Source organism: Pacificimonas aurantium, from assembly GCF_020092905.1.
Taxonomy (GTDB): domain Bacteria; phylum Pseudomonadota; class Alphaproteobacteria; order Sphingomonadales; family Sphingomonadaceae; genus Pacificimonas; species Pacificimonas aurantium.
Map to the genome: position 1 here is coordinate 115,344 of NZ_JAGSGB010000004.1, position 55,468 is coordinate 170,811.

General features: G+C 64.6%; 54 protein-coding genes and 3 tRNA genes (2 of these 57 only partly in view). 26 read left to right on the forward strand and 31 right to left on the reverse strand.

Features of this window, described 5'->3' with window-relative positions:
- The 4 genes from KCN53_RS14875 to KCN53_RS14890 form a co-directional block, all read right to left on the reverse strand.
- Window positions 1-661: the 5' portion of an acyl-CoA dehydrogenase gene (locus KCN53_RS14875; RefSeq protein ID WP_088713127.1), read on the reverse strand. It extends 554 nt beyond the left edge of the window; only the first 661 of its 1,215 coding nucleotides appear in the window; its start codon is at window positions 659-661; its stop codon lies off the left edge, out of view.
- 264 nt (window positions 662-925) lie between these two features.
- The gene (locus KCN53_RS14880; RefSeq protein WP_088713128.1) at window positions 926-1,774 is read right to left on the reverse strand and encodes a 4-(cytidine 5'-diphospho)-2-C-methyl-D-erythritol kinase; all 849 of its coding nucleotides are present in this window, start codon (window positions 1,772-1,774) and stop codon (window positions 926-928) included.
- Between the two features lie 65 nt (window positions 1,775-1,839).
- On the reverse strand, window positions 1,840-3,534 hold the full coding sequence (locus KCN53_RS14885; RefSeq protein WP_088713129.1) for a tetratricopeptide repeat protein: 1,695 nt from the start codon (window positions 3,532-3,534) through the stop codon (window positions 1,840-1,842).
- A gap of 72 nt (window positions 3,535-3,606) precedes the next feature.
- The gene (locus KCN53_RS14890; RefSeq protein ID WP_088713503.1) at window positions 3,607-5,241 is read right to left on the reverse strand and encodes an electron transfer flavoprotein-ubiquinone oxidoreductase; all 1,635 of its coding nucleotides are present in this window, start codon (window positions 5,239-5,241) and stop codon (window positions 3,607-3,609) included.
- A 115-nt stretch (window positions 5,242-5,356) separates the two neighbouring features.
- Between KCN53_RS14890 and KCN53_RS14895 the strand changes: the two genes are divergently transcribed.
- From KCN53_RS14895 to KCN53_RS14925, 7 genes are all read left to right on the forward strand, one after another.
- On the forward strand, window positions 5,357-6,193 hold the full coding sequence (locus KCN53_RS14895; RefSeq protein WP_207790625.1) for a uracil-DNA glycosylase: 837 nt from the start codon (window positions 5,357-5,359) through the stop codon (window positions 6,191-6,193).
- A 10-nt stretch (window positions 6,194-6,203) separates the two neighbouring features.
- Window positions 6,204-7,436, forward strand: a complete 1,233-nt coding sequence (locus KCN53_RS14900; protein WP_088713131.1) for an MFS transporter — start codon at window positions 6,204-6,206, stop codon at window positions 7,434-7,436.
- A 71-nt stretch (window positions 7,437-7,507) separates the two neighbouring features.
- A complete protein-coding gene (gene moaB, locus KCN53_RS14905; RefSeq protein WP_088713132.1) occupies window positions 7,508-8,035 on the forward strand; it encodes a molybdenum cofactor biosynthesis protein B in 528 nt (175 codons plus the stop codon).
- Window positions 8,036-8,102: 67 nt separating this feature from the next.
- Window positions 8,103-8,498: a hypothetical protein gene (locus tag KCN53_RS14910; protein WP_088713133.1), complete on the forward strand. Its 396-nt coding sequence runs from the start codon at window positions 8,103-8,105 to the stop codon at window positions 8,496-8,498.
- Complete coding sequence (locus KCN53_RS14915) at window positions 8,495-8,764, forward strand: HNH endonuclease (RefSeq protein ID WP_224199776.1); 270 nt, start codon at window positions 8,495-8,497, stop codon at window positions 8,762-8,764. The genes KCN53_RS14910 and KCN53_RS14915 overlap by 4 nt, the downstream gene beginning before the upstream one ends.
- 10 nt (window positions 8,765-8,774) lie before the next feature.
- The gene (locus KCN53_RS14920; protein ID WP_172406281.1) at window positions 8,775-9,338 is read left to right on the forward strand and encodes a manganese efflux pump MntP; all 564 of its coding nucleotides are present in this window, start codon (window positions 8,775-8,777) and stop codon (window positions 9,336-9,338) included.
- 57 nt (window positions 9,339-9,395) lie between these two features.
- On the forward strand, window positions 9,396-10,493 hold the full coding sequence (locus tag KCN53_RS14925; RefSeq protein WP_088713504.1) for a PA0069 family radical SAM protein: 1,098 nt from the start codon (window positions 9,396-9,398) through the stop codon (window positions 10,491-10,493).
- Window positions 10,494-10,544: 51 nt separating this feature from the next.
- Here KCN53_RS14925 and KCN53_RS14930 read toward each other — a convergent pair whose 3' ends face one another.
- The 3 genes from KCN53_RS14930 to KCN53_RS14940 form a co-directional block, all read right to left on the reverse strand.
- The gene (locus KCN53_RS14930; protein ID WP_317988435.1) at window positions 10,545-12,185 is read right to left on the reverse strand and encodes a long-chain-fatty-acid--CoA ligase; all 1,641 of its coding nucleotides are present in this window, start codon (window positions 12,183-12,185) and stop codon (window positions 10,545-10,547) included.
- Window positions 12,186-12,418: 233 nt separating this feature from the next.
- Window positions 12,419-13,231 (reverse strand): CDP-alcohol phosphatidyltransferase family protein, encoded by an 813-nt coding sequence (locus KCN53_RS14935; protein ID WP_088713136.1) that lies wholly within the window; start codon window positions 13,229-13,231, stop codon window positions 12,419-12,421.
- Window positions 13,228-13,950, reverse strand: coding sequence for a phosphatidylserine decarboxylase (locus KCN53_RS14940; RefSeq protein ID WP_088713137.1), 723 nt, complete (start codon window positions 13,948-13,950; stop codon window positions 13,228-13,230). Before KCN53_RS14940 ends, KCN53_RS14935 begins: the two co-directional genes overlap by 4 nt.
- Window positions 13,951-14,226: 276 nt before the next feature.
- Here KCN53_RS14940 and KCN53_RS14945 point away from each other — a divergent pair, with 276 nt between their 5' ends.
- Both KCN53_RS14945 and KCN53_RS14950 read left to right on the forward strand, forming a co-directional pair.
- A complete protein-coding gene (locus KCN53_RS14945; protein ID WP_088713138.1) occupies window positions 14,227-15,438 on the forward strand; it encodes an NADP-dependent isocitrate dehydrogenase in 1,212 nt (403 codons plus the stop codon).
- Between the two features lie 132 nt (window positions 15,439-15,570).
- On the forward strand, window positions 15,571-17,385 hold the full coding sequence (locus tag KCN53_RS14950) for a cation:proton antiporter domain-containing protein (protein WP_088713139.1): 1,815 nt from the start codon (window positions 15,571-15,573) through the stop codon (window positions 17,383-17,385).
- Here KCN53_RS14950 and KCN53_RS14955 read toward each other — a convergent pair.
- Both KCN53_RS14955 and alaS read right to left on the reverse strand, forming a co-directional pair.
- Entirely contained in the window at window positions 17,382-17,750 is a 369-nt protein-coding gene (locus KCN53_RS14955) for a YkvA family protein (RefSeq protein ID WP_207790626.1), read from the reverse strand. The two genes, KCN53_RS14950 and KCN53_RS14955, sit on opposite strands and share 4 nt — an antisense overlap.
- A gap of 34 nt (window positions 17,751-17,784) precedes the next feature.
- Window positions 17,785-20,439: an alanine--tRNA ligase gene (gene alaS, locus KCN53_RS14960; protein ID WP_088713141.1), complete on the reverse strand. Its 2,655-nt coding sequence runs from the start codon at window positions 20,437-20,439 to the stop codon at window positions 17,785-17,787.
- Window positions 20,440-20,570: 131 nt separating this feature from the next.
- Here alaS and KCN53_RS14965 point away from each other — a divergent pair, with 131 nt between their 5' ends.
- Complete coding sequence (locus KCN53_RS14965; protein WP_088713142.1) at window positions 20,571-21,821, forward strand: cation:proton antiporter; 1,251 nt, start codon at window positions 20,571-20,573, stop codon at window positions 21,819-21,821.
- A gap of 13 nt (window positions 21,822-21,834) precedes the next feature.
- Here KCN53_RS14965 and KCN53_RS14970 read toward each other — a convergent pair whose 3' ends face one another.
- The gene (locus KCN53_RS14970; RefSeq protein ID WP_088713143.1) at window positions 21,835-22,182 is read right to left on the reverse strand and encodes a VOC family protein; all 348 of its coding nucleotides are present in this window, start codon (window positions 22,180-22,182) and stop codon (window positions 21,835-21,837) included.
- A gap of 29 nt (window positions 22,183-22,211) precedes the next feature.
- Complete coding sequence (locus KCN53_RS14975; protein ID WP_088713144.1) at window positions 22,212-23,006, reverse strand: 3-hydroxybutyrate dehydrogenase; 795 nt, start codon at window positions 23,004-23,006, stop codon at window positions 22,212-22,214.
- A gap of 67 nt (window positions 23,007-23,073) precedes the next feature.
- Between KCN53_RS14975 and KCN53_RS14980 the strand changes: the two genes are divergently transcribed.
- Window positions 23,074-24,300 (forward strand): polyhydroxyalkanoate depolymerase, encoded by a 1,227-nt coding sequence (locus KCN53_RS14980; protein WP_088713145.1) that lies wholly within the window; start codon window positions 23,074-23,076, stop codon window positions 24,298-24,300.
- A gap of 134 nt (window positions 24,301-24,434) precedes the next feature.
- On the opposite strand, the gene KCN53_RS14985 is transcribed toward KCN53_RS14980, so the two are convergent.
- From KCN53_RS14985 to KCN53_RS16090, 4 genes are all read right to left on the reverse strand, one after another.
- Window positions 24,435-24,869 carry an ExbD/TolR family protein gene (locus KCN53_RS14985; RefSeq protein WP_088713146.1) on the reverse strand — a complete coding sequence of 145 codons (435 nt, stop codon included), beginning with the start codon at window positions 24,867-24,869 and terminating at the stop codon, window positions 24,435-24,437.
- 14 nt (window positions 24,870-24,883) lie between these two features.
- Window positions 24,884-25,357 carry an ExbD/TolR family protein gene (locus KCN53_RS14990; protein ID WP_088713147.1) on the reverse strand — a complete coding sequence of 158 codons (474 nt, stop codon included), beginning with the start codon at window positions 25,355-25,357 and terminating at the stop codon, window positions 24,884-24,886.
- Window positions 25,358-25,449: 92 nt separating this feature from the next.
- On the reverse strand, window positions 25,450-26,340 hold the full coding sequence (locus KCN53_RS14995; RefSeq protein WP_088713148.1) for a MotA/TolQ/ExbB proton channel family protein: 891 nt from the start codon (window positions 26,338-26,340) through the stop codon (window positions 25,450-25,452).
- 44 nt (window positions 26,341-26,384) lie between these two features.
- The gene (locus KCN53_RS16090; protein WP_263435148.1) at window positions 26,385-27,041 is read right to left on the reverse strand and encodes an energy transducer TonB; all 657 of its coding nucleotides are present in this window, start codon (window positions 27,039-27,041) and stop codon (window positions 26,385-26,387) included.
- Between the two features lie 281 nt (window positions 27,042-27,322).
- Here KCN53_RS16090 and KCN53_RS15005 point away from each other — a divergent pair, with 281 nt between their 5' ends.
- A complete protein-coding gene (locus KCN53_RS15005) occupies window positions 27,323-28,174 on the forward strand; it encodes a hypothetical protein (protein WP_088713150.1) in 852 nt (283 codons plus the stop codon).
- Window positions 28,175-28,193: 19 nt separating this feature from the next.
- Here the strand turns inward: KCN53_RS15005 and KCN53_RS15010 are convergent, their stop codons facing one another.
- Both KCN53_RS15010 and KCN53_RS15015 read right to left on the reverse strand, forming a co-directional pair.
- Complete coding sequence (locus KCN53_RS15010; protein ID WP_088713151.1) at window positions 28,194-28,940, reverse strand: SDR family oxidoreductase; 747 nt, start codon at window positions 28,938-28,940, stop codon at window positions 28,194-28,196.
- Window positions 28,941-28,950: 10 nt separating this feature from the next.
- Entirely contained in the window at window positions 28,951-29,316 is a 366-nt protein-coding gene (locus KCN53_RS15015; RefSeq protein WP_088713152.1) for a dihydroneopterin aldolase, read from the reverse strand.
- On the opposite strand from KCN53_RS15015, the gene uvrC reads away from it, so the two are divergent.
- The 3 genes from uvrC to nhaA all read left to right on the forward strand — a co-directional run bounded on the left by uvrC (window position 29,310) and on the right by nhaA (window position 32,975).
- Window positions 29,310-31,304, forward strand: coding sequence for an excinuclease ABC subunit UvrC (gene uvrC, locus KCN53_RS15020; RefSeq protein ID WP_088713153.1), 1,995 nt, complete (start codon window positions 29,310-29,312; stop codon window positions 31,302-31,304). The two genes, KCN53_RS15015 and uvrC, sit on opposite strands and share 7 nt — an antisense overlap.
- 204 nt (window positions 31,305-31,508) lie before the next feature.
- The gene (locus tag KCN53_RS15025; protein WP_088713506.1) at window positions 31,509-31,706 is read left to right on the forward strand and encodes a YdcH family protein; all 198 of its coding nucleotides are present in this window, start codon (window positions 31,509-31,511) and stop codon (window positions 31,704-31,706) included.
- Window positions 31,707-31,781: 75 nt separating this feature from the next.
- On the forward strand, window positions 31,782-32,975 hold the full coding sequence (nhaA, locus tag KCN53_RS15030; protein ID WP_088713154.1) for a Na+/H+ antiporter NhaA: 1,194 nt from the start codon (window positions 31,782-31,784) through the stop codon (window positions 32,973-32,975).
- A gap of 79 nt (window positions 32,976-33,054) precedes the next feature.
- Here nhaA and KCN53_RS15035 read toward each other — a convergent pair whose 3' ends face one another.
- On the reverse strand, window positions 33,055-33,330 hold the full coding sequence (locus KCN53_RS15035; protein WP_088713155.1) for a metal-sensitive transcriptional regulator: 276 nt from the start codon (window positions 33,328-33,330) through the stop codon (window positions 33,055-33,057).
- A 66-nt stretch (window positions 33,331-33,396) separates the two neighbouring features.
- On the opposite strand from KCN53_RS15035, the gene KCN53_RS15040 reads away from it, so the two are divergent.
- The 3 genes from KCN53_RS15040 to KCN53_RS15050 are packed head-to-tail and all read left to right on the forward strand — an operon-like array spanning window position 33,397 to window position 36,516.
- A complete protein-coding gene (locus KCN53_RS15040) occupies window positions 33,397-35,142 on the forward strand; it encodes a copper resistance system multicopper oxidase (RefSeq protein WP_088713156.1) in 1,746 nt (581 codons plus the stop codon).
- Window positions 35,139-36,083, forward strand: coding sequence for a copper resistance protein B (locus tag KCN53_RS15045; protein WP_317988436.1), 945 nt, complete (start codon window positions 35,139-35,141; stop codon window positions 36,081-36,083). Before KCN53_RS15040 ends, KCN53_RS15045 begins: the two co-directional genes overlap by 4 nt.
- Window positions 36,084-36,114: 31 nt before the next feature.
- A complete protein-coding gene (locus tag KCN53_RS15050; protein WP_172406283.1) occupies window positions 36,115-36,516 on the forward strand; it encodes an MAPEG family protein in 402 nt (133 codons plus the stop codon).
- Between the two features lie 27 nt (window positions 36,517-36,543).
- Here the strand turns inward: KCN53_RS15050 and KCN53_RS15055 are convergent, their stop codons facing one another.
- A complete protein-coding gene (locus KCN53_RS15055; RefSeq protein WP_088713159.1) occupies window positions 36,544-37,215 on the reverse strand; it encodes a nitroreductase in 672 nt (223 codons plus the stop codon).
- A 61-nt stretch (window positions 37,216-37,276) separates the two neighbouring features.
- On the opposite strand from KCN53_RS15055, the gene pgsA reads away from it, so the two are divergent.
- From pgsA to KCN53_RS15070, 3 genes are read left to right on the forward strand one after another with little or no spacing between them, the layout of a single operon-like run.
- Window positions 37,277-37,834, forward strand: coding sequence for a CDP-diacylglycerol--glycerol-3-phosphate 3-phosphatidyltransferase (gene pgsA / locus KCN53_RS15060; protein ID WP_088713160.1), 558 nt, complete (start codon window positions 37,277-37,279; stop codon window positions 37,832-37,834).
- A gap of 1 nt (window position 37,835) precedes the next feature.
- Window positions 37,836-38,093 (forward strand): MoaD/ThiS family protein, encoded by a 258-nt coding sequence (locus KCN53_RS15065; RefSeq protein WP_088713161.1) that lies wholly within the window; start codon window positions 37,836-37,838, stop codon window positions 38,091-38,093.
- A gap of 1 nt (window position 38,094) precedes the next feature.
- On the forward strand, window positions 38,095-38,550 hold the full coding sequence (locus KCN53_RS15070) for a molybdenum cofactor biosynthesis protein MoaE (protein ID WP_088713162.1): 456 nt from the start codon (window positions 38,095-38,097) through the stop codon (window positions 38,548-38,550).
- Window positions 38,551-38,577: 27 nt separating this feature from the next.
- On the opposite strand, the gene KCN53_RS15075 is transcribed toward KCN53_RS15070, so the two are convergent.
- Window positions 38,578-40,746 carry a transglycosylase domain-containing protein gene (locus KCN53_RS15075; protein ID WP_224199782.1) on the reverse strand — a complete coding sequence of 723 codons (2,169 nt, stop codon included), beginning with the start codon at window positions 40,744-40,746 and terminating at the stop codon, window positions 38,578-38,580.
- Between the two features lie 252 nt (window positions 40,747-40,998).
- On the opposite strand from KCN53_RS15075, the gene KCN53_RS15080 reads away from it, so the two are divergent.
- Both KCN53_RS15080 and KCN53_RS15085 read left to right on the forward strand, forming a co-directional pair.
- Window positions 40,999-42,411 carry a M24 family metallopeptidase gene (locus tag KCN53_RS15080; protein WP_088713163.1) on the forward strand — a complete coding sequence of 471 codons (1,413 nt, stop codon included), beginning with the start codon at window positions 40,999-41,001 and terminating at the stop codon, window positions 42,409-42,411.
- 221 nt (window positions 42,412-42,632) lie between these two features.
- Window positions 42,633-43,709, forward strand: coding sequence for a M24 family metallopeptidase (locus tag KCN53_RS15085; RefSeq protein ID WP_243444634.1), 1,077 nt, complete (start codon window positions 42,633-42,635; stop codon window positions 43,707-43,709).
- Between the two features lie 15 nt (window positions 43,710-43,724).
- Here KCN53_RS15085 and KCN53_RS15090 read toward each other — a convergent pair.
- The 5 genes from KCN53_RS15090 to KCN53_RS15110 all read right to left on the reverse strand — a co-directional run bounded on the left by KCN53_RS15090 (window position 43,725) and on the right by KCN53_RS15110 (window position 48,474).
- Window positions 43,725-43,799: transfer RNA gene (locus tag KCN53_RS15090), tRNA-Ile, on the reverse strand.
- A gap of 19 nt (window positions 43,800-43,818) precedes the next feature.
- Window positions 43,819-44,847: a polysaccharide deacetylase family protein gene (locus KCN53_RS15095; protein WP_088713164.1), complete on the reverse strand. Its 1,029-nt coding sequence runs from the start codon at window positions 44,845-44,847 to the stop codon at window positions 43,819-43,821.
- Between the two features lie 227 nt (window positions 44,848-45,074).
- On the reverse strand, window positions 45,075-45,995 hold the full coding sequence (locus KCN53_RS15100; protein WP_088713165.1) for a LysR family transcriptional regulator: 921 nt from the start codon (window positions 45,993-45,995) through the stop codon (window positions 45,075-45,077).
- Window positions 45,996-46,022: 27 nt separating this feature from the next.
- Window positions 46,023-46,997 carry a thioredoxin-disulfide reductase gene (trxB, locus tag KCN53_RS15105; protein WP_088713166.1) on the reverse strand — a complete coding sequence of 325 codons (975 nt, stop codon included), beginning with the start codon at window positions 46,995-46,997 and terminating at the stop codon, window positions 46,023-46,025.
- A gap of 64 nt (window positions 46,998-47,061) precedes the next feature.
- Entirely contained in the window at window positions 47,062-48,474 is a 1,413-nt protein-coding gene (locus KCN53_RS15110; protein ID WP_088713167.1) for a sensor histidine kinase, read from the reverse strand.
- 148 nt (window positions 48,475-48,622) lie between these two features.
- On the opposite strand from KCN53_RS15110, the gene KCN53_RS15115 reads away from it, so the two are divergent.
- Window positions 48,623-49,099, forward strand: a complete 477-nt coding sequence (locus KCN53_RS15115; RefSeq protein ID WP_263435149.1) for an Lrp/AsnC family transcriptional regulator — start codon at window positions 48,623-48,625, stop codon at window positions 49,097-49,099.
- 113 nt (window positions 49,100-49,212) lie between these two features.
- Here KCN53_RS15115 and KCN53_RS15120 read toward each other — a convergent pair whose 3' ends face one another.
- Together KCN53_RS15120 and KCN53_RS15125 are read right to left on the reverse strand one after the other, a co-directional pair.
- Window positions 49,213-49,671 carry a hemerythrin domain-containing protein gene (locus tag KCN53_RS15120; protein ID WP_088713168.1) on the reverse strand — a complete coding sequence of 153 codons (459 nt, stop codon included), beginning with the start codon at window positions 49,669-49,671 and terminating at the stop codon, window positions 49,213-49,215.
- A 101-nt stretch (window positions 49,672-49,772) separates the two neighbouring features.
- Window positions 49,773-49,848 (reverse strand) — tRNA-Val (locus tag KCN53_RS15125).
- A 177-nt stretch (window positions 49,849-50,025) separates the two neighbouring features.
- Between KCN53_RS15125 and KCN53_RS15130 the strand changes: the two genes are divergently transcribed.
- Window positions 50,026-50,481 (forward strand): peptidylprolyl isomerase, encoded by a 456-nt coding sequence (locus tag KCN53_RS15130; RefSeq protein WP_088713169.1) that lies wholly within the window; start codon window positions 50,026-50,028, stop codon window positions 50,479-50,481.
- 21 nt (window positions 50,482-50,502) lie between these two features.
- Here the strand turns inward: KCN53_RS15130 and KCN53_RS15135 are convergent.
- The 4 genes from KCN53_RS15135 to clpX form a co-directional block, all read right to left on the reverse strand.
- Window positions 50,503-50,577, reverse strand: a tRNA-Val gene (locus tag KCN53_RS15135).
- A 159-nt stretch (window positions 50,578-50,736) separates the two neighbouring features.
- On the reverse strand, window positions 50,737-51,009 hold the full coding sequence (locus KCN53_RS15140; protein ID WP_088713170.1) for an HU family DNA-binding protein: 273 nt from the start codon (window positions 51,007-51,009) through the stop codon (window positions 50,737-50,739).
- Between the two features lie 94 nt (window positions 51,010-51,103).
- A complete protein-coding gene (gene lon / locus KCN53_RS15145) occupies window positions 51,104-53,503 on the reverse strand; it encodes an endopeptidase La (protein ID WP_088713171.1) in 2,400 nt (799 codons plus the stop codon).
- Between the two features lie 173 nt (window positions 53,504-53,676).
- The gene (gene clpX, locus KCN53_RS15150) at window positions 53,677-54,993 is read right to left on the reverse strand and encodes an ATP-dependent Clp protease ATP-binding subunit ClpX (protein WP_172406285.1); all 1,317 of its coding nucleotides are present in this window, start codon (window positions 54,991-54,993) and stop codon (window positions 53,677-53,679) included.
- A gap of 310 nt (window positions 54,994-55,303) precedes the next feature.
- Here clpX and KCN53_RS15155 point away from each other — a divergent pair, with 310 nt between their 5' ends.
- A protein-coding gene (locus KCN53_RS15155; protein ID WP_088713172.1) for an SLC13 family permease crosses the window boundary here: on the forward strand, window positions 55,304-55,468 show its 5' portion. 1,560 nt of this gene lie beyond the right edge of the window; the window shows 165 of its 1,725 coding nt (coding positions 1-165); the start codon lies at window positions 55,304-55,306; its stop codon lies beyond the right edge, outside the window.

Sequence of the window (55,468 nt, forward strand, 5' to 3'; positions counted from 1 at the left end):
CCTCGATCTTCGGCGTCGAGATGCCCTCGTCGCCGCGTTCCAGCACGAAGCCGCGAATATCGCCCTCGTCATCCTTCGCCCAGACGACGAAGACATGGGCGATGGGCGAATTGGTGATCCACATCTTCGCGCCGCTGAGCACATAGTCGCCGCCATCACGGCGCGCGCGCGTCTTCAGGCTTCCCGGATCGGAGCCGGCATCGGGCTCGGTCAGGCCGAATGCGCCGATAAACTCTCCGCTCGCCAACTTGGGGAGATATTTCCGGCGCTGCTCTTCGGTGCCGTAGGCGTGGATCGGGTGCATGACGAGCGAGGACTGGACCGACATGGCGCTGCGATAGGCGCTGTCGATCCGCTCCACCTCACGCGCGATCAGGCCGTAGGACACATAGCTGGCACCTGCGCAGCCATATTCCTCCCCGATGGTCGAGCCGAGCAGCCCAGCGGCGCCGAACGCCTTCATCAGGTCGGGGTCGAATGTCTCGTGACGGTTCGCGTCGCGCACGATGGGCGCCAGTTCGGCATCGGCAAAGGAGCGCGCCGTATCGCGGATCAGACGCTCGTCCTCGGTCAGAAGATCGTCAAGCAGCAGCGGATCGGCCCAGTCGAAGGCGGCGCGCGAGGGCGCCTTGGCAAGGGGGGCGTCGGAGTTTGTGGTCATGGGCGGGGCTTAGCGGGACGGCAGGCCAAAAAAAAGCAGCGGCGGACCAATGGCCGCACCGCTGCGCAATCAGGATCTACCGTTGCCCGCCATGGGGATCGAAGCCATGACCGAGGACCGGGTCAAGTCAGGAAAGAGCACCCCCTCCAGTGACCTGAAACATTACTGTGCAATGAACATGCCATCCGGAAATCGGCGGAAACGCGCCTTTCCCCTGGCTTGAAGGTCCAGTCGTTTCGGCTCGATTGCTTCAAAATGGCACAGTCAGGTCAATTTTGAGCAAAAAACCCACCAAGATGGGAAATTTGCCGCCAGAGCACGAGCAGCAGCGTCACGCTCGACTTCGGTCGCATAGAGGGCGAAGCATGTCGCACCGGACCCCGACATGCGTGCGGGAAACGACGGCGCCGTGCGATCAAGCTGCTGAATAACCTCGCCGATTACAGGCTCCAGCGTTCGTGCGGCCGGCTCCAGATCATTCCTGCCCTCGATCAGACAGGCCTCCGCCTGAACGGGGAGAGAGCCCCTGTCCTCACCGTCCCACTTTTGGAATACGGGGCCCGTCGCCACGGCCACGCCCGGATTGACGAGCAGTAAAGGCGCCCCGGCAAGTCCACCGAGGTCGGCCGGCCGCAGCACCTCGCCCGCCCCCTCGCCCCAAAGCGGACGGCTATGCACGCAGGCCGGGATGTCGGCGCCGAGCGGAGCGGCAAGGCCGGCAAGCTCTTCGGGGCCCAGATCGAGGCTCCACAGGCGGCTCAGGGCGCGAAGCGTGGCCGCGGCGTCGCCAGACCCGCCGCCGATCCCGCTCGCCACCGGCAGGCGCTTGACCAGCCGCAGCCGCGCGGCGCGTCCGGGCGCGTGGTGATCAGCTAGGAGGCGTGCGGCCCGAAGCACGAGATTGCTGTCATCCGCCGCGAGGCCTTCCGCAAACGGCCCCTCTATCTCCAGCGACATGACGGGCGCCTCAGCCGCGACAATCTCATCGCCGTCGGCGCAGAAGGCGAAGAGGGTCTCGAGATCGTGCATGCCGTCTTCGCGGCGGCGCCGGACATGCAGCGCCAGGTTCAGCTTGGCCGGGGCCCGTTCGGTTATGAGACCGGCGGCAGACATATCCGACAACAGACGGGGAACGATCGCGGAGCAGCGGAGGCCTGACCGGCAGGAGCGGCCGGGCGCTAACGCTCCATGACCGTCCGGTCGTTGGAGGCGAGCCGGGTCATGCCGAAGGATAGCTTGTCTTCGATCAGGGCGCGCTGCTCCGGAGTGGGATCGGCGTCGAGCGCGGCGCGCCAGCGGAACCGCGCCTCCAGCCGCCGGCCGACTTGCCAATAGGCATCGCCGAGATGATCGTTGATCGTGGGGTCGCCGGGCACGGAGGACACCGCCTTTTCGAGCGTCTCGACGGCCTTCTGATACTCGCCGCGGCGATACTCGGCCCAGCCGAGCGAATCGGTGATGTGGCCGTTGGCGGGCTGGAGTTCGTGCGCGCGCTCTATCATGCCCATGGCCTCGGCCACTTTCTCGTTCCGGTCGAGGAGCATGTAGCCGAGATAATTGAGCGTGGCAGCCTCATCGGGCGAGACGGCCAGCGACTGCCTGAGCGCGTCTTCCGCGGCGGCGAAATCGCCGCGCTGCTCCTCGGCAGCGCCGACGAGGAACCACACCTGCCAGGCAACGTCCTCATTCGAGATATCGCTGGTCAGCGCAGTGCGCAGCGCCGTGACGGCATCGTCGTGCCGTTCCGCCGCCTGATAGGCTTCGCCGAGAAGAATATAGGCCTGCGCATCGGCATCGGGCTCGGCCGCTGCCTTTTCAAGCATGGCGAGCGCTTCCTCATGGCGTTCCAGCGCGGTCAGGATCGAAGCGGTCTGTGCGCGCGAGAGACTGTCATAGATCGCATCGTCGCGGATCGCCTCGGCCGCCTTCAGCGCCTCCTCATATTGCTCGGCGCGGGCCAGTAGCTGCGAACTGAGGAGGAAGGACCGTGCATTGCCCGGGTCCGCCCAGCCGGCCGTACGGGCAAACGCCAAGGCTAACGGAACGTTGCGGTTGCGCGACAGGTCGGCAGCGAGCCGGACGAGCAGCTGCGAAATGGCCTGCTTCGGCGAGCGCGGCACTTCGTCGATCGACTTGCCCTCAGCAAGGCGCGCCCGTGCCCGCAGAACATCGGGAGCGTCGAGTGCTGCCTCCAGCGTTTCGGCCGCATAATCCTCCCGTCCGGCGCGCTGATAGGCTTCGGCCAGCAGAATACGCGCGCGCCAGTTCTGCCCAGCATCATCCTCCCCAAGCAGTTCGAGATACGCTTCCGCGGCATCGCGAAGCCGTCGCTCCATCATCGCGAGATGGCCGCGATGCTCGGCGGTATAGCTGCTCGGGAGCGAGCTATCCTCGCCGGACGTCAGCCGTTCGAGCGCCCGGTCTTCGTCGCCGCGGGCGGCGAACATCCAGGCCTCGAGCACCGGCGCAATGAAACTGCCGAACCCGGCCGTACCGAGACGGTCGACATGCTCGGCCGCCCGCGCCCAGTTGCCCCGCTTCAGGGCATCCACGAACAGGACCGTGCCCACGGCGCTGTCATGCTGGCCGATCCGGCCAAGCCGTTCGGCCGCGCCAGCCGCAAGCGCTTCGTCGCCGGACAGGATGGCGGCCTCGAACGTCGCTTCCAGGAGCGGCTCGTCGGAGGGAGCGAAGCCGAGAGCATTTTCGAACAGGCCGCGGGCCCGTTCGAGGTCGCCATTGGTGGCAGCATGACGGCCCCGGACATATTCAGAGAGGCCACGCTCTTCGACGAGCGCGGTCGCCTGTGCCGGGGAGAAGAGAGCGAGGGCCGCAGTCGCGGCTAATGCGATCCTGTGCATGATGCGCAACATCGGCGTGCTTTGCCCTTATGACAAGAGGGCCCGGCGACGAGCCGTGCCCATCGCCGGACGGTCTCGCGGCACTTACATGTTCGGATAGTTGGGGCCGCCCCCACCTTCCGGCACCACCCAGTTGATGTTCTGGGTGGGGTCCTTGATGTCGCAGGTCTTGCAGTGGACGCAGTTCTGCGCGTTGATCACGAACTTGGGATTGCCCTCTTCCTCCTCGACAACCTCGTACACGCCTGCCGGGCAGTAGCGCTGCGCAGGCTCGTCGTAGAGCGGGAGATTGTGCTCGATCGGGATGGCGGGATCCTTCAGCACCAGGTGCGGCGGCTGATCCTCCTCATGATTGGTATTGGAGAGGAAAACCGAGGACAGTCGGTCGAAGGTCAGCACGCCGTCGGGCTTGGGATATTCGGGCGGATAGAAATGCTCCTTCCGGCCGAGCTGCTCATGATCCGGCTTGTGACCGAGCGTGAATGGCATTTTGATCTTCAGCGCTTCCGCCCACATTGTCGCACCGGAAAGAATGGTGCCGAGCAAGTCGCCGAACTTCTTCACCAGCGGCACGGTGTTGCGCACCTTGCGCAGTTCTTCCTTCACCCAGCTCTCGTCATAAGCGGCCTGATAGCCGGTCAACTCGTCGGACTGACGCCCTTCAGCAACCGCGGCAAAGGCGGCCTCGGCGGCCATCATGCCCGACTTCATCGCCGTGTGCGTGCCCTTGATGCGCGGCACATTCAGGAAGCCGGCCGAGCAGCCGATCAGCGCACCGCCCGGGAAGGCCAGCTTCGGCACCGACTGGTAACCGCCGTCGTTAATCGCGCGCGCGCCGTAGCTGACGCGCTTCCCGCCCTTCAGCAGTTCCGCGATCACGGGATGCGTCTTCCACTTCTGCATCTCCTGGAAGGGCGCAATGTGGGGATTCTTGTAGCCCAGCCAGACGACATAGCCGATCGCGACCTGCCCATCGGCCTGATGATAGATGAAGCCGCCGCCATTGGCATCCTCGAGCGGCCAGCCCTGGGTATGGATGACGCAGCCGGGCTCGTGCTTCTCCGGCTCGATATCCCACAATTCCTTGATGCCGATGCCGTAGACCTGCGGTTCACAGTCGCGGTCGAGCTCGAAAATTCGCTTCAGCTCCTTCGACAGATGCCCGCGCACACCTTCGGCGAAGAAGGTATATTTGGCGTGCAGTTCCATTCCCGGCTCGTAGCTGGGCTTCTTTTCGCCGTCCTTGCCGATGCCGGTGGCGCCGGTGGCAACGCCTTTGACGCTGCCATCTTCATGAAACAGGACTTCGGCCGCCGCGAATCCGGGGAAGATTTCCACGCCCATGCCCTCCGCAACGCTGGCAAGCCAGCGGCAGAAATTCCCCAGCGACAGCGTGTAGCAGCCATCATTGTCCATGAAGGGCGGCATGAAGATGTGCGGAAACGACGTCTTCCCGCTCTTCGTGAGCACCCAGTGATTGTCCGATTCCACAGGTACGGTCAGCGGATGGCCGTCCATTTCTTCCCAATCGGGAAGCAACTCATAAAGCGCCTTCGGATCGACAACCGCGCCGGACAGGATGTGCGCGCCGATTTCCGAGCCCTTCTCCAGAACACAGACCTCGATCTCGCGGCCCGCTTCCTCAGCCATCTGCTTCAACCGGATCGCAGCCGAGAGCCCGGCCGGCCCGCCGCCAACGATGACGACGTCATATTCCATGGATTCGCGTTCGGGTTCGCTCACGATATTCTTTCCTCGTCCCTGATTTGGGTGCAGTTCCTAAGGGCTGTAGCCGAATTTTGCCAGCCGCGCCCCTGTCGCACATAAGGGTCCCATGACGACCGAGCCGCCGCCAGACCCAATGATCGACGCGAGGACCGCCGCCGCGGCACTGCGCTGGCTGTCGGACAGCGGCGCCGACGTACTTGCGGCTGACGCGGCAGGCAACTGGCTGGACGCGCCGGTGCGGCTGTCCGCGCCCCGCGCCGTCGCCCCTGGGATGGATACGGGCAGTGCCGCGGAACGGGGGGCGGGCATGCCGGGCGCCGAAGCGATCCCGGTCGTTCGGGCAGATCCGCGCGCCGAGCCCCCGCGCCCCGTCCGCATCGACCTCAAGGCAAAGACGCTGGCCGAGTTGCGCGCCGAATCGGAGACGTTGGAAATCGCCGCGCGGCGGCCCCGTGCGCCGCTTGTCTTCGCAGACGGCAACCCGGACAGCGGCGTGATGATCGTCGGCGAAGCGCCCGGCGCCGAAGAGGAACGGCAGGGCCGCCCCTTCGTCGGCCCCGCCGGCCAGCTTCTCGATCGCATGCTGGGCGCCATCGGCCTCGACCGCGAGCAGGTCTACATCACCAATCTGAGCCTGTGGCGCCCGGTGGGAAACCGCGTGCCGAGCGCGCAGGAAGCCGCCGAGCTGCTGCCGGTGCTTCACCGCCATATCGCCCTCGTGAAGCCGCGCGCGCTACTGGCGGTCGGCGGCGCCAGCGCAAAGGCGCTTCTGGAGACGACGAGCGGCATCATGCGCATCCGCGGCCGCTGGCAGGACATCGAGGCCGACGGGCACAAGGTACCGGTCATGCCGACCTTCCACCCCGCCTACCTGCTGCGCGAGCCGGTACAAAAACGCCTAGCCTGGCGCGACCTGCTAGCGTTCAGCGCACGGATTTCCTAGACGGACGAAGATGCTCGTCGCCCTTCGTCCCGTCGCCGCCCTGCTGCTGTCGGTCGCCCTCCTGCTGATGGGCAATGGCCTGCAGGGCGCGCTGCTACCCCTGCGCGCCGCGATCGAAAACCAGACGGCACTGGAAATCGGCCTTCTCGGCTCCTCCTATTTCGCCGGGTTCGCGCTCGGCTGCCTGCGCGCGGCCTCCTTCGTCCAGAATGTCGGCCACATCCGGGCCTTTACCGCCATGGTAGCGCTCGCGTCGACAACAGCCCTGCTGCACGCCCTGCTGGTAGAGCCGGTGTTCTGGTGGATTCTGCGCGGGATCACAGGCTTCTGCTTCGCGGTCATCTTCGCGATCATCGAAAGCTGGCTGAACGAGAAAGCCACGAGTTCCAATCGCGGTACGATCTTCTCGGTCTACATGATCATCAACCTGACGGTCATCACACTCGGTCAGTTGATCCTGACCCTGGGCGACCCGGCGCTGTTCCCGCTATTCTGCGTCGCCTCGGTGCTGGTATCGGTCGCAGCGCTACCCATCGCCCTCACCCGGTCCGCGCAGCCCGAACCCATCGCCCAGACCAAGGTGCGCATACGCAAACTGTTCGCCCAGTCGCCCGCCGGGGTCATGGGCGCCCTGGCGGTCGGGCTGGCCAACGGCGCCTTCTGGGCGCTCGCGCCGGTCTTCTCGGCAGAGCATACGGGCGGCCTGAGCGCGGCGGACGCAACCGCATATTTCATGTCCGCCACCGTCATCGGCGGCGCCGTGGGACAATGGCCGCTTGGCGCGCTGTCGGACCGCATCGATCGCCGAATCGTCATGATCTTCGCCGCGATCGCCGCAGCGGCCTCCGGTGTGCTCCTCGCCCTGATGCCGGGCCTGTTCCCAGGCGCGCCCTTCTTCTTCGCTTTCCTGTTCGGTGCCTTCTCCTTCCCCGTGAACGGCCTCGCCAATGCGCATATGAACGATCATGTCGAGCCGGCCGGTTTTGTCGAGGCGGCAAGCGGCATGCTCCTGACCTACGGCATCGGCGCCGTCATCGGGCCGTTCATCGCCTCCGGCCTGATCGACCTGTTCGGCGTGGTGGCGCTGTTCCTCTACACAGCCGCGGTCCATGTGGCGCTGGTTCTCTATATCTGGCTGCGTATCTTCGCTCGCGGTGCACCGGAGGAGACCGAGCAAGTGACGTTCACGGAAAGCCTGATCGCGTCCACGACCGTCTCGGGTGTGGACACCCACACCGACTGAGAGTGACGGCTAAGGCGGTTCGGGGCGTTTCGGCTCTCGCCTGCTACGCGCCGCCGCGCTAGTGCGCGGTCATGCCCATAGACGACACGCTGCCCTTTCAGCCGGTCAACATCGCCATCGCCACGATCAGCGACACGAGGACCGAAGCCGACGACCGCTCCGGCGACACCCTGGCTGCGCGGATCGAGGAAGCAGGCCACCGGCTGGCGGCTCGGCGCATCATCTCCGACGATGCAAACGAGATCGTCGAGCAGCTGGCGGACTGGATTGCCGACGAAAGCGTCGACTGCGTCATCACCACGGGCGGAACGGGCGTGACCGGGCGGGATGTCACACCCGAAGCGTTCGAAGCGGTTTGGGAAAAGGAAATTCCCGGCTTCGGCGAATTGTTCAGGATGCTCAGCTACCAGACCATAGGCACCTCGACCGTCCAGAGCCGCGCCTGCGCGGGCGTAGCGCGCGGGACCTACCTGTTCGCGCTGCCCGGCTCTACTGGCGCGGTAAAGGATGGTTGGGACGGCATTTTGAAGGACCAACTCGACAGCCGCCACCGCCCTTGCAATTTCGTCGAGCTGATGCCGCGCCTGCAGGAACGTTGATGCCTCGACAGCTGCACAGCGACATGCGACGCTCCGCACACTTATGATGCGACGCGCAGGGGCCGACATGGCGGAGGATCAGCCACCCTCAGAGTTCGAACGACGCTTCTGGCGCCTGTTCCTTCTGTTTATCTGGTCCGTCCCGATGGCGGCCGGCACGATCACGCGCTGGGCGGATCTGGCGCAGCATGGCCTCCTTCCTTATGCGGCCGCGCCGCTCTGGATGAATGTCTACTGGACATCGCTCGCCATCCTCGACCCTCTGTCGATCCTGCTTCTGTGGATAAGGCCTCGCATCGGCGCGGTCCTGATGATTGCCATTCTCGCAACCGATGTTCCGCTCAACATCTACGCGAACCTTGTTCTGTTCGACCGGCCCCTGGCGCAGGTCTGGCTGATCCTTCAGCTCGTCTATCTCGTCGGCATGATCGCGACCTACCGAACCTTGATGTGCTACGCGTGACCGGGACATGCTGGCTGTGCGAGCGACCGCTGGGGCGGCGGGTGGAGTGGCATCACCCGGTGCCCAAGAGCCGGAAGGGGCGCGAGACGGTGGCGGTGCATCCCATCTGCCACCGTACGATCCACAAGACCTTTACGAACAAGGAGCTGGAGCGCGAGCTTCATACGCCGTCCGCACTTCGCGCCCATCCGGATATGGCGAATTTCCTGACCTGGATCGCGGCCAAGCCGCCGGATTTCCATGCACCGACGCGGGCGAAGCGCTAGGGACGGCAGCATGATGAGTGCGTGGCTGATTCCCGTCATGATCCTGGCCGTGGCGCTCGCCGTGGACGCCGTCGCCGTCGCCGCCGCGCAAGGTGCCTGCTACCGGCCCAGCGCCGGTCGAAGCGCAGAGATGGCGCTGGCGTTCGGACTGGCCCAGGGCGTGATGCCCCTCGGCGGATTTTTTCTTGGTGCGCTTGCCGTCGGCGCGGTCGAGGCGGTCGACCACTGGATCGCCCTGGCGCTGCTGGGCTTCCTAGGTTTCCAGATGCTGCGCGGCAGCTTCGGCGAAGACGAGGTCGTCAATCCCCTGCGCGGGCGCACCCTGCTGCTCGCCGCCCTCGCAACCAGCATCGACGCCTTCGCGGCGGGTCTGACCCTGCCGCTCCTCGACGCGCCTGCCTTCGCCGCCTGTGCAGCCATCGCCGGCGTGACTGCGCTTCTCAGCTACGCGGCCGTCCGGCTGGGCGTCAGGGCAGGCCCGCGGCTGGGCGACTATGCCGAACGTGTCGGCGGCGTGCTGCTGATCCTGATCGGCCTGCGTATCTTCATCAGCCACCAGTTTCTGGGCGCCTGATCCGAGCGGCGACAACCACCCCTTTCCTCTCTCTTCGTTCATGGTATGTTCTTTCTCATGGCGAATGATTCCCATATGGTTCGCAAGGGGCGCGGTGCAGCCTCCAACGGGCTCAGCCAGCGATTCGACAGCATCGTTCGCGAAGCGGATGGCGACTGGTTGGATCAGCGTACGGCGGACGCGGGCGACGACGATGCCGACCCGGATCCGCTGCGTACCGATGTCTCGCTGGAAACCCCGCGCAGCGCCATAACGCGCAACCAGTCGCCCGATGTGCCGTTCGACCGCTCGGTGAATGCCTATCGCGGCTGCGAACATGGCTGCGTCTATTGTTTCGCGCGCCCCACCCATGCCTATCTGGGTCTGTCGCCCGGCCGGGACTTCGAAACCAAGCTGACCGCGAAGCCCGCCGTCCCCGACCTCTTGCGAAGGGAATTGCAGCGTGCGTCCTACGAATGCCGGCCTATGGCGCTCGGCACCAATACCGACCCCTATCAGCCGATCGAAAGAACGTACCGCATCACCCGGATGATTCTGGAAATTCTCGATGAGTGCCACCATCCGGTGACGATCACGACCAAATCCGCGCGCGTGCTCGACGATCTGGACCTGCTTGCGCGGATGGCGAAGCGGCGCCTGTCGGCGGTGATGCTGTCCGTCACGAGCCTGGTGCCCGAAACGGCGCGCCGTATGGAACCCCGCGCCTCGGCACCGGGCCGGCGCCTCGCGGCGATTCGCGAGCTGTCGGCAGCGGGGGTGCCGGTGCATGTGTCCGTCTCCCCAATCGTACCGGCGATCAACGATCACGAGATCGAGGCCATTCTGGAAGCGGCCGCTGCGGCGGGGGCGAGCGGCGCCTTTTCGATCGTCGTGCGGCTGCCACACGAAGTGGCGCCGCTGTTCCGCGAGTGGCTGGCCGTCCATTATCCGGACCGCGCCGCGCGGGTCATGAACCACCTGCGCGAGATGCGCGGGGGGAAGGACAATGAAGCGCGCTTTTTCGAGCGGTACAATCCGAAGGGGGCGTACGCCGCGACGCTGAAGGCGCGGTTCGAGCGCAAGAAGCGGGCGCTGGGACTGGGCGGGAACCGGCTGAACCTGCGCACGGACCTGTTCGATCCGTCCGCCCTGTCAGCCCAGCCCCGCCTTCTCTAGCGGTCCCCAGACTTGGCCAGTCCCTGCCCAGACCTGCCCGTCCCCGGGAGGTCAGGCGGCCTTCGCAGTGGGCAGCTCGTAATCCTTGAACTGTTCGCGCAGCGCCGTCTTCTGGATCTTGCCCGTGGCCGTGTGCGGGATTTCGTCGACGAAAACGATGTCGTCGGGCATCCACCACTTGGCGATCCGGCCTTCCAGATGAGAGAGGATGGCTTCCTTCGTGGGCGAGGCCCCCTCGCGCGGCACGACGACCAGCAGCGGCCGCTCGTCCCACTTCGGATGCGGAAGGCCGATAACGGCAGCCTCCGCCACGCCCTCGGCGCCCACGGCTTCATTCTCCAGCTCGATGGACGAAATCCACTCGCCGCCCGACTTGATCACATCCTTCGAGCGGTCGGTGATCTGCATGTAGCCCTCGGAGTCGATGGTCGCGACGTCGCCGGTATCGAACCAGCAGTCCTCGTCGACGATCACCCCGCCATCACCGCCGAAATATTCCTCCGCGACCCAAGGGCCACGAACGAGCAGGTGGCCGAAGGCCTTACCGTCGCGCGGGAGGTCGTTGCCGTCCTCGTCGACGATCTTCATTTCCACCCCGAAGATGGCGCGGCCCTGCTTCGTCTTGATGTCGAACTGCGCCTCCTCGTTGAGGGCCGCCGCAGAGGCCGAGAGCGTTCCGACGGTCCCCAGCGGCGACATTTCGGTCATGCCCCAGGCATGGAAAACGTCGACGCCGTACTTCTTCTTGAAGGCGACGATCATGGAGCGCGGACAGGCCGACCCGCCGATGACGACACGTTCGAGCGCACCGAGATCCTGGCCGGTCTTCTCGAGATATTGCAGCATGCCGAGCCAGATGGTCGGGACCGCCGCGGTCATGGTGACCCCCTCCTTCAGCATCAGCTTGTGAAGCGTCTCCGGGTCGAAATGCGGGCCGCCCATGACCAGCTTCGCGCCGACAGCCGCGGTCGCGTAAGGCATGCCCCACGCGTTTGCGTGATACATGGGAACGACCGGCAGGGCGACGTCGCTCGAGCCCAGGCTGAGTGCGTCCTTCGAAATTCCGCCGAACGTATGAAGGACGTTGGACCTGTGGGTGTAGAGAACGCCCTTCGGATTGCCGGTCGTGCCGCTGGTATAGCAAAGTCCGGCGGGAGCCGTTTCCTCGACCTCGGCCCAGGAATAGCCGGCAGGCGCCTCCGCGACGAAGGTCTCGTAACAGGTCAGGTCCAGAGAACTATCCGCGGGCATATGCGCAGCGTCGGTCATGAGGATGAAATGTTCGACCGTCTTCAGCTGCGGCGCGATCTTCTCGACGAGCGGCACGAAGGTCAGGTCGAAGAACAGCGCCCGGTCGCCGGCATGGTTGAGAATGTAGACGATCTGTTCCTCGAACAGGCGCGGGTTCACCGTGTGCGCGACGGCGCCCATGCCGGAAATCCCGTACCAGCATTCGACATGGCAATGCGTATTCCAGGCAAGCGTCGCAACGCGGTCACCGCGCCCTATGCCCAGTTTCGAAAGGCCCGACGCGACCTGTAGCGAGCGTTCGCGCACTTCGGCCCAGTTGGACCGGTGCTCGGTCCCCTCGCAAGTCAGCGACACGACTTCGCGGCTGCCATGATTGGTCGCCGCATGGTCGATCAGTTTCCAGACCAGAAGCGGCCAGTCCTGCATTCCGCCAAGCATCATCGATCCTCCCAAAACCTCTTGTTTCTGCGCGTTCCACGCTAGCGCGCGCGGCTGCGCACGGTCAATTCACTTGCCGCTTGACAGAGTAGAACAAAAGGTGAACATTCAGCCGGGAAAGGGAGATGTCCTTATGTATGCCTTTGCCGCACTGCTGACGCTGCTTCTGATCGTCCTGGGGTTCGGGGGAACCGCCGCCATGCTGGCCTCCCGGCGCACCGCGCTACTTTCACTCCTCATGGACGAGCCGGCGACGCTGCCTCGGCTTGCGCACGCCGTCTGACCTTCCGGTACCTCAGCATGCTGAACGGTATGGTGAGGACGTAAAGTACCGACGTAAGGGCGAGCGTCATGAACGGCGCCTCCAGAAGGGCACCGACATAAAGTGCCACGAACAGGAGTACCGCGATACGCAGGCTCCGGCTCGGACGCACCAACTTCCAACTGAAGGTCGGTACGTTCGAAATCATCAGAAAGGCGCTGAGCGCCGTTACGATCGCTGCGGCCCCTGCCCCGAGCAGGGGCTCGTTGATGTTGTAGCTGAGCGGCTCGAGCCAGAAATAGAGGAACAGCGGAGTGAGGGTGATGCCCGCTCCCACGGGTGCCGGAACGCCGGTGAGGAAACCGTGACGCTTGTGCGGCTGGTCGTCCATGTCGAGCTGCGCATTGAACCGCGCGAGCCGCAAGGCAGCGCAGATCGCATGCGCCAGCGCGATGATCCAGCCGAAGCGCGGCAGTTCGTGAAGCGTCCAGAAATAAATGATCAGCGCAGGTGCCACGCCGAACGCGGCATTGTCGGATAGGCTGTCGAGCTCTGCGCCGAAGCGGGTCGACCCGCGGATCAGCCGCGCGACGCGCCCGTCGAGCATGTCGAGGAGGCCGGCCAGGACGACCGCGAGGACTGCGCCCTGGTAATTGCCCTGGATTGCCAGGCGAATGGCAGTCAGCCCCGCGCACAGCGCAGCGATGGTGATGGCGTTCGGGATCAGGGCGCGGATCGGCAGCACGCGCCGCACCGGAATCTCCCCGCGCTCGCCGGACGGGGTCAAGCCGCCGTTCCCGTGCGTTCGGCACCGCCGCGCACGGCAAGGACGGTCTCACCCGCGATGGCGCGCTGTCCTAGGACAACCTGCGGCGCATAGCCGGCCGGCAGATAGACGTCGACGCGGCTGCCGAAGCGGATGAGGCCGATACGCTCGCCCGCAGCGACCTGCTGGTCCTCGCGCACGAACTTCACGATGCGCCGCGCGACCAGGCCCGCAATCTGCGTGACACCGACCCGCGTGCCGTCGCCCTGTTCGATCAGGAAATACTGCCGCTCATTATCCTCGGAGGCCTTGTCGAGCTCAGCATTGACGAATGAACCGGGAACGTAGGCGATGCGGCGGACGATACCGGCCACGGGCGACCGGTTCACATGGACGTCGAAGACGCTCATGAACACCGAAATGCGCGTATAGCTCGTTTCGCCCAGCATGTCCGGGCCGGCCAGCTGGCGCGGCGCCGGGACCGTGCGGATGTGCGAAACAAGGCCATCGGCAGGTGAGACGATCAGGCCTTCGCCCGCCGGCGTCACACGCACGGGATCGCGGAAGAAGGTGAAGATCCAGCCCGTCACGCCGGCCATCAGCCAGCCGAGAATGTCCCAGTCGGCCACGAACCAGAAGAACAGGGTGAGAACGACGCCGATGGCGACAAACTTCGTTCCCTCGGGATGCATTTTCGGAAACTGGTAGCTCGCCGCCTCGATGTCGTTCGCCGGCGGCATCTCCGCCGCCTTCTCGGTCGCAGGCGCGGGCGGCGAACCCGGCGCAGGTGCAGAACCTTCGCCCCCGGGAGAGGCCGGAGAGGAAGGCGGTCGGGGGGCCGGTTCGTCCGGCTTGTCGGGCGTATCGCTCATGCGCCTACTGTAGCGCGCCTTCATGGCGCAACACAACGGACGCGCATGCGCACCGTTAGCGGAGTTGATTCCCCCACGGGCGGGCAATAGAGCCGGGGCCAATCATATATATTCCCCAACAGGCTTCCCGAAAGGACGCGCTCCATGCCCAAGATCAAGGTCAAAAACCCCGTCGTCGAACTCGATGGCGACGAGATGACCCGGATCATCTGGGAGTGGATCCGCGAACGGCTGATCCTTCCCTATCTCGACGTCGACCTGAAATATTACGACCTGTCGATCCAGAAGCGCGACGAGACCGACGACCAGATCACCATCGACGCTGCCAAGGCGATCAAGGAACATGGCGTCGGCGTGAAGTGCGCCACGATTACGCCCGACGAGGCGCGCGTCGAGGAATTCGATCTGAAGAAGATGTGGAAGTCGCCGAACGGCACGATCCGCAACATCCTCGGCGGCGTCGTCTTCCGCGAACCCATCGTCATCAAGTCCGTCCCCCGCCTCGTCCCGGGCTGGACCGATCCCATCGTCATCGGCCGCCATGCGTTCGGCGACCAGTACCGCGCGACCGACATGTACATTCCGGGCCCGGGCAAGCTGACGATGAAGTTCGAAGGCGAGGACGGCGAGACCTTCGAAAAGGAAATCTTCCAGTTCCCCTCCCCCGGTGTGGCGATGGGCATGTACAATCTGGACGATTCCATTCGGGACTTCGCCCGCGCCTGCATGAATTACGGCCTCAACCGCGAGTGGCCGGTCTACCTGTCGACCAAGAACACCATCATGAAAACCTATGATGGGCGCTTCAAAGACCTGTTCCAGGAAATCTACGACAAGGAGTTCAAGGCGCAGTTCGAGAAGGTGGGCATCAGCTATGAGCACCGCCTGATCGACGACATGGTCGCCGCGGCGATGAAGTGGAGCGGCAAGTTCGTCTGGGCCTGTAAGAATTACGACGGCGACGTGCAGTCGGACACCGTTGCACAGGGCTTCGGCTCGCTCGGCCTGATGACGTCGGTGCTGATGACGCCCGACGGCGACACGGTCGAAGCGGAGGCCGCCCATGGCACGGTGACGCGCCACTACCGTATGCATCAGCAGGGCAAGGCGACCTCGACCAACCCGATCGCCTCCATCTTCGCCTGGACAGGCGGCCTGAAGCATCGCGGCAAGATCGACGGCACGCCGGAAGTCACCGAGTTCGCCGAAACGCTGGAACGCGTCTGCGTCGAAACCGTCGAGGGCGGCGAGATGACCAAGGACCTCGCCATCCTGATCGGTCCGGACCAGGCCTGGCTGACGACCGAGCAGTTCTTCGAAGCCATCCGCACCAACCTCGAAAAAGCGATGGGTTAACTACAGATCACCGGTTCTGCCCGGCCTTCATCGAAGGCGAAGGCCGGGTAACCGGAACGAGTGTGAGGAAATTCCTGACCTCTTGGCAATTTTGCCACTGACGGCGCGGGTTTAAGGTGCATAATAACACCTATGGCCGCTGAAACACTCGACAGTCCCGGATTTCGCGACGCTCTCGTCATTCTGGGATCCGCGGGTCTGATCATCCCCGCCTTCGCCCGCGCCCGCATCAATCCCGTCATCGGCTTCATCGTCGTCGGGTTCCTGATTGGCCCGGCGGGTCTCGGGCAGCTGCAGGGATCGGTCCCCTGGCTGACCTATGTCTCGATATCGGACCAGGAGGTCATAGAGCCGTTCGCGGAGTTCGGCATCATCCTCCTCCTGTTCGCCATCGGCCTGGAACTGAGCGTAAAGCGCCTGTGGGAGTTGCGGCGCCTCGTCTTCATCATCGGCACGAGCGAGGTCCTGGTCGGTGCCGGCGTGATCGGCGGAACCCTGAAGCTGATCGGCTTCGACACCGGCACCTCCATCGCACTCGGCCTCGCGCTTGCCCTCTCCTCCACGGCAGTGGTGCTGCCGATGACGGGCACGAAAAGCCGCGTCGGCAAGGCCGCCTTTTCGATGCTGCTGTTCGAGGATGTCGCCCTCGTCCCCATCGTCTTCATGCTGGGGGCGTTGAGCCCCGTCGCGGGCGAGGATGTTGCCGATTTCGTCGGCACCATGGTGTCGGGCGCGATCACCGTCGCCGTCATCTGGATCGCCGGCCGGCTGATCCTGCCGCGCATGTTCCATCAGGCCGCGCTTACAAAGAACACGGAGCTGTTCATGGCCGCCTCCCTGGTGGTCGTGATGGCGGCCAGCCTGGCGACCTCGATCGCCGGCGTGGGACCGATCGTCGGGGCACTGGTTGCAGGCCTGATCATCGCGGAAACCCAGTACCGCGCGCAGGTCGAAGTGCTGATGGAGCCCTTCAAGAACCTTGCCCTCGGTATCTTCCTGATCACCGTGGGCATGAGCATCGACATCGCCCTGATCGCGGACCAGTGGTACTGGATCATCGCCGCGGTCGTCGGCGTGATGGCGCTGAAGGCGCTGGTGACGGGCCTGCTGCTGCGCCTTAACGGCGCCCCGCGCGGCCTCGCCGCCAATGTGGGCGTACTGATGGCCTCCCCCTCGGAGACCACGCTGATCGTGCTGGGCGCCGCAACCGCCGCACAGCTCGTCAGTCCGGAAATGGCAAGCTTCTGGCAGATCGTTACCGCCATCGGCCTGACCGCGACGCCGTTCCTCGCCCGGCTGGGCCAGCAGACAGAGCGGCAGCTCGGCCTGCAGGACCAGACTGGCTCCGCCGTCTTCGACGAGGACCAGGAATCGCCGCGGACGATCGTTGCCGGCTATGGCCGTGTCGGGCGGCTGGTCGCCGACATGCTGTCGGAACATGACGAGGACTTCGTCGTGGTGGATGCCGATATAGAGGCTGTGAACGCGGCGCGCGCGAAGGGGCACCCGACCGTCCTCGGCGACCTGGAACGGCACGAGATCCTCGAGATGATGGGGCTTGGCGCGGCCAAGGCACTCGTCCTCACCATGGACGATCCGGTACAGTCGGTGGCGACGACGAAGGCGGTGCGAGAGGACTTTCCCGACCTCTGCATCGTCGCGCGTGCCCGCGACAGCGACCACGCCGCCGAACTGTACCGCGCCGGGGTCACCGATGCCGTTCCCGAGACGCTGGAAAGTTCGCTGCAACTTGCCGAGGCCGTTCTGGTCGACATCGGCAAGCCGATGGGCCCCGTTATCGCCTCGATCCACGAAATGCGCGAAATCCAGCGCGAACAGATCAAGCGTGCCGTGCCGGGTATCTCCCGGGAACCGCTGAAGGCGGCGAGCCGGATCGGAACGGTCGATGGCGGCGAACCCGCCGCCACTGGCCAGGACCGGTCCTAGCCGGCGAGACGCCAGCCCGCGTAGAGCGCGGCGGCAGCCCAGCAACTGACCACGAGCGCGGCCGCGATCCTGCTAGCGGGGGGTGCCGACGCAGTCTCAGCCTCCTTGCGCAGGCGAGCCCAGACAGGCTGCGGGATCATCCGGATCGCCAGCCAGATCCCGAGCGGCACGACGAGCAGATCATCGGCGTAGCCGAGGATGGGGATGACGTCAGGGATCAGGTCGATCGGCGACAGCGCATAGCCTGTCACCAGAACGGCGAGAAGCTTTGCCCGGCGCGGCACGCCCGCGGTCCGTCTCGCCAGCCAGAGCGCAAGGAGGCTCGCGCGCAGCCTCCCTGCCCAGCCCTTCAGCCGGTCAAGCAAATCAGACCGTCCGGAACACAGGCGGTCCGGCCCATCAGGCGGCCTGGGCGGTCGCCTCGGCAATCGAGCTGCGGATGGCGTCGATGGCGCTCGAGACCTTGTCGCCATCCGGACCGCCGCCCTGGGCGAAGCCGCCGCGGCCGCCGCCGCCCTTTCCGCCGACTGCCTCGACACCCTGCCGGACCAGCGCAGCTGCATCATAGCTGTCCTGCAGGTCCTCCGAGACACCGACGATCACGCTCGCCTTGCCCTCGAACGATGTGGCGAAGGCGATGATCCCGCTGCCGATCTGCTGTACGGCATCGTTCGCGGCCTCGCGCAGGGCCTTGGGTTCGAAGCCCTCCAGCACCTGGCCCTGGAACTGCACGCCGCCGATGTCCTCGGCCGCCGCCCCGGACCCGCCGCCGCCAAGCGCCAGCTTCTTTTTCGCCTCGGCAAGCTCCTTCTCCAGCCGCTTGCGCTCCTCGACCAGGGAAACGATGCGTTCCGGCACATCGGCCGGCGAGGTCTTTAGGGCAGAGGCGACCGACTTCAGCCGGTCTTCCTGCTGGCTGAGGTAACGGCGCGCGTCCTCTCCGGTCAGCGCCTCGACCCGGCGTACGCCCGAGGCCACTGCGCCCTCGCTGACGATCTTGAACAGCCCGATATCTCCAAGCGCGCGCACATGGGTACCGCCGCACAGTTCGACCGAATAATCTGCGTCCGAGTGCCGGCCCATCGACAGGACGCGCACTTCGTCGCCATATTTTTCGCCGAACAGCGCCATCGCGCCTGCGGCAATGGCGTCCTCGTGCGTCATCAGCCGGGTGACGACTTCTTCGTTACCGCGAATCTGCGCATTCACGTCGGCCTCGACTTCGGCGATTTCCTCGGCGGTCAGCGCGCTCGGATGCGAAAAGTCGAAGCGCAGGCGGTCCTCGGTAACCAACGAGCCCTTCTGGGTGACATGATCGCCAAGCGCGCGCCGCAGCGCGGCATGAAGCAGATGCGTCGCGCTGTGATTCGCACGAATTCGCGTGCGGCGCTCGGCATCGACGTGGAAGCGGGCCGTATCGCCGACCGCGATCGAACCCTCGACGATCTTTGCCCTGTGCACGTGGAGGCGGCCGAGCGGCTTCGAGGTGGACGACACCTCGATCTTCAGACCCTCGCCCTCGATGGTGCCCGAATCGCCGGTCTGTCCACCGCTCTCGCCGTAGAAGGGTGTCTGATTGGCGACGATCTCGACCTCATCGCCCGCAGACGCGCTCTCCACCTCCGCGCCGTCCTTGACGATGGCGACCACTTTTCCGTCGCTGTCGTGGATGGTGTAGCCGGTAAACTCGGTGGCGCCCTCGCGCTCGGCGATGTCGAACCACAGCGTGTCTTCCGCCGCGCTGCCCGACCCGGCCCAGGCCGCACGGGCCCGCGCCTTCTGTTCCGCCATGCCGGCCTCGAAGCCTTCCCGGTTGACGCCGATTCCGCGCGGACGCAGGGCGTCGACGGTCAGGTCGTAGGGGAAGCCGTAGGTGTCATAGAGCTTGAAGGCGGTGTCGCCGGGAAGCGTATCGCCCGTACCCAGGCCGGATGTGGCCTCGTCGAGCAGGCGGAGCCCGCGGTCGAGCGTCTGCCGGAAGCGCTGCTCCTCCTGCTCCAGCGTCGCCTCGATCAGCGACTGGGCGCGCACCAGTTCGGGATAGGCCGCACCCATCTCGCTGACCAGCGTCGGCACGATCTTGTAAAGGACGGCCTTGTCCGCGCCGGCGAGATGCGCGTGGCGGATGGCGCGGCGAAGAATGCGGCGCAGGACGTAGCCGCGCCCCTCATTGGCAGGCAACACGCCATCGGAAATGAGGAAGCCGGACGAGCGGACATGGTCGGCGATGACGCGCAGCGACTGCTTGAACTCGCCGTCTCGCGGCGTCTTCACCAGATCCGCGGCATGGTCGATCAGCGCACGAAACAGGTCGATGTCGAAATTGTCGTGCGTTCCCTGAAGCACGGCCGAGATACGCTCCAGCCCCATCCCGGTGTCGATCGAGGGACTGGGAAGGTCGATCCGTGTGCCGCCCGCCTTCTGGTCATATTGCATGAAAACCAGGTTCCAGATCTCGACGAAACGATCGCCGTCCTCGTCGGGACTTCCCGGGGGACCACCCGGAATATGATCGCCATGATCGTAGAACAGTTCGCTGCACGGCCCGCAGGGCCCGGTGTCGCCCATGGACCAGAAATTGTCGCTGCCCGCGATGCGGATGATGCGTTCTTCCGGAAGTCCGGAAATCTTGCGCCACAGGTCGAACGCCTCGTCGTCGGTATGGAAGACCGTTGCCGTCAGCCTCTCGGCCGGAATGCCCCACTCCTTCGTGATCAGCGTCCAGGCATGCTCGATCGCCTGCGCCTTGAAATAATCGCCGAAGGAGAAATTCCCCAGCATTTCGAAGAAGGTATGATGTCGTGCCGTAAAGCCGACATTTTCGAGGTCGTTGTGCTTGCCGCCCGCGCGCACGCATTTCTGAGCCGAGGTGGCGCGGGAATATCCGCGCGTTTCGCGCCCGGTGAAGACGTCCTTGAACGGCACCATGCCGGCATTGACGAACATCAGCGTCGGATCGTTCTGGGGAACGAGCGGCGCCGACGGCACGATCTCGTGGGCGTCCGAGGCGAAATAGTCGAGGAAGCTGCGGCGGATGTCGTTCGTTGCGGTCATAGCGGTGGCATGTAGTGCAGAGCAGCGGCGGGTGAAAGCCGGGAACGCAATCCGCGCGCAAGGTCATGGTCTTGCACAGGGCATCCAGGTAGTTGCGGGCGGCGGCCGGCCACGCTTAGCCGTCCGGCAGCATGGAGACCGTCAACCTCGCCCTCGCCATCGCGGCCGGCACCGTTCTGGTGCTGACCCTGACGAGCGGCTGGATCAAGACGAAGCTGTGGGGCTCTGAAGCGATGGTCTGCGTGGCGGTAGGCCTGATGCTGGGGCCATACGGCCTTCACCTCGCATCGCTCGATCCGGTCGCAAACGACGCTCACGCCTCCTGGGTAGAGCAGATGGCGCGGGCAACGCTGGCGCTGTCCGTCATGAGCGCCGCTCTGTCGCTGCCACCCGGCTATTTCCGCGGCCACTGGAAAGCCATGGGATGGATCCTGCTTCCCGGAATGGCGCTGATATGGGCGGCGTCCGCGGGGATTGCTTATCTGTTCCTCGACCTCTCGCTGCTTATGGCCCTGCTCGCCGGCGCCATCGTCACGCCCACCGACCCGGTGCTCGCGCGGAGCATCGTCGCGGGACGCCTCGCCGACGAGCAGTTGCCGCCGCGCACGCCGAACATGATCACCGCGGAAAGCGGCGCAAATGACGGTCTGGCGCTCCCCATGGTGTTGCTGCCCCTGTTCCTCATGGACCCAGGCGGCGGTGACGCCCAGCGCTCGCTGGCCATCCTCGCTTGGGAAGTGCTGGCCGCGCTGCTGGCTGGCTGGGTTCTGGGAAAGGTCACGGGCCGCGTTTTCTCTGTCGGTCACAAACACGGATTCAGCGAACAGAAGGCGCTCACCGGCATTACGCTCGCGCTCGCCTTCCTGGCGCTCGCCGCGGCGGCGCTGATGCACGCCGACGGCGTCCTCGCCGTGTTCGTCGCCGGTCTGGTCCTGAACCAGGCCATGGCGGACGAACATCAGGAGCAGCACGAGCATTTCCAGGATGCCGTCGACCGTTCGCTGACCCTTCCGGTGTTCATTCTGTTCGGCCTGATCCTGCCCGTCGGCGACTGGCTGAAACATGGTTGGCCGCTCTTCGCAGCGGCCGGCGCCCTCATCCTGTTCCGGCGCGCGCCGGTCTGGCTGCTGTTGCAACTGGTGGGCCGGCCCTACACCAGCGGCAGGGAGGCGCTGTTCGCAGGGTGGTTCGGACCTGTCGGCGTCGCGGCGCTGTTCTACGCCGCCTATGCCGCCAAGCACGGCGCCTCGCCGGTGCTATGGCCGCTCATCAGCCTGACCATCACCTTCTCGGTCGCTGTTCATGGGGTTACCGGGACGCCGCTCACGCGGCTCTACGGCAAGCTCACGAAGGCGGACCCGTCTGAACCCTCTCAAGGCTAGCCGGACGAAGCGCTCAGTCGTCCTCCTCGGCCGGCTGCCAGACGCCGATCACATGTCCATCGGGGTCGGCGAAATGAAACCGTCGTCCGCCGGGAAACTCGAAGATCGGGTGGACGATTTTCCCGCCCGCCGCCTCGATCTGTTCAAGTGCGCCCTCGAGATCGTCGGTCTCGAAGTTCGGCAGCGGCGCCGTCAGGTGACTGTCGCCGTCGAGGCCCAGGTCGGCATGAGCCTTGACCGTTCCGGCATAGGTCGGGCCGAAGCGCTCGAAATCCACTCCGAACGCCTTCTCGTAAAAGCTCGCCGCCAGTTCGCTGTCGGTCACCGGCAGTTCGACATAATTCAGCTTCAGCTTTGCCATTGTGGCCCTCCCCTTCGCTCCATCCAGCCTTAGCGTGCCGTCCAGCCGCCATCCATGGGCAAGGCCGCGCCCGTGAAGCTGCTGCCCGCCTCGGTGCACAGGAACACCGCAAAGTCGCCGAGCTGACCGGGCTCCACGAATTCCTTGTTGGGCTGCGCATCGAGGATGACCTTCTCGATCACCTCTTCCTCCGACATGTCGTGCGCCTTGGCCTGGTCGGCCACCTGCCCTTCGACGAGCGGTGTCCGCACATAGCCCGGACAGATGGCGTTGACGGTGATCTTCGTGCGCGCCACTTCAAGCGCAACCGACTTGGTCATCCCGATGATGCCGTGCTTCGCCGCGTTGTAGGCGGACTTGAACGGACTGCCGACAAGACCCTGCGCCGACGCGATGTTGATGATGCGGCCCCAGCCCGCGTCCTTCATCGCCGGGAGCGCGGCGGCGATCGTGTGAAACGCGCTCGTCAGGTTGATCGCGATGATCGCATCCCACTTTTCCGGCGGGAACTCGTCGATGGCGGCGACGTGCTGGATGCCGGCATTGTTGACCAGAATGTCGGGCGGCGCGAGCTGCGCTGCCGCCTCGGCGACGAGCGCCCGGCACTCGGACCCGCTCGAAAGATCCTTGTTGATGTAGATGGCGCGAATAGCGTGGTCGCGCTCGAGAGCGCTGCGCTGGCCCTCGATCTCCCCGGCGTCGCCGAAGCCGTTCAGGACGACATTCGCGCCGGCCGCCGCCATTTTTTCAGCGATGGCGGCCCCGATGCCGCTGGTGGAACCGGTTATAAGGGCAGTACGCCCCTGCAGACCCGAGATTGTCATGGAGCCACGCCTCTCTTGCATTCGTTGATGTTGCAGCGCACAAAAGCCGCCTTATCCGGAGGACCATATGCTGTATTCCGCCTACGAGATGCAACGCGCCATGCTGGCCGGCGCCGGTGCAACCGCCCAGATGACCGCCAACATGCTGACGAATCCGGCAAACCCCTTCGCCTATTTCGGCGGCGGACTGGTGCTGGCATCCGCGCTCGACGTGTTCGCACACGCTGCCGAACCCCGCGGCAAGCCGCCGTTCGGTCTGGAACAAGTCGAATGGGACGGCAAGACCTACGAAGTGACCGAAGAAACCGCGCTGCAACTGCCCTTCGGCCAGCTAAAGCGGTTCGTGAAGAAGGATGGCGGCAACAAGGGCCAGCCCCGCGTGCTGATCGTCGCCCCCATGTCGGGACACTTCGCCACTCTCTTACGCGGCACGGTCGAGAGGATGATCCCCCTTCATGACGTCTACGTCACCGACTGGCGCGACGCGAAACTGGTGCCGCTGTCCGAAGGCAGCTTCGATCTCGACGATTACATCGACTATGTCATCCAGTTCCTCGAGACGATCGGCGCCGGCGCGCATGTGATCGCCGTCTGCCAACCCTCGGTGCCCGTCTATGCGGCCGTCGCGCTGATGAGCGGTCAGAAGAACGAAGCCCTGCCCGCCACCGTCACGCTGATGGGCGGGCCGATCGACACGCGTGAATGCCCCACCTCGGTCAACGGCATGGCGACGAACAAGCCGCATGCCTGGTTCGAACAGAATGCCATCGCGACGGTACCGGCCTACTATCCCGGCGCCATGCGGCAGGTTTATCCCGGCTTCATGCAGCTTGGCGGCTTCATGTCGATGAACCTGGGCGATCACATGATGAGCCACTGGGAGATGTTCAAACATCTGATCGAGGGCGACGAGGACTCCGCCGAACGCATCAAGATCTTCTACGACGAATATCGCTCTGTCTGCGACATGACGGCGGAATTCTACCTGCAGACGGTCGACGTCGTATTCCAGCGGCACCTGCTGCCCAAGGGCCAGATGACCCATCGCGGCAAGCCGGTAGACCCCTCCGCAATCACCGGTGTCGCGCTGCTGGCGGTCGAAGGCGAACGTGACGATATTTCCGGCATCGGCCAGACGAAGGCAGCGTTGACGCTGGCGAAGAACCTGCCCGACGAGAAGAAGAAATACTATATGGCCGAAGGTGTCGGTCACTACGGCATCTTCAACGGCTCCAAATGGCGCACGCAGATTGCCCCGGTGGTCGAGGAGTTCATCCGCACCCACGGTTCGTGACGCCGCGAGCTGCTGGCGCGCCGACTCGATCAACAGGGGCGCCGACCCACGGCAGACTCAAGACTGTTTCCGGCATGAAAAAAGGGGCGAGCCCGCCGGGCCCGCCCCTTTTTGATGTCTCGATGCGGTACCGCCTATTGCAAGCTGGCGTACGCCTCGTTGCCGACGAAGCCGATCTTCGTCACGCCGTTACGCGAGGCCGAAGCCATGATCTCGCTGACCACCGAGTAGCGGGCGAGCGCGTCCGGACGAATGTGAATTTCCGGCTCCGGATCCATGTCCGCAGACTGACGGAAATACGCCTCGAGCTGCGACGGCGAGACCTGCTGATCGTTCCAGTAGATCTCGTTCAGGAAGTCGACGCGGATGCGGTTGATCACAGGATCGACCACATCCTCGGGCGGCGGATCCTGCGAATCGACCGGCAGGTCGAGCTTCACCGCGTGCGTCTGGATCGGAATGGTGATGATGAACATGATCAGGAGCACGAGCATGACGTCGATCAGCGGCGTGGTGTTCATCTCCACCATCGGCGCGTCGCCGCCCGTGCTCCCCATTGAAATGGCCATGGTGTGCTAGCCTCCTAGTAAATCGCGCGCGAAACGTTGCCGGCAGGCGGCTCGGAAATGAACGCGATCTTGATGTAGCCCGCACGCTGTACGGTGTAGATGACGCCGCCGATATTCTGATATTCGACGCCTGCATCGCCGCGGATATGAACCTCGGGAAGTTCCGTGACGTTCCCGGGCCCGCCGGCCTCATCGATATATTCCTCAAGGCGTGCGACCAGCGTCCGGCGCAGCTCCTCATAATCGTCCATGCGGGCCTGGCCGATGAAGACGTCGCCCTGGGCGTTGACCGAAAGGCTGACATTTTCCGGCTTCGTCGTGGTCGCCGTCGACCGCACATTGGGCAGCTCAAGCGGGACCGTCTGAATGACCACCGGAACGGTGATGAGGAAGATGATGAGAAGAACGAGCATGACGTCCACGAGCGGCGTCGTGTTGATCGTCGCCATCGGCGCGTCGTCTGCTGCTTCTCCGACTGACATTCCCATAGGGTAGGGTTCCCGTCTGTGACCTGTCTTACAAAACTAGCGAAGCGGGACGAACCGGCAGCACATGACGCGCCGCCGGTTCGCCATCCGGCTTAGCTGGTCTTCTTGGTCGTGGTCGTCGTGGCAGGGTTCGTCGTGCCGGGCGTCTTGGTCGTCGAACCGGTCGACGCCGTACCCGCGCTACGGACACCCGCCGTCGCGCTGCTCGGCGCTGCCGAGGTCGTCGTCGTGCTGACGCGGCTGCCCGAAACGAGGAAGCCGTGCACGTCGTCGGCGAAGTGCGACAGGTGCTTCAGCACGTCCTTGTTGCGGCCCAGCAGCCAGTTGTAGGCAAGCACGGCCGGAACCGCGACGAACAGGCCGAGCGCGGTCATGATGAGTGCCTCACCGACCGGACCGGCGACCTTGTCGATCGACGCCTGACCGGCAACACCGATACCGATAAGGGCGCGGTAGATGCCGACGACGGTGCCGAGCAGGCCGACGAACGGTGCAGTCGAACCGACGGACGCGAGGAAGCTGAGACCGCCGGCGAGCTTCGCGGCGATGGAGGCCTGCGAGCGCTCGAGCGACATCGTCACCCACTCATGTTCGTCGATCTTGTCGGTCAGGCGGCCTTCATGGTGCTCGGAAGCACGCAGGCCGTCGTCGACGATCATGCGGTAGGGCGAATTCTTCGGCAGCTTGGACGCACCTTCGCGAAGGCTCGGCGCGCTCCAGAACTTCTTATCGACCTCTTTCGCTTCCTTCATGATGCGACGCTGGTCGAGATACTTGGTGAACAGGATGTACCAGGTGCCGAGCGACATGATCAGAAGAACGCCGAACAGGAACCAGGCGATCGGGCCGCCCTGCTTCAGCGCCGGCAGCAGGCCGTACGGATTGTCGGTTTCGATTTCAGCGGCATAGGCGGGAACGCTTACGAGAAGGGCGCCGGCCGCAATGGTCGCCTTGCCGGCGAGCGATGCGAAGTTGAAGGTCATCTTTATCCCCTTTGGAGAAGGTTCGTTACTACGTCTGTTTGAACTCAGTCAGGCAGCTGCCAGCGGAAGGCCTGCGTGAAGCGGGCCTGCACTTCCTCGCCGTTGTCGAGGGCGGGTTCGAAACGGAACCGGCGCTCGGCCAATCGGCAACTCTGGCGATCGAGACGGTCGAAGCCGCTCGATGAAACCACCTGGCAGGATCCGTCCACCACGCGGCCTCGCGTATCCACCAACAGCGAGATCGTCACGGTACCCTCTTCTTCGGCGCGGGCCGAGGCGTTGGGATAATCCTGAGCACCGAAGCCGAAATTGCCCCGGTTCGTGATCGGTCGAGGATCGCGCGTCGGGCCAGCAGGCGGCGGCGGCGGCGGCGGCGGAGGCGGCGGGGCCGGCGGCACCACGACGCGCGGCGGCGGGGCCGGCGGCGGAGGCGTCCGTACCGTCGTCACCGGCGCCGGCGGCGGCGGCAACGATTCCACGACCACGTCGGGCGGCGGAACATAAGGCGGAATTTCCTCCAGCTGCTCCGGTGGGGGCGGCGGTTCTTCCTCGACTTCGGGCGGCTCCTCGACCTCAAAGGTCTCGAGCGGTCCGGTCACTACCTTCACGGCCTTCAAGGCCAGTCCGGAAATGACCGCATATCCAAGAAAAACGTGAATCAGGCCGACGAGAACAAGCGAGATCAGTCGCTTGGTGCTCATCCCTGGTTCATCTGCATAAGCCATATCGCTCGGCGGCACTCCCTACGATAGTTACAGCGGTCTCCCCTAGAGACCGCTCTCTACAGAAATCGAACAGGAGCTGAAACGAAAATGCCGGAACCCCGAAAGGTTCGCTTCTCCCTGTCCCATTGCCGATTGTCCTAACTTGGCCCCTTTGGGCCCGCAAGCGCGTTTCTAGTCAGAGATCAAATTAGTATACGAAATGCCAGTTCGCCTTCGATCGGCGCCAATATGTGCAGGAATTAAGAGGGGATTTCCGGATGTTCTTCAGATCCGTCAGCGGTCTAGCGCTTTTCGTTGCGAGCAGCGCAACGATTGTTACGTTCCCGTTGCAAGCCCAGCCGGCGGTGGAGATTCCCGTCGCCGCGACGGCGGATCTCGCCGAACTCACCCTCGCCGCGGCCACGATCGTGCGTGCCAGAATTGCCGATACCGACGAGGTCCGCGCAGAGCGCGCGCCGGGTCTCGCTCCGGGATTTCGGCGTCTGCTGGTCGAGGCCGAGGTGGTGGCCGTGCTGGCAGCCCCGGGCGCTGTTCCCGGCGATATCCGGTATCTCGTGGACGTACCTGAAACCCGGCGGGGCCGGGCCCCGCGCCTCGAAGGCGAAGAGGTGATGCTGTTCCTCGGTCCGGAACACCGCCCTGGCGAATTCGCGCTGGCGCACAAATATGGCCAGCAGTCATGGTCCGGCGGGACGGACGAGGCCGTGCGAAAGCTTCTGAACAACCGCGCCCAGATGCGGGGACTGACCCTCGGCGACGCCGCCGTCACGTCCGCTTTTCACGTACCGGGAACGATCGCCGGCGAATCGGAAAGCCAGATTTTCGTCCGAACGGGCGAAGGGCGTCCCCTGTCGCTGGTCGTACTGCGCCGCCCGGGTCAGGCGCCGCGGGTGAGCGTGGCAACCGGCGACATCATAGACCCGAATGCACCGCCGCCGGAGCGCGGCTCGCTCCCAGCGCTCGTGCTCGCCTGTTCGCTGCCGGAATCCCTGCCCGGCGAGGTGCTGGAGGGAAGCCGCGACGCCGACGCCCTGCGCGCCGACTATCAGGCCGCGCGCGAGGCGCTGGGCGGGTGCGAGCGGAACTTCGAACAGGCGGCGCTGCGCTGAGGTCGCGCGCGAAGCATCGCTACAGCCGGTCGAAATCGCGCGGGAAGTAACGGTGCCGCGCTCCGCCGTCGACATATATGGTCTGGCCGGTCACGGAGGAGGCGTCGGCCAGATACGCCGCGGCGTCCGCGATCTCCTCCGGTGACGGCAGGCGATCGAGCGGCATGGCCTTCCGCACCTTCTCAAGCTGCGCGCCGTCATAGTCGCCGGTCGGCAGGGTGAGGCCGGGAGCTACGGCGTTCACTCTTATCCCCGGGGCGAGAATGCGCGACAGCATCTCGGTGGCGCCCGCGAGCGCGAACTTCGCCACGGTGTAGGCGAAATTGTCGCCATGAGGCTGCACGAGCCGCTGATCGAGAATGTTCACCACCGCGCCCGCCGTCCCGCCCAGCGCAGAAGCGAAAGACTGCGCAAGCAGGATCGGCGCGGCGGCATTCACCCGGAAATGTTCCGTCAGCGCGGCCAGCCCCGTCGTTTCGAAATCGTCGCTGCCGAACATGCTGGCGCTGTTGACGAGCAGTGTCGGCGCGTGCCCGAATTCGCCGCGCACCCGATCGATCAACTGAGCGGGCGCGCCCTCCTCGCCGAAGTCCGCCGAAAACTCGCGCGCCGCGACACCCTCGCGCCGGATTGCCGCGCTAAGCTCGCGGTCCAGCTCGCCCTCGCTGCGATAGTGCAAGGCGAGCGCATAGCCGGACGCCGCCAGGCGCGCCGCGATGGCCGCCCCGAGGCGCTGCGTTCCGCCGGTGACGAGCGCAAGCTTCACCGGGCGCGCCTCACCGGCTGCGCATCCTCTCGATGCCGATGGATTCGCCATTCTCGCTGATCGCCACCTTCACGATGCGCACCGTCGCCTTTCTGACGCGGTCGTCCTCGAGCAGGCGGTCGATGATGGCGTCGGCCACCGCCTCGACCAGGGTGAAGTGCACGCCCTCGGGACAGACGGTCAGCACCGCATCCTTCAGGTCCATATAGTTCTTCGACTCCGACAGCTTCATGTCGTGCGTGAAGCGGTCCGGCGCGTCCAGATCGGCGAACACCGACACGCGCAGGAGTTGCGGAAGCTTGGTTTCCTCGGAGTAGATGCCGGTCAGGACCATCAGTTCGACGTCCTGTACCTGCAATTGCAGGGTCGATGTCATGGCGCCGCCCTTACGCGCAGCCGCGCCTTGCGGTCCAGTGCCGGGCGGCCCAAATCCAGCATATCGTGACCGACAGCCCGCAAAGCCCCGACCGATTCTCCGAGGAGCAGGCGACCTATGCCGTACGCGGCAAGGATACGCCCGACCTGGAACTGGGCGCGGCGGCCATCCGCAATGTCGTGAAGACGCTGCCGGGCCGGCCGGGCGTCTATCGCATGCAGGATGCGGAGGGCACCGTCCTCTATGTCGGCAAGGCGAGATCCCTCCGCGCGCGCGTAACGAACTACACGCAGATCAAGCAGCTGCCCAAACGGCTCCAGCGCATGGTTGCCCTCACCCGCTCGATGACGGTGGTGACCACCCATACGGAGGCCGAGGCGCTGCTGCTGGAAGCCCAGCTGATCAAGCGCTTTCGCCCCGCCTTCAACGTGCTGCTGCGCGACGACAAGAGCTTTCCCTTCATCTTCCTGCGCGAGGATCACGACTTCCCGCAAATCCGCAAGCATCGCGGCGCGCGGCGCGGCAAGGGCATCTATTTCGGGCCATTTGCGAGCGCCGGGTCGGTGAACCGGACGCTGAACGCACTGCAGAAGGTGTTTCTGCTCCGCTCCTGTTCCGACAGTTACATGAACAACCGATCGCGTCCGTGCCTGCTGCACCAGATTCGCCGCTGTTCCGCGCCCTGCACCGGCAAGATCGACGAAGACGGCTATGCGGAGCTTGTGCGCGACACGAAGGACTTTCTCGCCGGCAAGTCGCAGGCAGTCCAGCGCAAGCTGGGCGACGCCATGCAGGAGGCCGCCGAGAAGCAGGATTACGAGCTCGCCGCCGTCTACCGCGACCGGCTGCGCGCGCTGACCTTCATCCAGGGCCAGTCCGGCACGGCGGAGGGCGCGCGCGATGCCGACGTTATCGCGCTCGCGGCAAAGGCGAACCAGGTCTGCATCCAGGCCTTTTTCATTCGCGGCGGACAGAATTGGGGTCACCGCGCCTTCTTCCCCAAGAATGTCACCGGCGAAGACCTGGCTGACGTCTTGAGCGCCTTTGTCATGCAGTTCTACGAGGACATGCCCGTGCCGCCGAAGATCCTGCTCGACCGCGAGCTTCCCGAAAGCGAGTTGATCGCCGAGGCCCTGAACGAACGCGCGACGCGCAAGGTGGCGATCAAACGCCCGCAGCGCGGCCCGCTGCGCAAGCTGGTCGAGCAAGCCCAGCGCAATGCCGTGGAAGCGCTCGACCGGCGCCTTGCCGAATCGACGACTCAGGCGAAGCTGCTGCGGCAGGTCGCCGAACTGTTCGAGCTCGACGAGCCGCCGAAGCGTATCGAAACGTACGACAACAGCCATATCCAGGGTACGAACGCAGGCGGCGCCATGATCGTGGCCGGGCCCGAAGGCTTCCAGAAGAACGCCTATCGCAAGTTCAACATAAGGGATGAGAGCATCGCGCCGGGGGACGATTTCGGCATGATGCGGCATGTTCTTAAGCGGCGCTTCGCACGGCTGGCGAAGGACGATCCGGACAAGTCCAAGGGTCAGTGGCCCGACCTGGTGCTGATCGACGGCGGCAAGGGCCAGCTGTCGGCGGCGATGGAGATCGCGCAGGAATGCGGCGTCGAGGACATTCCCATGGTGGGCGTGGCGAAGGGACCGGACCGCAATGCCGGGCGCGAGACCTTTTACATGGAAGACGGCCGCGAACTGACCCTGCCGCCGAACGACCCCGTGCTGTTCTACCTACAAAGGCTGCGCGACGAAGCGCACCGCTTCGCCATCGGCGCGCACCGCGCGAAGCGGTCGAAAGCGATCGGCGCCTCGCCGCTCGATGAGATTGCGGGCATCGGTCCGGCACGAAAGCGCGCGCTGCTGATGCATTTCGGAACCGCCAAGGCCGTGCGATCCGCGGGGCTCGACCAGCTGATGGATGCGCCGGGGATTTCGGATACGGTCGCGCGAAAGGTCTATGACCATTTCCACCCCGCGGGGTGAGATTCCCGCCCCGCCATTGAAACCAATTCGCCGGATTCCCAGTTCATACCGTGCGGACCGGGCCCCTCTGGCGAGCCTCTTCGAGCGCTCGTGATGTCGGACCGCATCGGAATTGCCGATGCGCTAAGGGCGAGGTCGTACTCCTCTGAATGGGCATCGGCGAGACCGATCGATCGAAACGCCTTCCCTGAGAGGAGACTGACGATGACGGCCCGAATTTTTCGCCTTAACGAGATGCACCAGCGAATTGACGACGAGTTACGTCGTGAGCTGAAGCGTCCATTGCCGGACAATCTGGCGCTGACCCGGCTGAAGCGGATGAAGCTGAGAGTGAAGGACCTGCTTCACCGCGCCGCGCGCACGGCCGCGCCGCAGCCACAGCCGCAGCTACAGCCGGCTTAACATTCTCGCAGTTCAGGTCTTTTCAAAGAGGCCTGAACTGCTCCCCCATCGCTGAAACCGAAGGTAGCGGACGCCATGCCGATCTCCTACGCACCCATGCTGCGTGAATTCCTGCAGAAGGAAAGCGCGGGCGGAATCGTCCTTATTGCCGCAGCCGCGCTTGCACTGGTGGTCGCCAATAGTCCGCTCGCGGGCACATACGCGGCCGCGCTCGAGCTGCCGATCGCGATCAGCGCCGGGGCGTTCTCCATCGACAAGCCATCGCTGCTCTGGATCAACGACGGCCTCATGGCCGTGTTCTTCTTCCTCGTTGGCCTGGAGGTGAAGCGTGAACTCCTGGCAGGTCAGCTCAGCAGCTGGGATCGCGCTTCGCTTCCCCTCATCGCTGCGATCGGCGGAATGGCCGTCCCCGCAATCATCTTCCTGCTGTTCAACGGCGGCAATCCCGCGACCATGTCCGGCTGGGCGATTCCGGCAGCGACCGACATCGCGTTTGCACTCGGCATCCTGTCGCTTCTGGGGTCGCGCGTTCCTGCCGCGCTGAAAGCGCTGCTGCTCGCCATCGCCGTCATCGACGATATCGGCGCCATTCTGATCATCGCCATCTTCTACAGCGGCCAGATCGAGGTCGCGATGCTCGCCGGGGCAGCGGGGGCGTTTGCCGGACTGGTGCTCTGCAACCGCATGCGCCTCGCCAGCAGCATTCCATATGTTCTCCTGACCCTGCTTCTGTGGGTGTTCGTTCTGAAATCCGGCGTTCACGCTACGCTCGCCGGGGTCGCCGCTGCCCTTACCATCCCCATGCACGCGCGCGGCGAAGTCCCGCTGGAGCGCATGGAGCATGCCCTTCATCCCTGGGTGGCATTTCTCGTGATCCCCATCTTCGGTTTCGCCAACGCCGGAGTTTCGCTTGCCGGCCTCAGCCTGGGCGACTTCCTAGACCCGCTGCCGCTGGGCATCGCGGCCGGCCTGCTCATAGGCAAGCAGCTCGGCATCTTCGGGTTCGGCTGGGTGGCCATTCGCCTGGGTCTCGCTCAACTGCCGGAAGAGGTAAGCTGGCGGCAACTGCACGCCCTGTCTCTGCTGGCGGCTATCGGCTTCACCATGAGCCTGTTCATCGGCAACCTCGCCTTTGCAGACGCCCCCCGGGTGGATGCGGTCAAGCTCGGCGTTCTCAGTGGTTCCACCATCGCCGCACTTGCAGGATATCTCCTGCTACGCAGCGCCGGCTCGACCGGCCCCATGCGGCCCGCCGCCAAAGAGAAATAACCTTTCTGCGCGGAGCCCGCCCTAAACCGGACGGCGCTGATCATCTTCACGCTCGGCGGCGAAGGCCTTGCCGCGGCCGCTAAGCCTTCGTCTTCGAAAACAGCGCGATCAGTTCGTCGAACTTCTCTTTCTGCGCGGCGGCATCCCCGGTTTCGATGGCGTCGGCGACGCAGTGCGCGGCGTGATCCTTCAGAATCTCGTCCTCCGCGCGGCGGAGCGCGGCCTTCACCGCCTGCATCTGGGTCAGGATGTCGATGCAGTAGCGGTCTTCCTCAACCATCCGGGCTAGGCCCTTCACCTGTCCCGCAACGCGGTTGAGGCGATTAACCTTCTCCTGCCTGCGGTTACTACTCATCGTTCCACCCTTGAATATACCCCGTGGGGGTATCTATATGCCGCCGCCCCGGCTGCCATTCAATAGATGGACCTTCGCGTGATTCTTCCCAGACGTTCCTTCCTCGCCGGCGCGGCCAGCCTGGTCGCGGGAACCGCCCTGCCAGTTCCCGCCTGGGCGCGCGGGATGACGGTCCCCACCGCCGCCCGCGGCTTCGGCAGCCTGTCGGGGGAGGATATCCACATGGAAATCGGCCGCGCATCCTTCGGCACCGGCGGGCGAAGCGGACACGGCTTTGCCATCAACGGGACGATTCCGGGGCCGCTCGTTCGCCTGCGCGAGGGGCAGAATGTCCGCCTGCACGTCACCAACAATCTGGACGAGGACAGTTCGATCCACTGGCATGGACTGCTCGTGCCCTTCCAGTTCGACGGCGTGCCCGGGGTCAGCTTTCCCGGCATCCGGCCCGGCGAAACCTTCTCATATGAATTTCCCGTCCGCCAGGCCGGCACCTACTGGTGGCACAGCCATTCTGGGCTGCAGGAACAGGCAGGCCATTACGGGCCAATCGTCGTCGAAGCCGCCGACGGGTCGGATTCGCGCTTCGACCGCGACTATGTCGTGCTGCTGTCCGAATTCACGCCGCTGCACCCGCACGAGGTGATGCGAAAGCTGAAGGTGGGCGAGCATTACTTCAACTACCAGATGCAGACGGCAACCGAGGGCGACATGCCGCTGGCCGAGCGGGTCATGTGGGGCGGGATGAGGATGAACCCGCGCGACATCTCCGACGTCACCGGCTCAACCTACACCTTCCTGGTGAACGGTCACGGGCCCGCGGACGATCTGGAATTCCTGTTTCGCCCCGGCGAGCGCGTCCGCCTGCGGGTCATCAACGGCAGCGCAATGACCTTCTTCAACCTGCGGATGCCCGGCTTGCCGATGACGGTCATTCAGGCGGACGGCCAGGATGTCGAGGACGTCACGGTCGACGAGCTGCAGATCGGCGTGGCGGAAACCTACGACGTCGTCGTCGAGCCCGGCGAGGGAGCCCACACGCTGGTTGCCGAGGCCATGGACCGTTCGGGTATGGGGGTCGCGACGCTTACGTCCCGGCCGGGTCGCCGCGCACCGGTGCCGCCGCTGCGCGAAACGCCGACCCTCACCATGGCCGACATGGGCATGGCGAGCATGGACCATGGAGCAATGGATCATGGGTCAATGGGTCACGGTTCGGGAAACGATGGCGCCGCCTCCGCGCAGCCGATGTCGCACGACATGCGCGACGTGTCGAAGCTGCCACCGGATGTGAAGGCGGGACCCGGTGTCGACATGGTCGCGCCCATGCCCGCGAACCGCATGGATTTTCCCGGTCTGGGCCTCGACAGCGTAGATCACCGGGTGCTGCACTACACCGACCTTCGCTCGAAACGACCCAATCCGCGGCGCGCCCCGGACAGACAGATGGAAATCCATCTGACCGGCAATATGGAGCGCTACATGTGGTCCTTCGACGGCAGCAAATTCTCGGCGGTGACCGACGACCCCATCCGCTTCGGCTATGACGAGCGCGTCCGCGTGACGCTCGTGAACAACACCATGATGGCCCACCCGATTCACCTGCACGGTCATTTCTTCGAGCTGGTGAACGGTGCGGACGAACTGCATCAGCCTCTGAAGCATACGCTGATCGTCCAGCCGGGATCGAAGGCGGTGTTCGACCTGACCGCGAACGAGCCCGGCGACTGGGCCTTTCACTGCCACCTTCTCTACCACATGCATGCAGGCATGATGCAGACCGTCACGGTCCGCCCGTTTCCGGAGACGGCATGATGAGGCGCGGGCTTCTCACCGCCGCGCTTCTGCTCGCCGCAGCGACCCCGGCCCTCGCCCAACATGAAGGCCATGGCGGGGCGTCCGACGAGACAATGGCCCATGAGCCGATGGCCCATGAGCCGATGGACCATGAGGCGATGGATCACGGGGCGATGGACCACGCGCAGATGGGGCATGATCGCCCCGCTGCCTCGGCCGCAGAGGCGGGTCCTCCGCCGCGCGCCTTCGAAGGGCCCGAACATGCCGCCGACCTGATCTGGGGCGAAGCGAGGATGGCCCCGGCGCGGCAGCAGGTCTGGCGCAATAATGGCGAGGCGCGTTTCGGCACCCTCATGGCCGAGCGGCTGGAAGCCCGGATCGGCGAAGAAGAGGCGTATCTGTGGGACGTACAGGCCTGGTATGGCGGCGACCTAGACCGTCTGATGCTGAAATCGGAAGGCGAAGGCAGCTGGAACGGAGAGCTGGAAAGCGCCGAGGTTCAGGCATTGTGGAGCCACGCCATCGGCCCGTTCTTCGACCTGCAGCTGGGGGCACGATATGATGCCGCGCCGCGCGACCGCACCTATGCGGTGGCCGGGGTACAGGGGCTGGCTCCCTATATGTTCGAAGTCGACGCGGCGCTCTTTCTCTCGGATAGCGGGGACCTAACGGGCCGGGTCGAGGCCGAATATGACCAACGGCTGACGCAGCGCCTAGTCCTGCAACCACGGCTCGAGGCAAACCTCGCTGCCCAGAACGTTCCTGAACTGGGGATCGGCGCGGGACTCTCGTCGGTCGAGGCGGGACTTCGCCTGCGCTATGAACTGGCGCGCGAATTCGCCCCCTATATCGGCGTCGGCTATGAAGCGAGGCTCGGCGAGACCGCCGACCTGGCGCGACAGGAAGGCGAGGACCCCTCGGGCTTCGTGGGACTGGTGGGACTGCGCGCCTGGTTCTAGAGATACGCTCCAACCTTGGGGAGGGGCGTACATGAACGAGTTATTCTACCCGCTGACATCGCTTGGCGTGCTGGCCGTGGTTATTGCCTATGCCTACGCGATGATCATGGTGGGCCGCGCGCGCGGAAAATATGAAGTGAAGGTGCCTGCCACGACCGGGCCCGACGGGTTCGTGCGTGCCTTCCGCGCTCACCAGAACTCGCTCGAGCAGATCGTGGTCTTCCTGCCGCTCGTCGCCATCCTGTCCGCGCTCTACGGCGATCTTGCGGGCGGAATCTACGCGTTCATATTCGCCCTCGGCCGGTTCCTGTTCGTGCGCGGATATAACATCGCTGCCGAAAAGCGCGTCCCGGGGTTCATGATCGGCCTGGTGGCCAATCTCCTTGCGCTAATCGCCTGCCTGGTCGGGATCGTGGTCCAGCTGGTTGCCTGACCGCGCCGCATCTGAGCTCGCGAACCTTCAGATCCCGCGAAACTCGGCAAATTCCTCGAGCGGAGCCCGGGCAGCCTCGAGCTGGTTGACCGCAGCCTCGGGATCCTTCCGGCCAATGGCCATGCCGGTGAACAGCATATGCTCTTCGGGGGTGCCCAGAAACTCCGAGATCGACTTCGGGTAGACCGCCCAGCATTCCTGCGGACAGCTGTCGAGGCCGGCCTCCCGCAGCAGCAGCATGACGTTCTGCAGATACATGCCGAGGTCGGACCATTGCGGCGGCCCCATGTTCCGGTGAACATAGCAGAACAGCGCAAGCGGCGCTCCGAAGAACCTGAAATTATTGGCGAACCACTGCAGCCGCTGCGCCTTGTCCTCACGCGGGATGCCGAGCCGCGCATACATGTCCTCGCCCACCTGGAACCGGCGCGCCCGGTACGGGTCGGCGAGCTCCTTCGGATAGATGTCATATTCGGTTTCCTCACCGCGCGGGTTTTCCGCCACTTTCCCGGCCATGATGTTCTTCAGACTGTCGAGATCGCTGCCGCCCACGACGTGGATGTGCCAAGGCTGCAGATTGCCGCCCGACGGCGCGCGCGCCGCCTTGGTCAGGATTTCGCGGATCAGATCACCGTCGACCGGTTCATCGAGGAATCCGCGCACAGAGCGGCGGCTGGCAATGGCTTCGCTGACATTCATGGCTGATTCCTAACCTGATTTCTTGTGGCTCATTCCCGCTTTCCCTAGGGACATAATTCAGATGACGAGCCTGCCAAACCTGCTGACCCTGTCGCGGCTGTTTGCCGTACCCATCTTGGTGATCTGCATGTGGCAGGCAGGATGGCTGGGCTATCTGATCGCGTACATCCTGTTCTGCCTTGCCGGCGCGACCGACTATCTGGACGGCTATCTGGCCCGGTCGCAGGGGACGGTATCCAAACTGGGCCAGTTTCTCGATCCCATCGCCGACAAGATCATGGTCGGCGCAACGATCGTGATGCTGATCGAGAACGACATCGTCGACGGCTATGCCACCATCGCGGCTCTTATCATCCTGCTGCGCGAGATCATCGTATCGGGACTGCGCGAGTTTCTGGCCGGCGTACAGGTCTCCGTGCCGGTCAGTCGGCTGGCGAAGTGGAAGACCGCATTCCAGATGATCGCGCTCGGCGCGCTGATCCTGGAGGGCTTCGCCATGCGCGTGATGCCCGCCCTGCCCGCCTGGGAAGTCGGCATCGTCTGCCTGTGGCTCGCAGCCGCGATGACCACCATTACCGGCTATGACTATCTGCGCGCCGGTCTGAAGCACATGGTGTAACATGCGAATCGAGCTGCACTATTTCGCAAGCACCAGAGACGCTATCGGCCGCGAGAGCGAACAGCGCGAATTCGGTCCGGAGGTTCGCACGGTCGCGGACGTGATCGCTGCGCTCGAAGGCGAAGATGCAGCCTATCGGGAGGCGTTCGCCGATCCCTCCCGCCTGCGTTTCGCACTGGATCATGTGTTTGTCGGGCTCGACGCCGAGCTTGCCGACGACAGCGAGCTGGGAATCTTCCCTCCCGTCACGGGCGGCTGAGGTGCCGCCGACGATTGCCTGCCGCGTACAGGAGCGACCGTTCGACAGCGCGGCCGAACTCGAGCTGCTCGAAACAAATAGCGACGGAGAGGCAGGCGCCGTGGTCAGCTTCACGGGGCTGGTCCGTGGGCAACCGGGCAGCAAACTCGAATTGCAGCACTATCCCGGCATGACGCAGCGGCAGATGGAGAGCATTGCCGGCGAGGCGGCGCGCCGGTTCGAGCTGATAGCAGGAACCGTCATTCACAGGCATGGCATTCTGCAGGCGGGTGCACCGATCGTCTTCGTGGGGGTCAGTTCTCGTCACCGGGCCGCAGCGTTCGACGGCGCGCGCTTCCTCATGGACTGGCTGAAGACCAGGGCCCCCTTCTGGAAGCGCGAGATCGCCGCGGATGGAACCGCGCACTGGGTGGAGGCACGCACTTCGGACGACGAGGCTGCCGCAAGCTGGGACTGAGGGCGGCGGCATCCGTGCTCAGCCCGCCTACTGCTCGGGACCAAGTTCCTCGTAAGTCTCAAGCGCTTCACGCCACTCGTCCTCGAAATCTTCGAGCTGCTCTTCGCGCTCTTCCGAGAGGTCGCGCATCCGGTCCACCTCGCGCTCGATCTGGTCGGCGGCGGCATCCGCGCTCAGCTCGCCGCGCATGACCCGTTCCAGGAGACGGCGGCCCGCATCAGAATCGCCGGCGATCAGATCGCCGATATCGCCGATGATCGCCATGCCCCGGTCGCGCTCCTCGCGGGCAGCTTCTTCTTCCGCGCGCTGCCGCGCCGCCACTGCCGCGCGGCGTCTTGCCCGTTCTTCCGCCGCGCGCGCCTCTGGCGACGCGGCCAGCACGAACTGCCGCCAGATATCGGCGGGGACGTTGGAGCCCGTAACGCCGTTCGTCGGGCTGTTGTCGTCATTGCCGACCCACACGCCCACCACGAGGCCGGGAACGAAGCCGATGAAGACGGCATCGCGGTTGTCCTGCGTCGTACCCGTCTTCCCGTAGGCATTGATAGCAAGGTTCACGCGGCGGCCGGTGCCGCGCTCCATGACGGCGTGAAGAAGACGCAGCATGTCTTCCTGCTCGCCAAGCCGCCCGCCCTTCCGGCCAAGCGCACGGCCGAGCCTGGCTCCGAAGCTCTCATCCTCGGCTTCCTCGATGCCATAAGGCTCGACCGGATAGCGGCCCGCTGCCACAGCCGCATAGGCTGCCGTCATCTCGAGGAGCGTCGTCGAAGAGGACCCGAGCGCGATGGTAAGGTCGTCGCCCAAATCGCTCTCCACGCCGAGATCGCGGGCGGCCTTTTTCACCGCCCCGACGCCGACCCGGTCGGCGATCCGCGCAGCGGCAACATTCGAGGATTTGGCGAACGCCTCCTCCAGCGTGATCGGTCCGGAATATCCGTCATTATAGTTGCTGGGTGTCCAGTCGCCGAGCTGGACGGGCGCATCCTCGACCATGCTGTTCGGGTTCATGCCCTCCCTCATCGCCGCAAGATAGACGAACAGCTTGAAGGCGCTGCCCGACTGCCGCTTCGCCTGCACGGCGCGGTTAAAGGCACTGGTTTCATAATCCGTGCCGCCGACCATCGCGAGGATACGGCCGTCCGGACGCATGGCGACCAGCGCCCCCTGCGTCGCGGAGGAGGACTTCAGCCGGTCGGTCAGGATCCGCTGCGCCGCCTTTTGCATGTCGAAATCGAGCGTCGTGCGAACGCGGGTTTCGCCGTAGCCCGCGCGCAGCCGCTCCTTGGCCTTCGGCGAAATCCAGTCGGCAAAATAGGACCCGACAGGCAGATTTTCCCGCCCCGGGTTCATCTGCGCCTTACGCGCAGCGTTCCATTCCGAATCGGTGATCAGCTCCTGCTCCTTCATCGCCGCGATAACGAGCTTTCCGCGCTCGCGCGCCGCCTCGTAATTCTGCGTTGGCGCCAGGCGCGAGGGAGCCTTCATCAGCCCCGCGAGCATTGCGGATTCGCCGAGCGTGAGGTCGCCCGGAACTTTCGAGAAATAGGTCATTGAGGCGGCGCGAAGACCCCAGGCGCCTTCGCCGAAATAAACGCTCGACAGATAGCGTTCGAGGATCTCCTCCTTGGTCAGCCAGAGCTCCAGCCACAGGGCGATGACCGCTTCCTGTGCCTTGCGCCAGAGCGACCGCTCGTTTGACAGGAAGGCCGTCTTGGCAAGCTGCTGGGTAATGGTACTGCCGCCCTGCACGACGCCGCCCTCCTGGACGTTCGTGAAGGCAGCGCGGGCGATGCCAACCGGATCGATGCCCCAATGGCCCCAGAAGCGCCGGTCCTCGATCGCGACAAAGGCGTTGTAGACGTGCGGCGGCAGTTCCGCGAGGTCGACGGGCTCCGCCTTGTACTGGCCCCGCCGCGCGATGGGGGTGCCGTCCGAGGCCTCGAGCACGATGGCCGGCTCTTCCAACGGCTCCAGCGCCTTTCCGAGCGGTGCGGTCCAGGCGAGGATGCCAAACAGAAGTAGCAGCGCCAGCGCAGCACCGGCGGCGCCGCGAAGGGCATAACGCCGCCATTTCGGCGGCTCCGCTGCCATGGCGTCGTCATCGGCATAGTCTAAATCGTCGCCAGCCCCCGCGAACGGGTCGTCCGGGGCTTGTGCGGCATCATCCTGTGGGCGGGAAAAGAAACGGCGAAACATCGCTGTTATATTTGTCTATGACAGCATGAACTGCAAGCCAGACCGATCGTCCTTTGTCCTTTCAGGTCGCCCCGGTGGTGTGACGGCGAGCGGATCACGCAGAAGGCCTTGATTCGGCGCGTTGCCGCGCTGCGATTTTCACGGATGGCCGGGCAGTGGCGGAATGCTTGACTTTGCAACGAACCGGGGCGCAGTCTCGCCGCGAATTCGGAGCGTCTGCGGAGGGCAGCGCGCAGAGGGGGAATAACTGATATGGCCGGTTCGCACCGCTTGTCCTGCGTCCAGAAACCTTTCGGCGGGGCGCTTTCGGCTGTCTCCGCCCTGCTACTGCTATCGGCCGCGCAGCCGGGGCACGCACAGAGCCCAGCAGAGGAGTATGTCTCGAACCTGCGCGCGGAAGAGGTGGCGTCACCCGAGATTCCGGACATCATGCCGCTGCGCAAGCGCGCGAAGATCCGCGATGCCTGGCTGGCCGAGAGGCTCGATAGCGTGGTGCCCGAACTGATGCGCGAGAACGGCGTCGACATGTGGGTGCTGATCGCGCGGGAATATCTCGAAGACCCCGTCGTTTCGACCATGCTGAACGCCACCAGCATGCGCGCCCGCCGCCGCACGATCCTGGTCATCCACGATCCGGGCGAGGGCCAGCCTCTGGAACGGCTGACGGTCAGCCGCTACGGCCTCGGCGGTCTGTTCGAGCCGGCCTGGGATCCGGAAAGCCAGCCCGACCAGTGGCAAGCGCTCGCCGACCTCATAGAGGAGCGCGACCCTGAGAAGATCGCCATCAACACCTCGCCGCTGACCGCCTTCGGCGACGGCCTGACGCTCAGCCAGTTCAACGGCATGATGGAGGCACTTCCAGAACGCTATCGCAGTCGGACGGTCTCGGGGGAAAACCTTGCGGTGGGTTGGCTGGAGACGCGCATCCCGGCCGAGATGGAGCTCTATCCGCACGTCGTCCGCACCGCGCACGCGATCCTGGCGCAGGGGCTGTCACGCGATGTCATCACCCCCGGCGTAACGACGACTGCGGACGTCCAATGGTGGTACCGCGAGAAGATCGCCGAACTGAAGCTGCAGACCTGGTTCCACCCCTCCGTCCACGCCATTCGTGAAGGCGAAGAGGAAGAACTGAGCGGCGACGCGGTCATCCAGCCCGGCGACCTGATCTGGACCGACTTCGGCATCGTCTATCTGGGTCTCAATACCGACACGCAGCACCTCGCCTACGTCCTGAAGCCCGGCGAAACCGAAGCGCCGCAGGGGCTGCAGGACGGGCTCGCCGCGGCGAACGCGGTCCAGGACGTGCTGACCGCCGCCTTCGAGAGCGGTCTCAGTGGCAACCAGATACTCGAAATCGCACGCGAGGAGGCGATCTCGAAGGGTCTGACGCCGAGCATCTACTCGCATCCCATCGGTTTTCACGGGCACGGCGCCGGCACGACGATCGGGTTCTGGGACAATCAGGGACCGAGCGAAAAGGGCGACTATCTGCTTCGCCCGAACGTCGCCTTCTCGATCGAACTGAACGCCGTCCATCCGGTACCGGAATGGGGCGGCCAGGAGGTTACGTTCAAGACCGAGGAAGACGCCTTTTTCGACGGCGAGGAAGTCCACTATATCGACGGCCGCCAGACCGCGCTGCGCCTGATCCCGTCCGACTGACGCATTTGAGATTGAAAGGGGAAAGCGATGAGCATTCGTCTGGAACGCAGGCAGGTCATGGGACTGGGTATGTTCGGCGCAGCCGCGCTCGCCCTACCTTCCGCCGCCAGAGCCGCGGCACGGACAGCCGACGCACAGACGGCCGCAGGTAGCCGCCTTGGTGCCCGCCCTGCCCCATTGCCCCGGCGGAGCGCGAGGCGAGGCTGCAGAAGGCGAGCAATATGCTCCAGGCGCGCGGAGATGGCGCTTTGGTCGTCGAAGCGGGAAGCACGCTCAACTATTTCACCGGCGTGCAGTGGCGTAGCGAGCGGCTGACGGCCGCCGTCATCGGCGCCGACGGCTCGGTGCTGATCGTCACTCCCGGGTTCGAAGAGCCGTCCATTCGCGAAATGCTCGTGGTCCCTGCCGAGGTGCGCGTCTGGCAGGAGGATGAAAGCCCGGCGAAGCTGATCCATGACTGGCTTGGGGAAAAGGGACTGGCCGCCCGGCCGCTCGCGGTCGACGAAACGGTGCGATTCTTTGCGATCGACGCCCTTCAGGCGCTCGACGCCGACCGGCGCATCGTCAACGGCGCGCCGGTGGTCAATGCGCTGCGCATGCGCAAGTCTCCGGCTGAACTGGCGCTTATGCAGCATGCCAACGACATCACGGCAGCGGCCTACGCGGCCACGGGCGCGCAAATCGAGCGCGGCATGACCGGCGCCGACATCGACGCGATCATGACGTCCGAACTGGTCGGACGCGGCGGATCCGGCCCATCCGGCAGCACGATGGTTGGCCCGGGAAGCGCGTTGCCGCACGGGTCGAAGGTGGTGGAGAAAGTCGGGCCGGGTCAGGTTATCCTGATGGACTGGGGCTGCGGCGTGGACGGATACCGCTCCGACATTTCGCGCACCTGCGTCTTCGGCGAGCCCACCGCGCGCCAGCGGGAGGTGTTCCAGACTATGCGAAAGGGTCAGGACATCGCCATGAAGGCGGCCCAGATCGGCACCCCTGCCGGACGTGTCGACGATGCGGTGCGCGCTTATTACGAGAGCCTCGGCTGGGGGCCCGGCTACCGTCTTCCCGGCCTGTCGCATCGCACCGGGCACGGCATCGGTCTCGACGTCCACGAGCCCGTGAATCTCGTCCACGGCGAAACCGAACCGCTCGCTGCCGGTATGTGCTTCTCGAACGAGCCCGGCCTGTACATTCCCGGTGAGTTCGGCGTCCGGCTGGAAGACTGTTTCTACATGACCGAGGAAGGCCCGAAATTCTTCACGACGCCGCCGCCCAGCCTCGACCAGCCGTTCGTCTGACCTGCAAAGGACAGTTGGTGGGCCCGGAGGGATTCGAACCCCCAACCAAGCCGTTATGAGCGGCCAGCTCTACCATTGAGCTACAGGCCCCACCGCCGATGCCCGCGCTCTAGGCCTCCGCCGCCCGGTCTTCAAGCGCGGGGCCGTCGCCCGACTGGCGAAAGCAGGTGGCTATGAACTCTTCGACACCGATGGGTTCCGCGCCGAGTTCTCCGAGCTTCCCCAGAACCGAATCGAACCAGGCAAAAAACGCCTTCAGATCGGCCTCGTCGCGCACATAGGGCGTATTTCCCGGTTCGACCGACGGCGAGTGGAAAGAGATGGAGATGATCGGCGTGTTCGCCTCGATCAGATGCTCCACCGCTTCGACCGCCTCACGCGCGGGGATGCCTTCGGGCGTCAGCGCAATGCGGCTGAGCAGCCGCCCACGCGACAGCAGCCCGTTCAGGTGGGGCACCTTCTCCGCCAGCCTGAATGCCGATTCCCCGAACCCGCGCAGTCCGCCGGTAAAGGTGGAACTGAGCGGCAGTTCCAGCAATCGCCGTTCCGGCCCGGTCCAATAGGGCAAGGGCGCGATCTTCCTGAAGTTCGGCCCGCCTTCCGGGCGGTAGTCGAAATAGGGCCGCACGGAGACGTCGAGTTTGTAGCCCGCTTCATCGAGCAGCGCCTCTGTATTGGGGCCGACGCCGTAGCGGCCGGCCCTGTAGACGACCGGCCGGTCCCCGAAGCGGTCCGCAATCGCCTCCGTCAGCGCGCCGATCTTCGAGCGCTCGAGCGTACGCGGTAGATTGCCGGGAAAGCTGTTCGCCGCACTTACCGCCTCGACGAAGGGCGGGTTCACCCAGGGGTGGAGCTGGGCGCCGATTGTGGCGGTCCCGTCCGCCTTGAAGCCCGACAATACGTCGACGGCCTCGTCGTTCGCGGTGACCGGATAGTCGACAAGATAGGCTGGACGCGCGCCGAACCCGGTCATCAGTTCGTGAATGTCGGGAAGCGCCTTCACGGCCTCCACGCTCGTCGAGTCGCGGCGTCGAGGTTTCGACCAGTCGAACTCCTCCTCCGTATCCACGAAGATCAGGTAGCGGGGACGCCAGTCCGAAGGGAAGCGCACATAGAGGTTTTCGGACGGTCGAAGCATGCGCCGATCAGCATAACCCCGTGGGATCGCAAGGGAAGAGGCGATGGGGGGCTCCCGGCTAGGGGAGGGAGGGAGGAGAAGCCGGGAGCCCGTAGTATCGAAGTCCGCTGGGAGGAGGTGCGGAGGTCGATATCGTTTGGCGCGGACTGTGCCGTTCGCCGATGGTGATCATATGAGGGATAGCGGCGCCGATGTGCAGCCTCACACACCGTAATACAGCCATGCATTCAGAGCATGGCTTGATCGACATCAAGGGGGTCGCTCTTCATGCGCTCGATCAGGAAGTCCCTCAGAACATTAACCCTTATCGACCCTCGCAGCTCTTCGGGATAGACGAAGAAACAGCGGGATATCGGCCCCAATTCACCCGGCAAGATGACCTTCAACCGGCCTTCGGACGCACGAATCAGATAGGATGGCAGGGCGGCGATCCCGGCACCGTTCTGAACCGCGACCGACAGGCCGTAGATGCTGTTGACGCGCAGCCGGGGAGTACGCGGCGCGCCGGTATTGCCGACCTCCAGCGCCCAGTTCACCCCCTGGATCGGACCGGGAGCCGGTTCGTGAAACGCAACGAGCCGGTGTTCGGACAATTCGGATGCGGATTTTGGTTCGCCGTGACGTTCCAGATAGTCGGCGGAGGCGCACAGGCGGTAACGCACAGCCTCCATCCGTTTCGAAATGAGACCCTGCTGCGTCGGCTGCGAAAAGCGGATGGCGACTTCGGCTTCGCGGCGGGCCAGGTCCAGTTCCTCGTCGTCGAGAACGAGCATCACGTCGATTTCGGGATAAGCACGGATGAAGTCCGCGAGCGCACGCGCCAGCCAGGTGGAGCCGAAACTGATGGTCGTGGTCAGGCGGATCTGCCCGGTCGGCCGACCGAGAGACTGTTCGATCGACTGACGGACGCCTTCGATTCGCTCCCAGGTCTCGCCGGCGGCCTGCTCCAGCTGTTCGCCCTCATGCGTAAGTGCAAGTCCGCGCGCATGGCGGTGGAACAGCTTGCCGCCGATCGACTGTTCCAGTGAGGCGATCTGCCGGGACAGGGCGGGCTGGCTGGTGCCGAGTCGGCGAGCGGCCTCGGTAAAGCTGCCCGCCTCCGCCACAGCGTGGAACAGCCGCAGCTTGTCCCAGTCGAATGCGCTCATGCCCTCTCCCCTGCCCCGGGCGAACGCTTATTCGGCGGCCTGCCGCTGAGGCTCGGCCTCTTCGTTCGCGGCCAGGAAGCGCTCTGCTTCGAGGGCGGCCATGCAGCCCATGCCCGCAGCGGTGACCGCCTGCCGGTAGACATGATCCTTAACATCGCCGGCCGCATAGACGCCGGGTGCCGACGTTGCGGTCGAATCGGGCTTGCAGAGCAGGTAGCCGCTCTCATCCATATCGAGCTTGCCCCGGAAAAGCTGGGTGGCCGGATCGTGACCGATGGCGATGAACAGTCCGTCGATCTCCAGTTCGCGGTCCTCTCCGCCATCGGTGGCAGCCAGCTTCACGCCGGTAACGCCAAGAGGATCATCCTGTCCCAGCACCTCTGAGACGGTGGCGTTCCAGACAGGCTCCACCTTCTCATTGGCGAAGAGCCGGGCCTGGTTCGTCTTGTCGGCGCGCAGTTCGTCGCGGCGGTGGATCAGGTAGACCTTCGAGGCAAAATTGGTGAGGAACAGGGCTTCCTCGACCGCCGTATTGCCGCCGCCGACCACGGCCACCGCCTTGCCGCGGTAGAAGAACCCGTCGCAGGTCGCACAGGCGGAGACGCCGAACCCGCGGTACTTCGTCTCGCTTTCCAGGCCCAGCCAGCGCGCCTGCGCGCCCGTCGCGATAACGAGAGTCTCGGCCAGCACTTCCCTGCCCGACTCGAGGGTCAGCCGGTACGGCCGCGAAGAGAGATCGACGTCGGTCACGATGTCGTCGACGATGTCCGTGCCGAGCGATCTTGCCTGCGCTTCCATCTTCTCCATCAGCTCGGGACCCATGATGGAGGTCTCACCCGGCCAGTTCTCCACGTCGGTCGTAATCGTCAGCTGACCGCCGGGCTGCAGGCCGCGGATCATCATCGGCTGAAGCGCGGCCCGCGCGGTATAGACGGCCGCCGTATAGCCGGCCGGCCCGGACCCGATGATCACCACCTTCGCCCGGTCGCGTTCCGTCGTCATAGTTATCTCTCCGGATGTCTTTGTCTGTCAGATCTGCCGAAGATGTAGGACGACCACGAAAGCTTTACGAGGTCAAAGCGCCCATGCTGTCTTCCGACGCATCGCAACTGACGAGGATCGCGTCGTTGCGGATTTCCAGCTCGCCGCCATGACGCTCGACGAGGCGCCGCGCCAGCTTGAGAGTGAAGGCCAGGCCGAGGAGCGGCGCTTCCGCATCGGCGCTGCGGACGGGCGGATCCTCCAGTAGCGAACTCACGCTGCGGGTTGCCAGCGCCGGAGGCCGCGCGAAGCGGACCTGCCCGTTCATACCTGTGAGACTGAAGGTTTCTCCACAGTTGAAAAAAGCCAGAGCGGCAACCGACAGGCGCGTGAGGACGCGCTCAAGGTCGTCGCGCGGCATCCAGATCGCCGCATCAGGCTCCGCGGTAATGTCGAGGGCGACGCCCCGCCGCTCTGCCGAGGACGACAGCTGCTCTTCCAAATGTTCGAACAGGGGTTCGAGGGCGACCAATTCGCGGGAGGTCGGCGAAGTCCGGTCGTGGTCGAGAGACGCGGCTTCCCCAAGGACCCTGACGGCGCTGATCAGGGAGCGGGCTTCCGACATCAGCACTGCCGCCTCGCTCTTCATGCGCTCGGGCGCGGGTCCAAGGATTTCCTGCTCGATCATCTGCGCATATCCCATGATGGCATTCAGCGGCGTCAGGATCTCGTGGGCGACCTCGGCGAGGCGCGCCGGCTCGCGGCTGAACTCGTCGTGACGACTGCGCCGCGCCAGCGTTCCTTCATAGCCGCGAAACGTTCCGGCCGTATCGAATCGCGGGCGACCGTCCAGGTGCATCACGCGCCTGCCGCATTTTACTCTGAGACAGCTGAGCATCTGCCCCCGCTGTACAGCGGCTTCGACGAACTCCGGGTCCTCGAAAGGAAGGCTTATGAGCGCGAAGGGCCGCGCTTCCTCGAAAGCCTCGAATCCCTCGACGACGAACCCGGCAATGTCGCTGCGCCACGGGAATTCCTTGCCAACGCTTGCTTCGTCCGCGCGGAAGGATTCGATCCGGTCGGTAAGAACGGTCAGTCGCTCGGCGCTGCGCCGCGAGGCCGGCAGCCCCTCTGCTGAAACCTGAGACAGGTCGGGACGCCGCGCGAGGCGTCCGGCATCGTCGTGAAGGATCGAGACCCCGGTCTCCGGGGCCGACGGGGCCATTTCACGTGCAGGAACCTGGTCGTCGCCGTCTGCCGAGCCAAGAAGATCGCGAACGCCGGCGGGTCCGGCCCAGTCTTCCAGCCGCGACCGCGAAGCGGGGGAAAGTTGACGGATCAGCTCGGCCAGGCGGAGTTTCGTTTGCGTCCGCAGGTCCTCCGCCGTACGGGACTGGCGGGTCAGCGCAACAAGCTGGCCAATCGCGAACAGCCGGGCATCTTCATCCTCCGAGAGGGGCCAGTCGGCAATCGTTTGCAGGCGCTGGTCGCGATACATGGCAGTTCATTACGGCAATGGATGCGACAGTCACTAATCCACAGCTGTTAATTTTTGCCATACGGCATGAGACGTTTGAGCGATTGAAATAATCGGCTAATAGCGAATGCAGAACCTTTTCATTTAGAACCCACAAAGGGGGTCCGCCTTGGCCGCAAACTCGCGCGTGTTTGACGAGATCGACATCGAGATACTGCGCCGCCTGCAACAGGACGGCCGCATGACCAACGTCGAACTGGCCCAACAGGTCGGACTGACGGCTCCGCCCTGCCTGCGGCGAGTGAGGGCTCTGGAGGAAGCTGGCGCGATTCGCGGCTACCATGCCGATCTCGACGCCGAGCTGCTTGGCTATTCCATCACCGTCTTCGCCATGGTCAGCCTGAAAAGCCAGGCGGAATCGGATCTAAAGGCGTTCGAGGATTATGTCGCCGGACTTCCCCCGGTGCGCGAGTGCCATATGCTGAACGGCGAGATCGACTTCATCCTGAAAATCGTGGCCCGCGATCTGCGCAGCTTCCAGGAATTCCTCACCGGGTCGCTGACCTCCGCCCCCAATGTGGAGCATGTGAAGACATCGCTGACGATTCGAACCTCGAAGCAGCTTCCGGGCGTGCCGGTTAGCTGAAGACCGCGAAAGGTGGCGGGCCTTCGGAACGGAAAAGGCCCGCCGGATCCAATCGGGCGGGCCTTGCAATACTGGCGGGCCGGACCGGCTCCGCCGCGTAGGGGGAACGCAGCCTAGGCGGCTTCGCGCTCTTCCTCCTTCTCCGCGGGCTTCCGCTTCGCGAAGATCGCTCCCAGCTCCTGACGCTTGTCGTCGGAGAATTTCTTCTTCGCCGCGGCGAACGTCTCCTCCTCTTCCTCGTCGATATGGTGCTCATAGCGTTCGCGCAGCTTCTCGAACGTCGCGATCCAGCCCGGCGAGGACATGTCGGTATCCTCCAGCTCCTCGATATATTCCTCGATCTCGTGATGTTCGGCCGTCGAATGGCTGCCCTCGTCCTGAAGATCGGGATCGCCGAGCATCGCCGCATAAAGCGACTGCTCCTCCGCATTGGCGTGCGAGAGGGCATCGAGCTTGAACTTCTCGAACAGCTCCCTGCGGTCCTCGCTGTCTCCGTGCGTCTCGGACAGCTGCTTCAGCAGCTTGCGATGGTCGTCGTGATCGTTTTTCAGAAGCTCGAAAATGTCGGCCATGTGGTCATCCTCCGTCGTCTTGTATTGCCTTGTCGACGAATGAGGGAGCCATCCGGTTTCTCTTGCGAAAGAGTCTCAGGACCGGCGGGATTCCGGGACGGTGGTGGGCGCTGACAGGCTCGAACTGCCGACCCTCTCGGTGTAAACGAGATGCTCTACCAACTGAGCTAAGCGCCCCGCCCGGAAGCGGCGGGCTATGTGCGCCATTTTTGCCGCCGCATCAAGGCCGTTTCCCAGATTGGCGGGCAGGCACTTCGACCTTCCACCGTCAACCCCTCCGCTTTCGGGTTGGACTGGTGCAGATGGCTCGCTAGGCCCGGGGCAATCCTGCATATTCTTTTTGGAGCAAGACCCATGGCAGACGCCAAGACCCTCGTCATGACCCTCGACGAGGGCGATGTGTACATCCGGCTGCGGCCCGACCTCGCCCCGAACCATGTCGAACGAATCGCCTCGCTGGCCGAGGACGGCTTTTATGACGGCGTGCCCTTCCACCGGGTCATTCCCGGCTTCATGGCGCAGGGCGGCGACCCGACCGGCACGGGCATGCACGGCTCGGACAAGCCGAACCTGAAGGCCGAATTCTCCGATGCGCTGCACAAGCGCGGCACCTGCTCGATGGCGCGCACCCAGGACCCGAATTCGGCCAACAGCCAGTTCTTTATCTGCTTCGAGGAAGCCGACTTTCTCGACGGCCAGTACACGGTCTGGGGTGAAGTGACCGAGGGGATGGAGCATGTCGACGCCCTTCCCAAGGGCGAGCCGCCCGCCAACCCGGGCAAGATCAAGTCGATGAAGGTGACCCGCTAGACTGCGGAAAACGGTGGGGAATGGTGGGCGCGACAAGGTTCGAACTTGTGACCCCTGCCGTGTGAAGGCAGTGCTCTACCGCTGAGCTACGCGCCCCCGAAATTTCAACCGAAACCCGGCGGAAGGCGGTCATATAGGACCGCCTTCCCCGCTCGTCCAGCATCTCGCGAACGCCGGAATGCCAGCTCCGACGAAAAACGGCGCGGGACCCCGATCGGGTCGCACCGCGCCGTCGACGTTCGGAAAGAAGGCCGCTTAGTTGACGGCGTCTTTCAGACCCTTGCCCGGTTTGAACTTGGGCTGGGTGGATTCCTTGATTTGCATCGGTTCGCCGGTACGAGGGTTACGCCCCGTGGACGCCTTGCGGTGGGCGGTCGAGAAGGTGCCGAAGCCGACCAGGCGAACTTCTTCGCCCTTCTTCAGTGCGCCTTCGATGGTGTCGAACACGGCTTCCACAGCCTTGCCTGCATCCCCCCGGCTGAGGTCGGCGTGATCGGCCACGCTGGCGATCAGTTCCTGCTTGTTCACGTATAGCTCCCCTTTGATTATCTCCTCGGCCCTGCTGGGCCGTAGGAAATACCTAAGAACGCGCAAGTCCCAGAGTCAAAGGGATTCCGGGCCGTTACTGGACGGCGGTCGGCGAATGCCCCTGCCCGCTGCCGCCATGTTCCGGATCGGTCGCGATCGTTTCGGGTTCGATCCATTTGATCGGCTTGAGCTCGCCGGACAGAGCAAGGCGCAGCACCTCGTCGACGTGGCTGACGGGACGAATTTCCAGCCCCTCCTTGATGTTGTCCGGAATCTCCGCGAGGTCCTTTTCGTTCTCCTCGGGGATCAGCACCGTGGTGATGCCGCCGCGCAGAGCCGCGAGCAGCTTTTCCTTCAGGCCGCCAATGGGCAGCACCCGGCCGCGCAGGGTCACCTCGCCCGTCATCGCAACGTCGCGACGGACAGGCGTTTCCGTCAGCGTCGAGATAATCGCGGTGACCATGCCGATACCCGCCGAGGGTCCGTCCTTCGGCGTCGCCCCTTCCGGCACATGGACGTGAATGTCACGGCGCGAGAAGATCTCCGGATTGATGCCATATTCGGGTGAACGTGCCTTGATGAAGCTGAGAGCGGCCTGGATGGACTCCTTCATCACGTCGCCAAGCTTGCCGGTCGTCCTGATGTTGCCCTTGCCGGGAACCGTCACGGCCTCGAGCGTCAGGAGTTCGCCGCCGACTTCCGTCCAGGCGAGGCCCGTGGCCGCGCCGACCTGGTCCTCTTCTTCGGACACGCCAAAGCGGAATTTCCGAACGCCGGCATAGTCGGCGAGATTGTCGGGAGTGATCGCAACCGAATCCTCCGACTCCTCGATGATCTTGCGCAGCGATTTGCGCGCCAGCCGGGCGATTTCCCGCTCCAGCGTACGAACGCCCGCTTCGCGCGTATAGTAACGGATAAGGTCGCGCAGCGCGTCTTCCTCGATGGCGAATTCGCCATCCTTCAGGCCGTGCTCGGTCACCTGCTTCGGCACCAGATGCGCCTTCGCGATCTCGACCTTCTCGTCCTCCGTGTAACCGGACAGACGAATGATCTCCATGCGGTCGAGCAAGGGCTGCGGCATGTTCAGGCTGTTCGCCGTCGTGACGAACATGACGTTCGACAGGTCGTAATCGACCTCGAGATAATGGTCGTTGAACTTCGAATTCTGCTCGGGGTCGAGCACCTCGAGAAGCGCCGACGACGGGTCGCCGCGGAAATCCTGACCCAGCTTGTCGATCTCGTCGAGGAGGAAGAGCGGATTGTTGGTTCCCGCCTTCTTCATGTTCGCAAGCACCTTGCCGGGCATCGAGCCGATATAGGTGCGCCGGTGACCGCGGATCTCGGCCTCGTCACGCACACCGCCGAGGGACTGGCGGATGAACTTGCGGCCCGTGGCCTTCGCGATCGAGCGGCCGAGCGACGTCTTACCGACACCGGGCGGTCCGACGAGGCAGAGGATCGGACCCTTCAGCTTTTTCGCGCGCGTCTGCACGGCCAGATACTCGATGATCCGTTCCTTGACCTTCTCGAGGCCATAGTGATCGTCATCGAGGATTTCCTCGGCAGCCTTCAGATCCTTCCGGACACGGCTGGACTTGCCCCAGGGCAGACCGAGAAGCGTGTCGAGATAGTTGCGTACCACGGTGGCTTCGGCAGACTGCGGCGCCATCGCCTTCAGCTTCTTCAGCTCGGAGGTGGCCTTCTCCAGCGCCTCGGTCGACAGGCGCGTAGTCTCGATCTTTTCCTGCAGCTCGGCGATCTCGTCGCCTTCCTCGCTGCCGTCGCCCAGCTCGCGCTGGATCGCCTTCATCTGCTCGTTGAGATAATATTCGCGCTGGGTCTTCTCCATCTGGCGCTTGACCCGGCCCTTGATCTTCTTCTCGACCTGAAGGACGCCCATCTCGCCTTCCATCAGGCCCAGCACCATTTCGAGGCGCTTTGCCGGATCGGCTTCGCTGAGAAGCTCCTGGCGCTGCGAAACCTTCACGCTCAGATTGGCGGCAATGGCATCGGCCACGCGCGCCGCCTCGTCCATCTGCTGGATCTGCACCACCACTTCGGGCGCGATCTTCTTGTTCAGGCGGACATAATTTTCGAACTGCTCGGTAGCCGAGCGCTGCAGGGCGGCAAGCTCCGCCTCGTCGGCAGGCGCATCCGCAAGCTCGGTGAACTCGGCTTCGAAATAGTCGCCGTCCATGTCGAGTTCCTCGACCTGGACACGCTGCTGGCCCTCCACGAGGACCTTCACGGTCCCGTCCGGCAGCTTCAGGAGCTGAAGGACCGTCGCAACGGTACCCACGGGGAAGAGGTCATCGGGACCGGGCTCCTCGACGCCTGCGTCCCGCTGAGAGATCAGCAGCACATTCTTGCCGCCGTCCATCACTGCCTCGAGCGCGGCGACGGATTTGTCGCGGCCCACGAACAGCGGCACGATCATCTGCGGGAAAACCACGATGTCGCGAAGGGGAAGTACGGGAAGCGTTTGAGTCGTCATGGGGGTCCTTGATCACCGGCATCCGCACAAGGCGAACGCCCTCTCTCTGTTAACACCGATGTGGGAAGCCGCGCCCTCCCCTGCAACTGCGTCCCCTGCACCTGCGGCGCGGCGGCCCTTCGTCCCCGGAATTGCGGGCCCGGTCTCCCGGGCCCGGTCGTCACCTCAGCAGGTCAGGCGGCGTCGTCGCTCGCTGCCTTCTTGGCCTTCTTGGCAAAGACGCGAATGGGGTCCTTGCGGCCCTCCACCACATCCTTGTCGATATGGATTTCGTCGACACCGTCCATCGAGGGCAGGTCGAACATCGTATCGAGGAGGATGCCCTCCATGATCGAACGAAGCCCGCGGGCACCTGTCTTGCGCGCAATCGCCTTCTGCGCGACGGCCTTCAGCGCGTCGTCGGAAAAGGTCAGGCGCACATCTTCGATGTCGAACAGCTTCTGATACTGCTTCACCAGAGCGTTCTTCGGCTCGGTCAGGATGGTGACCAGCGCGTCCTCGTCCAGATCCTCGAGCGTGGCGAGAACCGGCATACGGCCCACGAATTCGGGAATAAGGCCGTATTTCAGCAGGTCCTCGGGCTCGATCTCGCGCAGGATCTTGCCGACCCGGCGCTCGTCGGGAGCCGCCACATGTGCGCCGAAGCCGATCGACTTGCCCTGCAGGCGGTCCGCAATGATCCGGTCGAGGCCGGCAAAGGCGCCGCCGCAGATGAACAGGATGTTCGTCGTATCGACCTGCAGGAATTCCTGCTGCGGATGCTTGCGCCCGCCCTGCGGCGGAACGGAAGCGGTCGTGCCCTCCATGATCTTCAGGAGCGCCTGCTGGACACCCTCGCCCGAAACATCGCGCGTGATCGAGGGATTGTCCGCCTTGCGACTGACCTTGTCGATCTCGTCGATATAGACGATGCCGCGCTGGGCACGTTCGACATTATAGTCCGACGCCTGCAGCAGCTTCAGGATGATGTTCTCGACATCCTCGCCCACATAGCCGGCCTCGGTCAGGGTCGTGGCGTCGGCCATCGTGAACGGCACATCGAACGTCCGCGCCAGCGTCTGCGCCAGCAGCGTCTTGCCGCAGCCGGTCGGACCGATCAGCAGGATGTTCGACTTCGCCAGTTCGATATCGGCGCCCTTCGCGCCGTGCGCCAGCCGCTTGTAGTGGTTGTGTACCGCGACCGACAGGACGCGCTTGGCGAAGTCCTGGCCGATGACATAGTCGTCCAGCGTGTCGCAGATCTCGCGCGGTGTCGGAACGCCGGCCTTGTCCTTGACCAGGCTGGTCTTCGTTTCCTCGCGGATGATGTCGTTGCACAGTTCCACGCACTCGTCGCAGATGAACACCGTCGGACCGGCGATCAGCTTTCTGACTTCGTGCTGCGACTTGCCGCAGAACGAACAGTAGAGCGTATTCTTGCCGTCGCCAGAACCGCCGCCGGCCCCGGCATCGCCTGCTCCCGCTCCGGTTCCGCCCGTCAATTTGCTCATGAAATTCCTTTCTTCGGCCGCGCCGACGAAGCGCGGCAAAACACACTAAGCGGGAAAACCGGGTTCGTGAAACCCGTTCGTTCGCCCGGTGGCAGCCAGCGCAGCCCCTCGCCCGGCTTCGGCCCCCGGCCGGCTATTCCGCCCATCGCAGAGGAAGGTGGGGCAATCGAAGGCGGCTTGCAAGAGCGGCATTCTTTCCCTCATGGAGAAATGGATTGAGGCCGGGGCTTTCCCCCTCTTATAGTCCAATCATTCGGCAGAAGTAGCGGGACGCGGCGGAAATCACGCAAGATTCGCAGATGGATGCGCGATGACGCCCGCTCTCCTTTCGGCCGCCATCCTGATCATTTCCTTGATCCTGTTCGTTTCGGACAGGATCCGGCACGACCTTGTGGCCGTGATCGCGCTGCTGCTGTGCGTGCTTGCCGGCATCGTCGCGCCGACCGAGGCGCTGTCGGGTTTTTCCGACCCCGCC

Excerpts from the sequence above, each read along its gene's own strand:
- KCN53_RS15040 (WP_088713156.1), top strand. The coding sequence starts at position 33,397 with ATGGACCTTCGCGTGATTCTTCCCAGACGTTCCTTCCTCGCCGGCGCG.
- KCN53_RS15080 (WP_088713163.1), top strand. The coding sequence starts at position 40,999 with ATGGCCGGTTCGCACCGCTTGTCCTGCGTCCAGAAACCTTTCGGCGGG.
- KCN53_RS14970 (WP_088713143.1), bottom strand. The coding sequence starts at position 22,182 with ATGGCAAAGCTGAAGCTGAATTATGTCGAACTGCCGGTGACCGACAGC.
- KCN53_RS14930 (WP_317988435.1), bottom strand. The coding sequence starts at position 12,185 with ATGATGCTTGGCGGAATGCAGGACTGGCCGCTTCTGGTCTGGAAACTG.
- KCN53_RS14995 (WP_088713148.1), bottom strand. The coding sequence starts at position 26,340 with ATGACCTTCAACTTCGCATCGCTCGCCGGCAAGGCGACCATTGCGGCC.
- KCN53_RS14940 (WP_088713137.1), bottom strand. The coding sequence starts at position 13,950 with ATGCCGCCGGCGAACGACATCGAGGCGGCGAGCTACCAGTTTCCGAAA.
- lon (WP_088713171.1), bottom strand. The coding sequence starts at position 53,503 with ATGACGACTCAAACGCTTCCCGTACTTCCCCTTCGCGACATCGTGGTT.
- KCN53_RS14890 (WP_088713503.1), bottom strand. The coding sequence starts at position 5,241 with ATGGAATATGACGTCGTCATCGTTGGCGGCGGGCCGGCCGGGCTCTCG.
- KCN53_RS15055 (WP_088713159.1), bottom strand. The coding sequence starts at position 37,215 with ATGAATGTCAGCGAAGCCATTGCCAGCCGCCGCTCTGTGCGCGGATTC.
- trxB (WP_088713166.1), bottom strand. The coding sequence starts at position 46,997 with ATGACGACGGAACGCGACCGGGCGAAGGTGGTGATCATCGGGTCCGGG.
- nhaA (WP_088713154.1), top strand. The coding sequence starts at position 31,782 with ATGCCGATCTCCTACGCACCCATGCTGCGTGAATTCCTGCAGAAGGAA.
- KCN53_RS15120 (WP_088713168.1), bottom strand. The coding sequence starts at position 49,671 with ATGGCCGACATTTTCGAGCTTCTGAAAAACGATCACGACGACCATCGC.
- KCN53_RS15050 (WP_172406283.1), top strand. The coding sequence starts at position 36,115 with ATGAACGAGTTATTCTACCCGCTGACATCGCTTGGCGTGCTGGCCGTG.
- moaB (WP_088713132.1), top strand. The coding sequence starts at position 7,508 with ATGCCCATAGACGACACGCTGCCCTTTCAGCCGGTCAACATCGCCATC.
- KCN53_RS15065 (WP_088713161.1), top strand. The coding sequence starts at position 37,836 with ATGCGAATCGAGCTGCACTATTTCGCAAGCACCAGAGACGCTATCGGC.
- KCN53_RS14885 (WP_088713129.1), bottom strand. The coding sequence starts at position 3,534 with ATGTTGCGCATCATGCACAGGATCGCATTAGCCGCGACTGCGGCCCTC.
- KCN53_RS15095 (WP_088713164.1), bottom strand. The coding sequence starts at position 44,847 with ATGCTTCGACCGTCCGAAAACCTCTATGTGCGCTTCCCTTCGGACTGG.
- KCN53_RS15110 (WP_088713167.1), bottom strand. The coding sequence starts at position 48,474 with ATGTATCGCGACCAGCGCCTGCAAACGATTGCCGACTGGCCCCTCTCG.
- KCN53_RS14910 (WP_088713133.1), top strand. The coding sequence starts at position 8,103 with ATGGCGGAGGATCAGCCACCCTCAGAGTTCGAACGACGCTTCTGGCGC.
- KCN53_RS16090 (WP_263435148.1), bottom strand. The coding sequence starts at position 27,041 with ATGAGCACCAAGCGACTGATCTCGCTTGTTCTCGTCGGCCTGATTCAC.
- KCN53_RS14920 (WP_172406281.1), top strand. The coding sequence starts at position 8,775 with ATGATGAGTGCGTGGCTGATTCCCGTCATGATCCTGGCCGTGGCGCTC.
- KCN53_RS15005 (WP_088713150.1), top strand. The coding sequence starts at position 27,323 with ATGTTCTTCAGATCCGTCAGCGGTCTAGCGCTTTTCGTTGCGAGCAGC.
- KCN53_RS14990 (WP_088713147.1), bottom strand. The coding sequence starts at position 25,357 with ATGGGAATGTCAGTCGGAGAAGCAGCAGACGACGCGCCGATGGCGACG.
- alaS (WP_088713141.1), bottom strand. The coding sequence starts at position 20,439 with ATGACCGCAACGAACGACATCCGCCGCAGCTTCCTCGACTATTTCGCC.
- KCN53_RS14900 (WP_088713131.1), top strand. The coding sequence starts at position 6,204 with ATGCTCGTCGCCCTTCGTCCCGTCGCCGCCCTGCTGCTGTCGGTCGCC.
- KCN53_RS14945 (WP_088713138.1), top strand. The coding sequence starts at position 14,227 with ATGCCCAAGATCAAGGTCAAAAACCCCGTCGTCGAACTCGATGGCGAC.
- KCN53_RS15075 (WP_224199782.1), bottom strand. The coding sequence starts at position 40,746 with ATGTTTCGCCGTTTCTTTTCCCGCCCACAGGATGATGCCGCACAAGCC.
- KCN53_RS14980 (WP_088713145.1), top strand. The coding sequence starts at position 23,074 with ATGCTGTATTCCGCCTACGAGATGCAACGCGCCATGCTGGCCGGCGCC.
- KCN53_RS14925 (WP_088713504.1), top strand. The coding sequence starts at position 9,396 with ATGGCGAATGATTCCCATATGGTTCGCAAGGGGCGCGGTGCAGCCTCC.
- KCN53_RS14880 (WP_088713128.1), bottom strand. The coding sequence starts at position 1,774 with ATGTCTGCCGCCGGTCTCATAACCGAACGGGCCCCGGCCAAGCTGAAC.
- KCN53_RS15045 (WP_317988436.1), top strand. The coding sequence starts at position 35,139 with ATGATGAGGCGCGGGCTTCTCACCGCCGCGCTTCTGCTCGCCGCAGCG.
- KCN53_RS14975 (WP_088713144.1), bottom strand. The coding sequence starts at position 23,006 with ATGACAATCTCGGGTCTGCAGGGGCGTACTGCCCTTATAACCGGTTCC.
- KCN53_RS14965 (WP_088713142.1), top strand. The coding sequence starts at position 20,571 with ATGGAGACCGTCAACCTCGCCCTCGCCATCGCGGCCGGCACCGTTCTG.
- KCN53_RS15130 (WP_088713169.1), top strand. The coding sequence starts at position 50,026 with ATGGCAGACGCCAAGACCCTCGTCATGACCCTCGACGAGGGCGATGTG.
- KCN53_RS15015 (WP_088713152.1), bottom strand. The coding sequence starts at position 29,316 with ATGACATCGACCCTGCAATTGCAGGTACAGGACGTCGAACTGATGGTC.
- uvrC (WP_088713153.1), top strand. The coding sequence starts at position 29,310 with ATGTCATGGCGCCGCCCTTACGCGCAGCCGCGCCTTGCGGTCCAGTGC.
- KCN53_RS14895 (WP_207790625.1), top strand. The coding sequence starts at position 5,357 with ATGACGACCGAGCCGCCGCCAGACCCAATGATCGACGCGAGGACCGCC.
- KCN53_RS15025 (WP_088713506.1), top strand. The coding sequence starts at position 31,509 with ATGACGGCCCGAATTTTTCGCCTTAACGAGATGCACCAGCGAATTGAC.
- KCN53_RS15100 (WP_088713165.1), bottom strand. The coding sequence starts at position 45,995 with ATGAGCGCATTCGACTGGGACAAGCTGCGGCTGTTCCACGCTGTGGCG.
- KCN53_RS15085 (WP_243444634.1), top strand. The coding sequence starts at position 42,633 with ATGCTCCAGGCGCGCGGAGATGGCGCTTTGGTCGTCGAAGCGGGAAGC.
- KCN53_RS15035 (WP_088713155.1), bottom strand. The coding sequence starts at position 33,330 with ATGAGTAGTAACCGCAGGCAGGAGAAGGTTAATCGCCTCAACCGCGTT.
- pgsA (WP_088713160.1), top strand. The coding sequence starts at position 37,277 with ATGACGAGCCTGCCAAACCTGCTGACCCTGTCGCGGCTGTTTGCCGTA.
- clpX (WP_172406285.1), bottom strand. The coding sequence starts at position 54,993 with ATGAGCAAATTGACGGGCGGAACCGGAGCGGGAGCAGGCGATGCCGGG.
- KCN53_RS14985 (WP_088713146.1), bottom strand. The coding sequence starts at position 24,869 with ATGGCCATTTCAATGGGGAGCACGGGCGGCGACGCGCCGATGGTGGAG.
- KCN53_RS14950 (WP_088713139.1), top strand. The coding sequence starts at position 15,571 with ATGGCCGCTGAAACACTCGACAGTCCCGGATTTCGCGACGCTCTCGTC.